Genomic DNA, 54,957 nt, shown 5'->3' with positions numbered 1-54,957 from the left:
ACAGCGCCTTCCCCGTCACGATCGAGCACGTGTACGGCGAGACGACCATCGAGACCAAGCCCGAGCGCGTCGCGACGATCGCCTGGGCGAACCACGAGGTTCCCCTGGCACTCGGCATCGTGCCGGTCGGCATGAGCAAGGCGACGTGGGGCGACGACGACGACAACGGCATCCTGCCCTGGGTCGAGGAGAAGCTCGACGAGCTCGGCGGCGACGAGCCCGTGCTCTTCGACGAGTCAGACGGCATCGACTACGAGGCCGTCGCCGACACGAACCCCGACGTCATCCTCGCCTCCTACTCCGGCCTGACGCAGGAGGAGTACGACACCCTCTCCAAGATCGCACCGGTGGTCGCCTACCCCGAGGTCGCCTGGGGCACCCCGGTCGACGAGATGATCGAGATGAACTCGAAGGCGCTGGGCCTCGAGGCCGAGGGTGAGGCCCTGATCGAGGACCTGCACGCCGATGCCGAGGCCGCCCTCGAAGAGAACAGCGTCCTCAAGGACAAGAAGGTCCTGTTCGCGTATGTCGACCCGAGCGACCTGAGCCAGGTCGGCTACTACACCGCGATCGACACGCGTCCCGGATACCTGCACGACGACCTGGGCCTTCCGCTGCCGTCGATCGTCGAGGAGAACGCCGACAGCGACCAGTTCTACCTGACGGTCAGCGCTGAAGAGGCCGACAAGTTCGACGACGTCGACGTGTTCGTGACCTACGGCGACGAGTCGCTCATCGCGACGCTGCAGGCCGACCCGCTGCTGTCGAAGATCCCGGCCATCGCCGAGGGTCGCATCGCGATCCTCCCGGATGCCACTCCGATTGCCGCGTCGGCGAACCCGTCGCCGCTGTCGATCCCGTGGGGTCTCTCCGACTACCTCGCTCTGCTGGCAGCACCGCTCGCCGCGAAGTGACCTTCGGCGTCACCCTCGCGCACTGAATTCCCGTGACCGCTGTCACCATCCCCACGCCGGGCACCGCAGACCTGCGGCGCCCGGCGTGGGCGCGCTCGCTCTGGCTGCTCGTCGGAGTGGGCGTGCTGCTCGTGCTCTGCATCCTCTCCATCTGCTTCGGCGTGCGAGCCGTGAGCATCGACGACATCTTCGCCGCACTCGCGGGGCACGATGACACGCTCGCTCAGGCGGCGATCATCAAGCGGCTCCCGCGCACCGTGCTCGCGATCCTCGTCGGTGCCGCTCTCGCGCTCTCGGGTGCGACGATGCAGGCGGTCACCCGCAACCCGATCGCCGACCCGGGCATCCTCGGCGTCTCGAACGGCGCGTCGCTCGCGGTCGTGCTCGGTCTCGCCTTCCTCGGTCTGACCGATGCGTACAGCCAGATGGCCCTCGCGATCATCGGCGCCGCCCTCGCCGCCGCCTTCGTCTACACGGTCGGCTCGCTCGGACGCGGTGGCGCGACCCCCCTCAAGCTCGCGTTGGCGGGTGCCGCCACCTCGGCGGCGTTCGCCTCGCTCATCAGCGCGGTCATGCTGCCGCGCGTCGACCTGCTGCAGGCCTTCCAGTCCTGGCAGATCGGCGGCGTCGGCGGTGCCGAATGGCCGCGCATCGCGATCACCGCTCCCGTGCTCGCGCTCGGCGCACTCATCTGCTTCGTGAGCGCCCGCGGTATGAACTCCCTCGCGCTCGGCGACGACATGGCCAAGGGGCTGGGGGAGCACGTCTTCCGCACGCGCCTCGTCTCGGCGGTCGGCGCGGTGATCCTCGCCGGTGCCGCCACCGCGATCGCCGGGCCCATCGGCTTCGTCGGTCTCGTGATCCCGCACGTGTGCCGGATGCTGATCGGCACCGACCACCGCTGGCTGCTGCCGTTCTCGGCTCTGGCCGGCTCCGCCCTGCTGCTCGCGAGCGACATCGTCGGCCGTGTCATCGCTCCGTCGTCGGAGGAGATCCAGGTCGGCATCATCACCGCGATCATCGGCGCTCCGTTCTTCATCTGGATCGTCCGTCGTCAGAAGGTGCGTGAGCTGTGAGCACCATCGACCGGGCTGCGGCCCAGACCCCGTCGGCATCCGACAGTCGAGGCGACCAGGTCGCGGCGATCATCGCCGGCCGTCGTTCCCGCCATCGTCGCCACGCGGTCGCCACGATCGTGCTCGGCGCGCTGCTGGTGGTCCTGTTCGCCGTCGCACTGATGATCGGCAACACGTTCTACCCGCTCGACGAGGTCATCCGCGTCATCCTGGGTCAGACGGTGCCCGGAGCATCCTTCACGGTCGGGGAGCTGCGGCTGCCGCGGGCCGTGCTCGCGATCCTCTCGGGCTTCGCGTTCGGCATCGCGGGTGTCTCGTTCCAGACTCTGCTGCGCAATCCGCTCGCATCGCCCGACATCATCGGCATCTCGAACGGCGCCGGGGCTGCCGCTGTCGTGGGGATCGTCGTGCTCTCGCTCAACGGACCCGTCGTCTCGCTGATGGCACTCGGCGGCGCGATCCTCACCGCAGGGATCATCTACCTGCTGTCGATCAAGAACGGCTTCGCCGGCACCCGGCTGATCCTGATCGGCATCGGCGTCGCGGCGATGCTGCAGAGCATCATCTCGTACATGCTGTCGCGCGCGGCGAGCTGGGACATCCAGACGGCGATGCAGTGGCTCACCGGCAGCCTGAACAACGCCTCGTGGGAGCGCGTGCTCCCTCTCGCGATCGCCGCTGCCGTCATCCTGCCGCTCATGCTCTCGAACGGCAGGGCGCTCGGAGCGCTGCAGCTGGGCGACGACTCGGCATCCGGACTGGGCGTGCGGGTGAACCGCACCCGCCTGCTGTTCATCCTCGGGGCGGTCGCGCTGCTCGCCTTCGCGACCGCCGCGACCGGACCCATCGCGTTCGTCGCCTTCATGGCGGGCCCGATCGCCGCGCGCATCACCGGCCCCGGCGCGAACCTGCTCGTCCCGAGCGCGTTCATCGGGGCGGTCCTGGTGCTCGGCGGTGACCTGATCGGCCAGTTCGCGTTCGGAGAGCGCTACCCGGTCGGCGTCATCACGGGTGTGCTCGGCGCTCCGTACCTGATCTATCTGCTCATCCGCACCAACCGCTCGGGAGGCTCCCTGTGACCGAGGCGCACACTCTGACGGCCGACGCCGTCACCCTCGCCTACGGCGACCGCACGATCATCGAGAACCTCGATCTCGAGATCGCCCCCGGCAAGATCACGACGATCGTCGGAGCGAACGGATGCGGCAAGTCGACGCTGCTGCGCTCGCTCGCCCGCCTGCTCTCGCCCACCGCCGGTCAGGTCGTGCTCGACGGCAAGTCGGTGCACGCGCGCCCGACCAAGGAGGTCGCGCGCATCCTCGGCCTGTTGCCGCAGTCGCCGGTGGCGCCCGAGGGCATCGCCGTCGCCGACCTCGTCGGTCGCGGCCGGCATCCGCATCAGAAGATGCTCGCCCGCTGGAGCGCGCACGACTACGAGGTCGTGGCGGATGCTCTCGCGGCGACCGGCACCACCGAGCTCGCCGACCGCAGTGTCGACGAGCTGTCGGGCGGCCAGCGTCAGCGCGTGTGGATCGCGATGGCGCTCGCGCAGGAGACCGACATCCTGCTGCTCGACGAGCCGACCACGTTCCTCGACGTCGCGCACCAGGTCGAGGTGCTCGACCTGCTCACCGACCTGAGCGTCTCGCGCGGCACCACGATCGTCATGGTGCTGCACGACCTCAATCTCGCGGCGCGCTACTCCGACGAGCTCGTCGCGATGAAGGACGGGCGCGTGCACGTCACCGGCACTCCGCAGGATGTCGTGACCGCGCAGCACGTCGAAGAGGTCTTCGGCCTCGCGAACCAGATCACCATCGACCCCGTCTCGGGCAAGCCGATGGTCACCCCGATCGGAAGGCATCATGTCCGCTGAGACCACGACCGAACGCCCCACCTACGTGCTGGCTCGCGCCGAGGTGCGCGGCGTCGAACGTGTCTCGCCGAACTTCGTGCGCGTGACGTTCGGCGGAGAAGACCTGTTCGAGTTCGGCACGCCGGGCGACGTCTACGACTCGCGCATCAAGATCGTCTTCCCGCCGGCATCCGGCATCCTCCCCGATCTCGACCGCTCGACCGGCGACTGGTGGGGCTCGTTCCTCGCCGTGCCCGAAGACGAGCGCGGCTCGATGCGCACGTACTCGGTGCGCGAGCTGCGGGTCACGGATGCCGGGACCGAGCTCGACGTCGACTTCGTCCTGCATCTCGCCCCCGGTCTCACCGGACCGGCGTCGCGCTGGGCCGATGCGGCCGCCGTCGGCCAGGAGCTGTTCATCGTCGGCCCGCGCCGCGGCGTGCCGGCAGCCGCGCACGGCGGCGCAGAGTACGAGCCGGGGACGGCCACCTCGGTGGTGCTCGCCGGTGACGAGACGGCGGCTCCCGCGATCGCACGCATCCTCGAAGACGCCCCGCGCGCTCTGCGAGGGGTGGCGTTCCTCGAGGTGCCGTCACCCGCCGACATCCTGCGCATCGACGCTCCGTCGGGCGTCGAGGTGCACTGGCTGCCTCGCGACATCGGCGAGGCCCACGGCGTGCGGCTCATTCCCGGCGTGCTCGCGTACCTCGGCGATGCGGATGCCGGTGACGAGATCGACGTGAAGGACATCGAGTCCGAGGATCTGCTCTGGGAGACACCCGACTACTCGGGTCTCGGTGAGGAGATCGCGGCGGCGGATGCTCCGGCCGAGCGCTACTTCTGGATCGCCGGCGAGAGCGGCGTCGTCACGACCCTGCGTCGCCACCTCGTGAAGGATCTCGGCATCGATCGCGGGCAGGTGGCCTTCATGGGCTACTGGCGCCGCGGCGTCGCCATGCGCGGCTGAGTCGTCGCATGCGCTCGCGCCGACGCGGACGACGACCGAACCGCTGGCGCACGCGGAGGCCGCGCCGTAGCATCCCAGTGGAATCGTTCGCCGGCGAGGAGGCCCCGATGACGCAGCACACACTCGAGCTCCCCGAAGTCGACCTCGTCTACGACGTGCAGGGGCCGCTGCCGACGGCGGATGGTCGCCCTCCGCTGATGATGATCGGCCAGCCGATGGATGCGAGCGGATTCCAGGCCCAGGTGACGCTGTTCGACGACCGCACCGTCGTGACCTACGACCCACGCGGGTTGGGTCGGAGCACCCGCAAGGACGGCGGCGTCACGAACGAACCCGAGGTCCAGGCCGAGGACGTGCACGCGATCATCGAGGCTCTCGCGGCGGGACCCGTCGACATGCTCGCGAGCAGCGGTGGCGCGGTGACCGCGCTCGCCCTGGTCACGGCGCATCCGCACGACGTGGCGACGCTCGTCGCGCACGAGCCGCCGATCGACAGCGTGCTGCCGGATGCCGACGCGGTGCATCGAGCGCGGGTGGCCTACACCCGGGCGTATCAGGACAGGGGCTGGGGCGCCGGAATGGCCGCCTTCGTCGCGATGACCTCCTGGGAGGGCGAGGTCACCGACGAGTTCCTCTCGCGGCCGGCTCCCGACCCCGCGGCGTTCGGGATGCCGACCGATGATGACGGCACACGGGACGATCCGTTGCTGTCCGAGCTCTCGTGGGCGGTGCCCCTCTACACGCCGGACCTCGAGGCGCTGAAGGCGTCGCCCACCAGGATCGTCGTGGCCGTCGGGGAGGAGTCGCTGAAGGTCTACACCGGACGCACGTCGATCGCCCTCGCGAAGGCGCTCGGCCAGCAGGCGACGGTCTTCCCCAGTCATCACGGCGGCTTCATGGGAGGCGAATTCGGCTACGCCGGCCAGCCCGAAGCCTTCGCGGCGAAGCTCCGCGAGGTGCTCGACCGATCGTAGGGCTGCGGCCGTGCGTGGGTGCGGTCGTTCGTTCCGGTCGCAATTCGTGCAGCTCGAATTCGGTGCTTGGGTCGCAGTTGGTGCCGCCCGCGCTCGGCGCTCGGCGCTCCGGTCGCAGTTCGTGCCGCCNGCCCGGAGCATCGCGCGACGGCACAAACTGCGACCGGACCGGGGCCGAGCGGCACAAACTGCGACGGGAGCATCGCTGAGTCGCACGAACTGCGACCCGTGAGCGGCACGAACCGCGACCGGAGCAGACAGGGCGAGAGCCCGGCATCCTGAGGTGGATGCCGGGCTCTCGCGCGAGTCACCGATCACTTGCTGAGGAAGTCCTTCAGTGCAGCGTTGACCTCGTCGGCGTGGGTCCAGAGCAGGCCGTGCGGGGCGCCCTCGACCTCGACGTAGGTCGCGGCGGGCACGGCCTGGTGGAACCGGCGGGCGGTCGCATCGATCGGCAGGATGTTGTCCTTCGTGCCGTGCAGGATCAGCGTGGGCTTGCCGGCGTCGCGCACGGCGTCGACGTCACCGCGGAAGTCCTCGATCCACGACGAGACCACGGCGTAGGCGGCGACGGGCGCGCTGCCGATCGCGACGTTCCAGCTGCCGGTGACGGCCTCCTGGCTGATGCGCGATCCGAGGTTCTCGTCGAGGTTGTAGAAGTCGTTGTAGAACTGCGTGAACCAGGCGAAGCGGTCACCCTTGGCTGCGGCCTCGATGCCGTCGAAGACATCCTGCGGCACGCCTTCGGGGTTGTCGTCGCGCTGCACGAGGAAGGGCTCGAGCGAGGCGAGGAAGGCGAGCTTCGCGACGCGCTCGTGCCCGTACTTCGCGACGTAACGGGCGAGCTCGCCGGTGCCCATCGAGAATCCGACGAGCACGACGTCACGCAGGTCGAGGGTCTCGAGCACGGTGTTGAGGTCGGCGGCGAAGGTGTCGTAGTCGTAGCCGGCGTTCACCTTCGACGATCCGCCGAAGCCGCGGCGGTCGTACGTGATGACGCGGTAGCCCTGGGCGAGCAGCTCGCGGGTCTGGCGCTCCCAGCTGTGTCCGTCGAGCGGGTAACCGTGGATCAGGACGACGGGCTGACCCGATCCCTGGTCTTCGTAGTAGAGCTCGATCGGGGCGCTGTTCTCGTTTCCGACGTTGATGTAACCCATGATCCTGATCCTTTCGGTTCGGTGAGAACGATCGTTCTCACCTGATGTCTCCCACTGTAGAGAACGGTCGTTCTCGTGTCAAGTACACTGGGATCATGACCGATGGAACAGTGCGTGAACAGATCCTTGCGGCGGCCGATGAGCTGTATTACCGCAAGGGCTACGCGGCTGTCGGCATGGATGAGCTGCGGGCAGCGGCCGGAGTCTCGCTGCGCAAGCTCTATGCCCTCTTCCCCTCGAAGACCGACATCGTCACCGCTGTCCTCGCGCGCAAGCACGCCGAGTGGGAGGCCGGGTTGACCGGCGCGGTGGCGGATGCCGGTGCAGACCCCCGCGCCAGGCTGCTCGCCGTGTACGGATACCTCGAGGACTGGTTCTGCGCCGACGACTTCCGCGGCTGCGCATTCATCAACGCGTTCGGGGAGCTCGGCGGCACGAACCCCGAGGTCGCGGCCATCGTCCGTGACCACAAGGCATCGTTCCAGCAGTACATGTCGGGTCTCGTGGTGGATGCCGGGGCCCCGGCATCCCTTGCCGCGCAGCTGTCGATCCTCGCCGAGGGTGCCCAGAGCACAGCAGCCATCGCCGCCGATCCGCAGGTCGCGGTGCAGGCGCGCAACGCCGCCGAGGTGCTGATCGACGCGGCCGTCGCCGCCTGATCTCAGTGTGAAGCCAAGGATTTAGCTAGCCTGGCTAGCGTTTTCGGATGCCGGTGTCAAGGCTCCTGCGCACCCGCCCGCTCGCGCGTAAGTTGCGAGCATGGAATCCCGGACGCAGGACATCGCCCGTCAGTCAGTGATCATCGCCTCGGCCACGTTCATGCTGATCGCCGCGGCTGTCGGCTCCGGCGCGTTCGGCGGCACCTCGGTCAGCGAGCTGCAAGACGGGGCGCTGTCGGCGCAGGGGTCGTACCTCGCCCCGGCCGGCCCCGCCTTCTCGATCTGGTCGCTGATCTACATCGGCCTGATCGCCTACACGGTGTGGCAGTCGCTCCCGGCGCAGCGGGCCGATGAGCGCCAGCGCGCGGTCGGGGGATGGATCGCCGCGTCGATGATCCTCAACGGACTGTGGCTCGTCACGGCGCAGTTCCTCACTCTTCCCCTGACGGTCCTGATGATCGCGCTGTTGCTCGCGACCCTCGCCCGGGTCATCGTGATCCTCGGGCGCAGCCGTGCCCGTACCTGGCCTGAGCGCATCGTCGTCGATGGGGCGAACGGACTGCACTTCGGATGGGTGACGATCGCGACCGTGGCCAATGTCACCGCCTGGCTCACGCAGATCGCACCCGAGAGCTGGGCCGACCAGGCTGAGATCTGGGCGGTCGCCGTGCTCGCCGTCGTGCTCGTGATCGGTGTCGCCAGTGCCCTCGCCACCAAGCGCATCGCGCCCGCCCTCGCGACGGCGTGGGGTCTCGGCTGGCTCGCGGTCGGCCGCTTCACCGGAGAGCCCGAGAGCACCGTCACTGGAATCGCCGGGATCGTCGTCGCGGTGGCCCTCGTCGCAGCCGGAGTCTGGGGAGTGCTGCGTCGGCCTCAGGTCACCACGGCCGCGTAGAGCACTGCATCGTCCGCATTCGCAGATCAGCGAACGGCGTGCGAGATGACGAAGCGCGCGCCAGACTGGGCCAGAATCATGACGTGACAGTTCTCAGCCCGTCCGATCGCCTGGTCGAGGCCATCTCATGGTGGCGAGTAGGTCTCGACGACGCCCGAGCGGCGCTTTCGTATGCGGCGGCAGACGTCCTGGCTGCGGGCGAGTGGGGCGAGGCTCTCGCGGAGCTGGCCGGGATCTCCGCAGGTGACAACCCATTCGTGGTCGACGACCTCGTCTCACGAGTCGTCGTCGAGCTGGACCTTCACCATGCGCTCTCCGATGCGCCAGAGTCGATCGCGATCCGCAGCAAGTGTCGCGCGGTACTCAGCGACGAGATGAGTCCTAGACAACTGACCGCATGGATCCATGCGCAGTTCGGTCATCGGAGCGACTGCATGGAGATCGAGGTCCTGGCGGAACTGGACGACGACTACGACATGGTGGACAGTTCGGTTTCGGTCGAGGACGAGTCCGTTGTGGATCGCCGCGTTCTCGAGATCGCCGAGGCCGTCGTCGACAGATCGCTCCGTTCGTAATTCCGCACAGGCTTCGACGGCGGTAGGGCTCAGAGGACGAGCCGGTAACCCATCCCCGACTCGGTCAGCAGGTGTGCCGGTGCGCTCGGTTCGGCCTCGAGCTTCTTGCGCAGTTGCGACATGTAGAGGCGCAGGTAGCCCGAGTCCGACACCTGCTCGCTGCCCCAGATCTCCTTCAGCAGATCCTGTCGGGTGACCAGGGCTCCGGGATGCCGGGCGAGGTGCTCGAGCATGCGCCACTCCGTCGGGGTGAGATGCACCCGCGATCCCGCACGGGTGACGGTCTTCGTCGCGAGGTCGACCACGACGTCGCCGAACCCGACGGTCGATTCGCCACCGGCCGGAACCGAGCGACGAGACAGGGCGCGCAGCCGCGCGAGCAGCTCGTCGACCTGGAACGGCTTGGTGACGAAGTCGTCGGCTCCGGCATCCAGCGCCTCGACCTTGTCGGCGGATCCGGTGCGACCCGACACCACGATGATCGGCACGTTCGTCCAGCCGCGCAGCGCCTGGATCACCTCGATGCCGTCGAGCCGGGGCATCCCGAGGTCGAGCATGATGATGTCGGGATGGGCCTGCGCGGCGGCGGCGACGGCGGCGGCGCCGTCGGGGGCGACGACCACCTCGTACCCGTGGGCGGCGAGGGTGATGCGCAGTGCGCGCACCATCTGCGGGTCGTCGTCGGCGATGAGGAGCTTCACTCCGTCTCCTCCTGATCGAAGTCGGGGTCGGCCGCCAGCGGCAGCGAGATGACCATGGTGAGCCCACCGCCGGGGGTGTCCTCGGGTGTCAGGGTACCGCCCATGCCCTCGGTGAACCCGCGCGACAGTGCGAGCCCGAGTCCCAGGCCTGCTGTGTTGTCGGTGTCTCCGAGGCGCTGGAAGGGCTGGAAGATCTGGTCGCGCTTCTCGACGGGAACGCCCTTGCCCCGGTCGATGACCCGGATCTCGGCCCGGTCGCCGAGGGTGCTCGTCGACACGATCACACGGGCGTCGGCAGGCGAGTGCCGATTCGCGTTGGCGACGACGTTCACGAGAACACGCTGCAGCAGCACGGGGTCGGCCGAGACCGCGGGCAGGCGGGCGTCGAGAGCCAGTTCGACATCGGACGGACCGAGGCCGAGCTCGTCCACGGCGGCGAGCACGGGGCCGGCGACGTCGAGGCGCATGCGCGAGACGGCGAGCACACCGGCCTGCACGCGACTGACGTCGAGCAGGTCGGTGACGAGCGACGACAGAGTGGCGAGGCTCTCGTCGGCGGTCGCGAGCAGCTCCTCGCGGTCGGATGCCGACAGGCGGTGCGCACCGCGGAGTCCGCCGATCGCGGCGACCGCTGAGGCGAGGGGGCGGCGCAGATCGTGGCTGACCGCCGAGAGCAGCGCGCTGCGCACCTGATCGGTCTCAGCGAGGGCGGCGACCTCGCGGGCGGTGGCCCGCAGATCGGTGTGCTCGATCGCGGCGGCCAGCTGCGCGACGATCGCGTCGAGCAGGCGGCGCGCGGGGGTGTCGAGGGGTTCGCCGTGCAGCTCGAGCACGGCGGGTGACGCGCCGTCCGTGCCGACGGGGACCGAGGTGGCGCGGCCGTCGGCGACGGGTTCGCCGTCGCTCGCGAGCACCTCGCCGTCGGCGGAGAGCAGGCGCACTCCGCTCAGCCCGAACGCCTCGCGGGTGCGGCTGACGAGGGCGAGCACGGCGTTGTCTCCGCGCAGCACGTTGCCGGCGACCGCGGCGAGCAGCTCCGCTTCAGCGGCGGCGCGCTGAGCCGTGCGCGCTCGCCTGGCCGCCTGGTCGACGATGATGCTGACCAGCACGGCGATCACCACATACAGCACGAGCGCGAGCACATGCAGCGGGTGGGCGATCGTGATGGTGAACAGCGGAGCCACGAACAGGAAATCGAGAGTGACGCCCGACAGCACCGCGGCGAAGACCGCCGGCCGGAGCCCTCCCACGAGCGCCACGATCACGACGAGCAGCTGGAACGCCAGGACCTCGACCGTGATCGACTCGGGGCTGCGGAACGCGAACATCGCCCACGACAGCAGAGGCCCGAAGACGAGGGCTACCGCGAAACCGAGCACCTGCCGCCGCCAGCCGAGAGCACCGCCGGTGATCCGGGGGAGTGCGACGCGTCCACCTGCGGCGGCGTGCGTGACGATGTGCACGTCGATGTCGCCGGAGCGGCGGATGACCTCGGAGCCGATGCCTGGTCCCGTCATCGCGGCGGCGAGTCGACCGCGACGGCTGACCCCGATGACGAGCTGGGTCGCATCCGCCCCCTGTGCGAACTCGACGAGGGTTCCGGGGATGTCGTCGCCGATGATCTGGTGGAAGCTGCCGCCCAGCGACTCGACCAGGGAGCGCTGGGCGGCGAGAGCGCCCGGGGTCTCATCGCGCAGGCCGTCCTGCGCCGCGACGTGCACCGCGAGCAGCTCGCCACCGGCGGAGCGGGCGGCGATCCGCGCGCCGCGGCGCAGCAGCGTCTCGCCCTCGGGTCCGCCCGTGAGCGCCACGACCACGCGTTCGCGTGCCTGCCATGTGCCCTCGATGCCGTGGTCGGCGCGGTAGCTGCGCAGCGCGCTGTCGACCTCGTCGGCGAGCCACAGCAGGGCGAGCTCACGCAGCGCGGTGAGGTTGCCGAGCCGGAAGTAGTTCGACAGGGCGGCGTCGATCCGCTCGGCGGGATACACGAGCCCCGCCGACAGCCGGTCTCGAAGCGACTGCGGTGCGAGGTCGACGACCTCGATCTCGTCGGCGGCCCGCACCACGGCATCCGGGATCGTCTCCTGCTGCGCGATGCCGGTGATCTTCTCGACCACGGCATTCAGCGAGTCGATGTGCTGCACGTTGACCGTCGTGACGACGTCGATGCCCGCCGCCAGCAGCGCCTCGACGTCCTGCCAGCGCTTCGGGTTCTGCGAACCGGGGGTGTTCGTGTGGGCGAGCTCGTCGACGAGGGCGATCTCGGGATGCCGTGCCAGCACCGCACCCAGATCCATCTCGCTCAGCGGCACGCCCCGATGCTGATCGACACGTCGCGGGACCTCGGGGATGCCGATGGTCTGCGCTGCCGTCGCCGCCCGCTCGTGTGTCTCGACGATCGCGATCACGACGTCGCGTCCCTCGTCGAGCAGCCGCTTGCCCTCGGCGAGCATCTCGAAGGTCTTGCCGACGCCGGGGGCCGCACCGAGCAGGACGCGGAGGCGGCCGCGCTTGCCGTGGCGCTCTGCCGTCATTCGCCCTCCCGCTCATCGAGCGCGAGATTGAGTTCGGCGACGTTGATGCGTTCTTCGCCGAGGAATCCCAGATCCCGCCCTTGAATTCTAGACTCCACGAGGTCGCGCACCTCCTGCTCGGGCACGCCGCGCTCGGCTGCCACGCGCGGCACCTGCAGCAGGGCGTAGGCGACGCTGATGTGCGGGTCGAGACCGGATCCGGATGCCGTCACGGCGTCGGCGGGAACGGCATCCGGGCTGACCCCTTCGCGCTCCGCGATCGCGGCCTTGCGCTCGTCGATCGCCGCGACCAGGTCGGGGTTCTCCGGGCCGAGGTTGCTGCCGCTCGAGCCGGCACCGTCGTAGCCGTCTCCGGCGGCCGACGGACGCGACTGGAAGTACTCGGGGAGCGCCTCGCCGTCGGCATCCGTGAAGGACTGCCCGATCAGAGCGCTGCCCTTGTCGTCGGCGAGCGGCGAGCCGTTCGCCTGGAAGGGCAGCAGCAGTTGGCCGATACCGGTGACGACGAGCGTGTAGCCGACGCCGAGCACGAGGGTGAGCACGAGCATCGCGCGGACGGCGACACCGGCGGTGCGAGCGGCGGTGCGGGAGGAGGACATGGGAGGCCTGACTTTCAGGATTGTCGGTGAGCGAGCGGAGCGCGATGCGCGGTCAGAAACCGGGGATGAGGGTGATGACGAGGTCGATCAGCTTGATGCCGAGGAACGGCGCGATCACGCCTCCCAGGCCGTAGACGAGCAGGTTGCGCTGCAGGATCTGCGAGGCGCTCGCCGGCCGGTACTTCACGCCGCGGAGCGCGAGCGGGATCAGGAAGACGATCACGATCGCGTTGAAGATGATCGCGCTGGTCACGGCGGATGCCGGCGAGTGCAGCTGCATGATGTTGAGCGCCGCAAGCCCGGGGAACACGCCCATGAACATCGCCGGGATGATGGCGAAGTACTTGGCGATGTCGTTCGCGAGCGAGAAGGTCGTGAGCGCTCCGCGCGTGATGAGCAGCTGCTTGCCGATGCGCACGATGTCGATCAGCTTGGTCGGATCGGAGTCGAGGTCGACCATGTTGCCGGCCTCCTTCGCGGCCGATGTGCCGGTGTTCATCGCGACGCCGACATCGGCCTGGGCGAGGGCCGGGGCATCGTTCGTGCCGTCGCCGGTCATGGCGACGAGTCGGCCGCCCTCCTGCTCGCGCTTGATCAGCTCGAGCTTCTGCTCGGGGGTCGCCTCGGCGAGGAAGTCGTCGACCCCCGCCTCCTTCGCGATCGCGGCGGCGGTCAGGGGGTTGTCGCCCGTGATCATGACCGTGCGGATGCCCATGCTCCGCAGCTCCTCGAACCGCTCGCGCAGACCGTCTTTCACGATGTCCTTCAGATGCACGACGCCGAGCACCTCACCGGCGCCGCCGGCGTGCTTCACGGCGACGACCAGCGGGGTGCCGCCGCTGGACGCGACGCCGTCGGTGAGCGACGTCAGCTCGGCATCCGTCTCGAGCCCGAGCCAGGCGCTGACGGCCGAGCCGGCGCCCTTGCGGATCTGCGTGCCGTCGGCCAGGTCGAGACCCGACATGCGGGTCTGCGCGGTGAACGGCACGACGACGGCATCCGCCGGCTCGTCGACCCGGATGCCGCGACTCAGGGCCAACTCCACGATCGATGCGCCCTCGGGGGTCGGGTCGGCGAGCGACGAGAGAGCGGCGACACGCAGCAGCTCGTCGGCGTCGACGCCTCCGAGGCGCAGAACCTCATGGGCGCGGCGGTTGCCGTAGGTGATGGTGCCGGTCTTGTCGAGCAGCAGGGTCGTGACGTCTCCCGCGGCCTCGACCGCGCGGCCCGACATCGCGAGCACGTTTCGCTGCACGAGACGGTCCATGCCGGCGATGCCGATGGCCGAGAGCAGGGCGCCGATCGTGGTCGGGATGAGGCACACCAGCAGGGCGATCAGCACCGGGATGCTGACGGGTGACGCCGCGTACGACGCGATCGGGTTGAGCGCGAGCACCACGACGACGAACACGATCGACAGGCTCGCGAGCAGGATGTTGAGCGCGATCTCGTTGGGTGTGCGCTGACGGCTCGCGCCCTCGACGAGCGCGATCATGCGGTCGACGAACGTCTCGCCGGGCTTCGAGGTGATGCGCACGACGATCCGGTCGGACAGCACCCGCGTGCCGCCCGTGACGGCACTGCGGTCGCCGCCGGATTCGCGGATGACCGCGGCGCTCTCACCCGTGATGGCCGATTCGTCGACGGTGGCGATGCCCGCGACGATGTCGCCGTCGCCCGGGATCAGCTCGCCCGCCGTGACGATCACGATGTCGTCGCGCTGAAGCTCGGCCGAGGAGACGTCGACCGTCTCGGTGCGCTCTGCCGTGGCATCCGAGGTCGCCTCGTAGCGCACGACCTTGCGGGCCATCGTGCTCGTGCGGGTCTTGCGCAGGCTCGCGGCCTGGGCCTTGCCGCGGCCCTCCGCCACCGACTCGGCGACGTTGGCGAACAGCACGGTCAGCCACAGCCAGATCGCGATGCCCCACGTGAACGGCGCGGGCACCGGGGTTCCGCCCGAGTCGGCGGGGCCGCCGAGGAAGGGTTCGGCGATCGCGAGCACGGTGGTGAACGCGGCGCCGACCCAGACGAGCAGCATCACGGGGTTCCGCACGAGAGATGCCGGGTTCAGCTTGCGCAGTGCGCCGGGCAGTGCCTGGGTCAGCTGCGCCCAGCCGAACGAGCGCGGCGGTTCGGAGGTGGCGGGGGCGGACGCCGCATCCTGCTGTTCCGAGGAGGTGGTGATGAGTGTCATGTCAGACGAGTCCTTCAGCGAGGGGTCCCAGTGCGAGCACGGGGAAGTAGGTGAGTGCCGTGATGATGACCGCGACGGCGGTGAGGAGCCCGACGAACTGCGGGCGGTGCGTGGGCAGGGTTCCGGTGGTCTCCGGCACGCGCTGCTGGGCGGCGAAAGACCCTGCCAGGGCCAGCACGAGGACGATCGGGATGAACCGGCCGAGCAGCATCGCGACTCCCAGTGCGGTGTTGAACCACGGGGTGTTCGCGGTGAGTCCGGCGAAGGCCGAGCCGTTGTTGTTCGCCGCCGAGGTGAAGGCGTAGAGCACCTCGCTCATGCCGTGCACGCCGGGGTTCAGGATGCTGGTCGACTCGACGTCGGAGCGGATGCCGGGGATCGCGAAGCTCAGCGCGGTGCCTGCCAGCACGAGGGTGGGCGTCACGAGGATGTAGAGGCTCGCGAGCTTGATCTCCTTCGGGCCGATGCGCTTGCCGAGGTACTCGGGGGTGCGGCCGACGAGCAGTCCGCCGACGAACACCGCGATGATCGCGAGCACGAGCATGCCGTAGAGACCCGTGCCGACGCCGCCGGGGGCGACCTCGCCGAGCATCATGTTGAGCATCGGCATCATGCCGCCGAGTGCCGTGTACGAGTCGTGCATCGAGTTCACGGCGCCGGTCGACGTCAGCGTGCTGGCGCTTCCGAACAGGGTCGAGCCGAGGATGCCGAAGCGCACCTCCTTGCCCTCCATCGCGGCACCCGCGAGCTCAGGGGCGCTGCCGCGGCCGGCGAGTTCGAGGGCAGAGAGGGCGAAGGTCGAGATCAGGAAGATCGTGCCCATGACGGCGGCGATCGCGTAGCCCTGGCGGTTGTCGCCGATCATCCGGCCGAACGTGCGGGGCAGCGCGAACGGGATCACGAGGATCAGCAGGATCTGCAGGAGGTTGGTCCAGCCTGTCGGGTTCTCGAACGGATGCGCCGAGTTGGCGTTGAAGAAGCCGCCACCGTTCGTGCCGAGCAGCTTGATGGCCTCCTGCGACGCGACCGGTCCGCCCGGGATGGTCTGCGTGCCACCCGAGACGGTGGTCACATCGGTGAAGCCGGCGAAGTTCTGCACCACGCCGCCTGCGATCAGGGCGATGGCGCCGATCAGGGCGATCGGCAGCAGGATGCGTCCGAGCCCGCGGATCAGGTCGACCCAGAAGTTGCCGATCGTGGTCGAGCCCCGACGGGCGAGTCCGCGGATCAGAGCGACGGCGACAGCCAGGCCGACGGCGGCGGAGACGAAGTTCTGCACCGTGAGACCGGCGAGCTGCACGGTGTAGCCCATGGTCTGCTCGGGAGAGTACGACTGCCAGTTGGTGTTCGCGACGAACGACGCGGCGGTGTTGAACGCCAGGCCCTCGGGAACCGCGGGGAGTCCGAGCGACTCGGGCAGGAAGCCCTGCAGACGCTGCAGGCCGTAGACGAGCAGGAGCCCGACGACGGAGAACGCGAGCACGCTGCGGGCGTAGGCCCGCCAGGTCTGCTCGGATGCCGGGTCGACGCCGATGAGGCGGTAGACGCCTCTCTCGGCCTTCAGGTCACGGGGTGTGCTGAAGACGTGGGCCATGTAGTCGCCCACCGGCCGGTACAGCAGCACGATCGCGACGATGAGGACGGCGGCCTGCAGGATGCCGAACCACAGGTTCGCACCGGCGCCCATCAGAACTTCTCCGGGGCGACGAGAGCCACCACGAGGTAGACGACGGCGGCCACGGCGAGGGCGGCGGCGATGATCTCGAAGACGATCACAGTCGTTCCACCCCCTTCGCGACCAGGGACACGAGGGCGAACAGCGCGAGAGTCAGCGCGATGTAGATGATGTCGAGCACGAGACTCGATACAACTCCCGTGCAGACCGGAATATGACGATCCTCACGCTTTGCCTACGCGGCTGTGCGGGATGCATGCGGGATGCTCACAACTCGGGCTCCCGCCTTGCGGTTGCAGTGGAGCCGCCCACACGCGCCCGACCCGGCGCCGACTGCGACCGGAACCAACGCGCGAGGGTCCGACCGGATCTACACTCAGCGAGTGAGTGCAACGCGACGACGGCTGGGAGCGGGGACGATCATCGTCCTGGCACTCGTCGTCGTCGCGGTGGTCTGCATCGTCACCGGCATCCTTCCGCGCTCGGATGCCGGGGCGCTCGGTGCCCGCATCGCACCCGTGCTCGGGTTCGTCGTGGCGATCACGATCGTCGCCGAGCTGGCGCGGGATGCGGCCGTTTTCGACGTCGTGGCGCAGCGCCTCGCGCGCTGGGGCCGCGGACGGGTCATCCTGCTGTGGGTGTCGGTGGTGGTGCTCGCGGTCATCAGCACCGTGTTCCTCTCGCTCGACACCACGGCCGTGATCGTCACGCCGGTCGTCGTCGTGCTGGCGCAGAGCGTCGGCATCCCGCCCCTGCCCTTCGCACTCGTGACCGTGTGGCTCGCGAACACGGCGTCCCTCGCACTGCCCGTCTCGAACCTCACGAACCTGCTGGCAGCGCGGGCGATCGGCGACGACCCTCTGTCGTTCCTGGCTCTCAGCTGGGCGCCGACCCTCGTCGGCATCCTGATCCCCGTGCTGATCCTCACCCTGCGCCATCGGCGCACGCTCTTCGGTGGATACCGGGTGCCGTCAGGGGGACAGCCGTCTGATCGGGTGCTCTTCTGGGGAGCCTCCGCGGTGCTGCTCCTGCTGATGCCACTGCTCGCACTGACGCACGACGTCTGGATCCCGGCCACGGTCGCCGCAGTGATCCTGATCGTGCTGTTCGGCATCCGTCGTCGGCATGTGCTGCGACTGTCGCTCGTGCCATGGCAGGCGATCGCTCTCGCGGCGGCTCTGTTCGTCGTGGTCGAGACGGCGCACGCGAACGGCCTCCTCGATTTCCTGTCGGTGCTGGCCACCAGCGGGCACGCACCCGCCGAACTGCTGCGCCTCTCGGCCGCGGGCGCGCTCGCCGCGAACGGCGTGAACAACCTGCCGGCCTACCTGATCCTCGAACCCGCAGCCGGCGACCCGGTCGCGCTGATGGCACTGCTGATCGGCGTGAACCTCGGCCCGCTCATCACGCCCTGGGCATCTCTCGCGACCCTGCTGTGGCACCACCGGGTGGTGTCGCTCGGCGTCGAGATCCGCCGGGGAAGCCTCATGTTCTGGGGTGCGATCGTGGCGGTGCCGACCGTGCTCGTCGCGACACTCGTCCTCGCGCTGGTCTCGGGTTGACCGGTCGCATGTGAGAGGTGGCCTGCTGCAATGCTGCAAAGCAGCTTCCCCGCTTGCCTGCACGGCAGTACCATGGATGCATGTCCACCGCAGAGTTCCACGGATACGTCGGCGTGCAGAGCCGGGGTCTCATCGCCCTGCCAGCGAGCGTGCGTGAGCGCCTGCGTCTGAACGAGCCAGGAACCCAGCTCGAGGTGACCGAGCGTGCGGATGGGGTGGTCGAGCTGCGTGCCGCCGTGCCTGTGCCCGCCGAGCAAGCGTGGTTCTGGACCGAGAGGTGGCAGCAACGAGAGCGCGAGGTCGACGAGCATGTGGCGGCTGGGCGCGTGTCCACGTTCGACAGCGGAGAGGCCTTCCTCGAGAGCCTCGATGCCGTCGAGCCCGAACAGTGAAGTTCGAGACGACCCCGAGCTTCGACGCTGATGTCCGCAGGCTGAAGTCGTCCCATCTCGCGGAGTTCCGGAAGGTGCTGCGTGAGAAGTTCATCCCGGCCTGCGATGCGTTCGCGAAAGAACCGACCACGCCCTGGCCGGCGTCGCTCAGGGTCAAGTCCATGCGCGCCGCGCCAGGCATCCTCGAGATGACGTGGTCATTCTCCTCGCCCGACGGCCGCGCCACGTTCGAGATCGTCACCGTCGACGACGAACCCCGGATCCAGTGGCGTCGCATCGGAGACCACGTGTTCAGGAATCCGTGACCGCCCACTCCTCCGCGAGGATGCCGTAGTTCATGCCGTCGAGCCACTGGCCCGAGCGGTGCAGCGCGGTCTTGCGACTGAACTCCTCCCGTCGCATCCCGAGCCGCTCCATGAGGCGCCACGAGGGCTCGTTGTCGGCGAAGCATCCGGCGTGCACCCGGCGCAGCCCCAGCGCGCCGAAGCAGACGCCGATCACCGCGCGGATCGCCTCGGTCGCATACCCGCGTCCTGTGTATCCCGGATCGAGCACCCAGCCGAGCTCCGCCTCGACACCCTTCGCCAGGTCGGTGACCTCGAGCTGCGCCCACGCGTCGCCGATCCTGATCATGATGTCGCCGATCGGCACGGCGGGCTCGCCGCCGTGTGGAAGCAGTTCGACGAGGTACATCGAGGCGAGGCGCTCAGGGTCGAGGTAGCGCTCGCGGAACGCCTCGATCGTGTCGGGCGCGAGTCCCAGCCAGCGGTTCACCTCGGGCAGCTGCCGCCACTCCCACATCGCATCGATGTCGGGTGCCGTCATCGGCCGGATCTGCAGGCGCTCGGTGCGGACGGGCCAGACATCGGTGTGCGGCGTAGCGGTCATCGCCCCAGCCTATTGAGCCTCTTCGCAGCCAGCATCCGTCTCCTGCGCGTTCCGGTCGCAGTCTGTGCCGCCGAGATCGCTCAGGAGCGGCACGAAGTGCGACCGGAACCGAAGACGAAGCTCAGAGGCGGCACGAGTTGCGACCAAAACCGAAGACGCGGCGCGGGAGCGCCGCCCCGCCTCACTCCTCGGGCGGGCCCTCGGGCCGGTGTGCGCGGCGTCCGTTCACGACGACCGGGCGGCCTGCGCGCTCCTGCCCGGGCAGCGGGCGCGAACGTCGACCGTAGATCAGCTCCGACGAGTCGAGCAGCCACGGCACGAGCGTGATCGACACCCCGTGCACGAGCATCAGCTGGTTGGCGAGGCGACGCGAGCGACGGTTGTGCAGGAACGTCTCCCACCAGTGCCCCACGATGTACTGCGGCAGGTACACGGTGACGACCGATGAGCCGTGCTTCGCGCGGTACTGCTTGATGAACTGCGATACCGGCTGGGCGAACGACCGGTACGGCGACTCGACGATCACGAGCGGGATGGGCACGAGGTGGTCGGCCCAGTCCTTCTGCAGCTGGGCGGCATCGTCGGATGCCACGGCGACATGCACCGCGAGGGTCTTGCCGTGTTTGGCGGCGATCGCATAGTCGACGGCCTTCACGACCGGCTTCTGCAACCGGTTCACGAGCACGATCGCGAGGTCGCCGGTCGCACCGAACTTGGTGGTGTCGTCGATCGCGATCTCGTGCTCGACGTCGCGGTAGTACCGCTTGACGCCCATCATCAGGAACGCGAGCACGGGGATCGCGAAGAACACGAGGTACGCGCCGTGGGTGAACTTGGTGATCGTCACGATCAGGAGAACCGTGACCGTCATCGCGGCGCCGAGCGAGTTGATGATCAGGCCCATCTTCGCCGAGCGGCGATCGGATGCCGAGGCTCCGTCGATCCCGGATCCCGCCTTGTCTTCGACGGGACCCCGCAGTGCGCGCTTCCAGTGCCGCACCATGCCGATCTGCCCCAGCGAGAACGACACGAACACACCGATGATGTACAGCTGGATCAGCGTCGTGAGCTTCGCCTGGAAGATCACGAGCACGGCGATGGCGGCGATGCCGAGCACGATCATGCCGTTCGAGAAGACGAGGCGGTCACCGCGGGTGTTCAGCGACTTCGGCGCGTAGCCGTCGCGGGCGAGCACCGAGCCGAGCAGCGGGAATCCGTTGAACGCGGTGTTGGCCGCGAGGAGCAGCACGCACGCGGTCGCCGCCTGGATGATGAAGAACATGATGCTGCCGCCGCCGAACGTCGCCGACGCGATCTGCGCCATGAGGCTCGGCTGCGGGTTGGAGCAGTCGAAGCCGATCAGGTCGCACGGGTTCTCGGCGTAGTGCACGCCGGTGATCAGGGCGAGCGCCGTGAGGCCGGCGAACAGGCAGGCCGCGATCGAGCCCATGAGCACCAGCGTCGACTGCGCGTTGCGCACCTTCGGCGTGCGGAAGGCCGGCACGCCGTTCGAGACGGCCTCGACGCCCGTGAGGGCGGAGCATCCGCTCGAGAAGGCGCGGAGGATCAGGAGGATGACCGCGGCCTGACCGAGGTTCTCGGCGTCCACCGCGAACTGGGCACTGGATGCGACCGGCGCATCACCGAGGAACGTGCGGATGAGTCCCGTCACGATCATGAAGCCGACCGAGGCGATGAAGACGTACGTGGGGATCGCGAACACGAGCGACGCCTCGCGCACACCGCGCAGGTTCACGATGATGATCAGGATCACGAAGCCGACGGCGAGTTCGACCCGCAGCGGGTCGAGTCCGGGTACGGCCGAGATGATGTTGTCGACACCGGATGCCACTGACACGGCGACCGTGAGCACGTAGTCGACCAGGAGAGCGGCGGCCACGATGACGCCGGGGATCTCACCGAGGTTCTTCGAGGCGACCTCGTAGTCGCCGCCACCCGAGGGGTACGCCTTGATCAGCTGGCGGTAGCTGAGCACCACCACGATCAGCAGCACCACGACCGCGATCGCCACGAGCGGTGTGAAGGAGAGGAACGTGAGTCCGCCGATGAGCAGGATCATCACGAGCTCCTGCGGCGCATAGGCCACAGAACTCAGTGCGTCCGACGCGAAGATCGGCAGCGCCATCTTCTTCGGGAGCAGCTGATCGTCGACCTGCTCGCTCGTCAGGGGGTCGCCGATCAGGATGCGCTTGGCGCGGGGAGGAGCATCGGTGTTGTCCCGAGTTTCATCTGACACGTCGGGCGACTCTACGCCCGCGAACGCTTCCCTCACGAGATCCTCACGGAATCCCTACGGCGTGTCGAACGTCCCTAACGGAATCCTCACGGCCGCCGCGCGCCCGCGAACCGCTCAGTCCTGATGCGGGCGGGGCATGTACCACTCGGTGAAGGCGGTCGCCCTGCCCTCGGCATCCAGCCGGACGATCCAGAGGTTGACGTAGTCGCGCTCGGCCGGATACTTCGTGCGCCCTTCGACCACGACGAACTCGTCGTCCTCGCGCACGATCCACCAGTCGAACGTCCACGTGCCCGGTTCGTCGAGATCCTCGAGCCACCCTGCGACGATGTCGGCCCTGCCGACGCGCGGCTCGGAGTCGGGGCTGGTGAGATAGATCGCGTCGTCGCTGAAGAGCGCCGCTATCTGCTGAGGGTCGTTCGACTTCCAGGCCTCGACGTACGCTTCGGTCCACTTCTCGCCTGCGCTGGTCATGTCCTCCGTTCTAGACCCGGGTTCCGACATCGTCAACGGGATGCGACTCGATTTCTCATCGACGATGCACAGCCACTTCCGATCACAGACGCGTAACGTCGGATGCATGACGTCCCTTCAGGTCACCGATGACGCCATCCAGCAGACTCGTGAGCTCCGCGATGAGTTCCAGCGCTTCCTGCGCGAGTACGAGTTCGGGATGCGGGAGGTCGAGACGAAGATCTCGATCCTTCGTGACGAGTTCACCCACCACCACGCGTACAACCCGATCGAGCACGTCAAGAGCCGGCTGAAGACGCCCGACAGCATCGTCGAGAAGATCGCCCGGAAGGGCATCGCCGAGCCGGACTTCGAGCGCATCCGCACCGAGATCACCGACATCGCGGGCGTGCGGGTGACCTGCAGCTTCGTCGCCGACGTCTACCGCCTGTTCGATCTGCTCACCGCTCAGGACGACGTGACCGTCGTCACGGTCAAGGACTACATCGCCACTCCGAAGGCCAACGGCTACAAGAGCCTGCACGCGATCATCGAGGTGCCGGTGTTCCTGTCGACCGGGGCGCTGTCGGTGCCGGTCGAGGTGCAGTTCCGCACCATCGCGATGGACTTCTGGGCCAGCCTCGAGCACAAGATCTACTACAAGTTCTCGAACCAGGTGCCGTCGCACCTCGTCGAGAGCCTGACGGATGCCGCCGAGGCCGCAGCCGAGCTCGACAGCCGCATGGAGCGTCTGCACCGCGAGGCGCATGGCGTGCCGCAGCGCCAGCTCGCCCCGCCGCCCCCGCCGCACGTCGTGCAGGTCTGACCCGCCCCGACGACCCGCCACCCGGCGCGGTGTTGCGCGGGGCCGCACGGCCCTGGGAGCATCGACAGGTGGTGAAGACGCAGCTGCCCCCGGTCTCGGATGTCGAGCGCACCCTCGCGGAGCTCCCCGGACTCGACCGGGGTCGTCAGCTGTGCGAGTGCGACCACGGCGATGACGAGGCGTATGCCGCGTGCGGACGCAAGGCGAAGTGGCGGGTGTCGGTCGACTGCGTGTGCGGAGAGAACCACCCGCGTCGCGTCGAGATCCTCTGCTCGAGGTGCCTGCGCACGCTGCGCGAACTGCAGGACCGCGACACCATCACCGCACGTCGCCTCTGATCCCGCCGCATCCTGAGCCGCTCGAATCCGATGCCGTGACCATCCGTTCTCGCGTCCGCTCCGAACAACCCGAGACCACACCGTCCTCGGTGCGAAGGAGCAGACCATGGCACAGCGCAGCACGGCAGAGAAGCGCGACACGAGCGAACGGCCGAGCAGGGGTAAGAGGTTCTTCTTCTGGGCCGCCCTCTCGGGTGTGATCAGTGGACTCGTCTTCCTCGCGACGGCGGAGCTGTTCGCGCTGATCTTCGCGCGCTCGGCCAGCCCCATCCTCGCCGTCGGCGGATTCGTGATCGACATCGTGCCGCAGCCGTTCAAGGAGTTCGCGATCGCGACCTTCGGCGAGTACGACAAGATCGCGCTGCTGGTCGGTCTCGGTCTCGCGGTGGTGATCGCGTCGGCGATCGCCGGCATCCTGCAGCTGCTCCGTCCCCCGCTCGGCGTCATCGCCCTGGTGGTCGCGGGCGCGCTCTCCACCGCGGCGATCGTGACCAGGGCCGGAGTGACGGCCCTCGCCTTCCTGCCCCCCGTGCTCGGAACCATCGCGGGATCCATCATCATCGTGCTGCTGATCCGTCGGCTCAGGGCGTGGAAGGCATCCGTGGTTCCTGTCGCGATGGTCGACCGCAAGGGCGAGACCGCGGATGCCGAGATCGCGGATGCCGAGGCATCCGACGCGAAGCCCGCCAAGGCGATGGGTCGCAGGCAGTTCTTCATCCTCGCCGGCATCGCCAGCGTCTCGGCGGTCGTGGTCGGCATCGCTTCGCGCACCGTGAGCATGACGGTCGCATCGGTCGCGTCGATCCGTGACGCCCTCAAGCTTCCCGCCCCGAAATCGACCGTGACCGTCCCGAAGGGTGCCGAGCTCGACATCCCGGGGCTGACCAAGCTGATCACTCCGAACAAGGACTTCTACCGCGTCGACACCGCATTGACCGTGCCGACCATCGATCCCGAGACCTGGCGTCTCGTGATCGACGGCATGGTCGACCAGCGCGTCGAGATGAGCTTCCAGGACCTCCTCGACATGGGGCTCGACGAGTACGCGGTGACGCTCACGTGCGTCTCGAACGAGGTCGGCGGCGGCCTGGTCGGCAACGCCGTGTGGCTGGGTGTGCCGCTGCGAGACGTGCTGAAGAAGGCCGGAGTGAAGTCCGGCGCCGACATGGTGCTGTCGAAGAGCGTCGACGGCTACACGGCGAGCACGCCGCTGTCGGCCCTCACCGATGACAATCTCGACGCGATCCTCGCGGTGGGCATGAACGGCGAGCCGCTGCCGCTCGAGCACGGCTTCCCGGTGCGGATGGTCGTTCCGGGGCTCTATGGCTACGTCTCGGCGACGAAGTGGCTCACAGAGCTCAAGGTCACCACGTTCGACAAGGACGAGGCCTATTGGACTCCGCGTGGATACAGCGCCGAGGCTCCGATCAAGTTCGCCTCGCGCGTCGACACCCCGAAGGTCGGCCAGGCCGTCGAGGCCGGTCGCATCCCGATCGCGGGCGTCGCGTGGGCGCAGACCGTGGGCATCGAGCGGGTCGAGGTGCGCATCGACGAGGGCGACTGGATGCCTGCGACGCTGTCGGCCCCGATCAACGAGAACACCTGGGTGCAGTGGTTCATGGAGTGGGATGCCACACCGGGCACGCACTACGTGGCGGTGCGAGCGATCAACAAGAACGGCGACATGCAGATCGAGGAGCGCGCACCGATCGCTCCGAACGGATCGTCGGGCTGGCAGCGGTCGCTCATCCGCGTCGCATGATGCTCGTGCGTCTGCGTGGGGCAGGACCTAGGGTGGAGCCATGACGTCGCTCCCCGCCTGCGTGATCACCGTCTCGGACCGCTCGTTCGCCGGAGAACGCGAAGACAGAGGCGGTCCGATCGCGGTCGGTCTGCTGAGGGAGGCGGGGTGGCACTGCCCCGACGCCGAGGTGATCCCCGACGGTGCGGCCTCCGTCGCCGACGCGCTGCGCCGAGCTGTCGCGCGCGGCGTGCGACTGATCGTGACCACCGGCGGAACCGGCGTCAGCCCGCGGGACGAGACCCCCGAGGGCACCCGCAAGGTCATCACGCGCGAGGTGCCGGGCATCGCCGAAGAGCTGCGTCGCAGCGGCCTCGCCGACACCCCGCTGTCGGTGCTGTCCCGCGGCCTCGCCGGTGTCGTCGACCCGGCCGGAGCGCTCGTCGTGAACCTCCCGGGCTCCACGCGTGCCGTGGCATCCGGAGTCCCCGTGGTGCTGACCGTCGCGAGACACGTCGTCGACCAGGTCGAGGGCGGTGACCACGCATGAACGAGGTGCGGATCGCCGCGATCTCCGACCGGCGTCTCGACCTCGACGCGCACCTCGCCGCCGTTGAGGATCCGGCGCTGGGCGGTGTGACGACCTTCATCGGACGGGTTCGCGACAACGACCCGGATGCCACGACCCCGGTGGTCGGGCTCGAGTACAGCTCTCACCCCGACGCCGAGGCCACGCTGCGGCGCATCGCCGAGCAGGCGGCCGCGGATGCCGTGGGCGAGGCTCGCGTCGCGGTGGCCGTGAGTCACCGCATCGGACGACTCGACGTGGGCGATGCGGCCGTCGTGATCGCGGTCGCCGCCGAGCACCGCGCCGAGGCGTTCGAGGTGTGCCGCGCGGTCATCGAGGACATCAAGACCTCGCTGCCCGTGTGGAAGCGTCAGGTCGAGTCCGACGGATCGACGTCGTGGAAGGGCATCGGCGGCTGAGCCGAGCCCGGCGAGTTGCTGCTCAGCCCCCCGCGAACGGGGGGAGCACGTCGATCAGCTGTGCGTCGGCGAGCGACCGGTCATCGTCGCTGCGCACGCCGTCGACCATGACCGCGCAGCGCGGCAGGATGTCGGCGAGCGCCGGATGGTCTGCGATCACCGCGGCGCGGAGCTCCTCGAGCGAGATCTCGCCACGCTGCTCTGCGTCGACTCCCGCGGCCTCGGCGGCGGCGGCGAAGTAGCGCACGCGGACGGTCGTGGTCAGGTGCGCGGTCATCGGGTCTCTCCCTCGCGCACCCAGTCGCCCGAGCGTCCGCCCGACTTCGCCACGATGCGCACGTCCTCGATGACCACAGAGCGGTCGATGCCCTTGATCATGTCGACGATCGCGAGCGCGCTCACCGAGACGGCCGCGAGCGCCTCCATCTCGACGCCGGTGCGGTCGGCGGTGCCGACGGTCGCCTCGACGTGCACACCGTCATCGACGATGTCGAGCTCGACGTTCGCGCGGTGCACGCCGATCACGTGGGCGAGGGGCAGCAGCGTGGGGGTCGACTTGGCGGCCTGGATGCCGGCGATGCGGGCGACCGCGAGCACGTCGCCCTTCGGCGCCGTGCCGTCACGCAGGGCCGCGATGGTCTCGGCGCTGCAGCGCACGAAGCCCCGAGCGGTCGCGGTGCGGACGGTCGGCTGCTTGGCGGTCACATCGACCATGTGCGCATGACCGGCCGAGTCGAGGTGCGTGAAACTCATTCGACCAGCATGACATCGATCGCGTCGCCCACGGCGACGGCCTCGACCTCGGCGGGGACGATCGCGAACGCGCGTGCCCGCGCGAGACCACCGGCCAGATGCGACCCCGAGCCTCCGGAGGTCGCTGGGCGCACCGTGCCGGCCGTGAGGTCGACGACGGCGGGGAGGTACTGGCGGCGTCCGGGCGGGGTCGTCCACGCAGCATCCGCCGTGAAGGATGCACGAGCGCGGTGGATCTCGGAGCGACCCTGCAGGGCGAGCAGCGCCGGCCGCACGAAGACCTCGAACGAGACCGCGACGCTGACCGGGTTTCCCGGCAGCCCGAACACGAGGGCGCCGGAGTCGAGAGCGCCGAACGCCTGAGGTTTGCCGGGCTGCATCGCGACGCTCGCGAACTCGACGGCACCCTGTCCGTCGAAGGCGCCGCGCACCGGCTCATAGGCCCCCGCGCTGACGCCACCCGTGAACACGATCACATCGGCGCCGCGCTCGACCGCCGTCGCGGTGACGGTCCGCACGGCCTCGGCGTCGTCCGTGACGCGCGCGACGAGAACGACCTCGGCATCGGCGTCCGCGACGAGGAGCTCGAGCAGCGGACCGTTCGAGTCGGGGATGCGGCCACGCGCTGCCGGCTCACCCGGTGACAGCAGCTCGCTGCCCGTCGAGACCACGGCGACGCGCGGCGCACGGGTCACCGAGACGGACTCCACGCCCGCGGCGACGGCGGCCGCGAGCTGGAAGGCGCCGAGGCGTTCGCCGGCGTGCACGACGGCATCCCCCGCATGCAGGTCGGCGCCGCGACGGCGGACGAATGCTCCCGGTGTCGCCGGGGCCCGCAACACCTGCACCTCGCCGAGCGAGTCGGCGAGGCCGCCCGCGGTGTCTTCGAAGGGCACGATCGCATCCGCATCCGTCGGGGCCGGCGATCCGGTCATGATGCGGGCCGCTTCGCCGGGGCCGAGGGGTGGGTCGTCCGACACTCCGGCGGGCAGGTCGGCGACCACGCGCAGCACCACCGGGTCGTCTGCGGATGCCGCAGCGACATCGGCGAAACGCACCGCGAAGCCGTCCATCGCGGAGTTGTCGAAGAGCGGGATGTCGTGGGCTGCCGTCGCGGGCTCTGCGAGGGTGCGGTGGGCGGCGTCGCGGATCGCACGGCTCTCGGCCGGGAGGGTGCGCACGGCGTCGAGGACGAGCGCGAGCTGCTCCTCGACCGTCCGGCGGTTCGCGCCCGCGCCGCTCATGCCGCCACCGCCGATCGGATCGCGATCTCGTGCTGTCGTGCGGAGAGCCCGTCGATCATGGCGAGGCGACCGAGCAGCGGATCTCCGGCGCCGGTGATGAGCTTCACGACCTCGCCCGCCAGCATCCCGCCCGCCTGCACGCACAGCGCACCCAGGACACCGACCTGCGCGCAGCTCGGCGGCTCGCCCTCGGTGCCGAGGGGGAAGAGATCTGCGAGCACGACCGGGGCGTGGCCCTGGGGCGGATTCGACCAGAACACGGTCGCCTGCGCGTGCCACTCCTGCACGGCGCCCCAGACCAGAGGAATGCCCAGGGCCTCCGCTGCGGCGGCGACATCACGACGCGTCGCGAACGAGTCGCTGGTGTCGACCACGATGTCGGCGCCCGCGAACAGGCGCTCGGCGTTCTCGGAGTCGAGTCGCTCGGCCGCCGTCACGACCTCCGCCCCGGGCGACAGCGCCAGGATCGCGCGCTCCGCGGATGAGGTCTTCGGTCTGCCGATGTCTTCGACGCGGTGCGCGAGCTGACGCTGCAGGTTCGTCAGCTCGACGATGTCGTCGTCGATCACGGTGATGCTGCCGACTCCTGCCGCGGCCAGTGCGAGCAGCGCGGGCGAGCCGAGGCCGCCGGCGCCGACGACGGCGACGTGGGCCGCCGCCAGGCGACGCTGCCCCTCCTCGCCGATGCCGGCGAGCACCGCGTGCCTGGCGGTACGGACGAGTTCGGCCGGGTCGAGAGCGGGTATGGGAGCGACGAGCGGCTGCATGGCACCAGGCTATGCCCCGGGCTCGCCGTTACGGCGGACGCACGGGGATTCGCTGGGAGTTCGGAGGCGGCGGATGCTCGGCGAGCATCGCACTTCCGCTGATGCGGCTTTTTCCTGCTCGAGCATCCGCATCTGCGGTATTGTTTCCTCATGCAGAGCTTTCGGATCTCCCGCGCCGCTCAGTTGCTCGGGGTGAGCGACGACACCGTGCGGCGATGGATCGATCAGGGGCTGCTGCCCACGACCGACGCCGTGCCCGCTGAGATCCCCGGCGACGCGCTCGCCGCCCGTGCTGTGGAACTCGCCGAGGAGGCGCAGGAGTCGAATCACGCGCTCTCGAGCGCCCGCAACCGTTTCGTCGGCATCGTCACCCGCGTGCAGATCGACGGAGTGATGGCGCAGGTCGACCTGCAGTCCGGCCCCCACCGCGTCGTCTCGCTGATGTCGGCCGAGGCCGCCCGCGAGCTGCAGCTCGAGGTGGGCTCGCTCGCCAGCGCATCCGTCAAGGCGACCAACGTCGTGGTCGAAGTACCGAAGGACTGACACATGAACCGCACCCTCCGCCGCACCGTCACGATCGCTCTGACCGCCGCAGCGCTCGCCCTCACCGGGTGCGCTGCCGGCGCGGAGTCCCCGGCGCCGACCGCCACCGACGATGCGGCCGAGAGCTCTCTGAGCGGTGAGCTCACGGTCTACGCGGCCGCCTCGCTCTCCACGGCCTTCGACGAGATCGGCGCGGCCTTCACCGAGGCGAACCCCGACGTGGAGGTCAGCGGCGTGTACGACGGATCGTCGACGCTGGTCACCCAGCTGCTCGAGGGCGCCCCGGCCGACGTGTTCGCCTCAGCCGACGAGGCCAACATGGACAAGCTCGAGGATGCCGCGGTCGATCCGACCCTGTTCGCCTCCAACACTCTCGTGATCGCCGTGCCGACGGGCAACCCCGGCGGCGTGAAGACCCTCGACGACCTGGCCGACGTCACCACGGTGCTGTGCGCCCCCGAGGTGCCGTGCGGTGCCGCCTCGGCGACGCTGCTCTCGAACGCCGGCGTCACGGTCGAGGCGGCGAGCCTCGAGCAGAACGTGACCGCGGTGCTGACCAAGGTCGCCGCCTCCGAGGCGGACGCCGGACTGGTGTACGCCACGGATGTGATCGGTCGGGACGACGTCGAGGTGATCGTCCCCGATGGTGCCGACGAGGTCGTGAACCACTATCCGATCGCGGCCCTGTCGGAGGCTCCGAACTCGGCGGCCGCCGCGGCGTTCGTCACGTTCGTGCTCTCGGATGAGGGCCAGAGCATCCTGGCCGACTTCGGGTTCGGAGCACCGTGAGTGCGGCCGGAGCGCGCGGATACACGCCGCGCGCACTGGCCATCCCCGCCCTGATCGGTCTCGCGTTCCTCATTCTTCCGTTGGCGGCTCTGGTCACCCGTGTCGAGTGGTCGACGTTCATCGCCGATGTGACGTCGGAGGCCGCACGCTCGGCGCTGCTGCTCTCGCTCGGCACGGGTCTCATCGCCACGCTGCTGTGCATCGTGATCGGCGTGCCCCTGGCGCTGACGATCGCCCGCTCAGGGCCGCGGCTGGCAGCCGTGCTGCGCGCGGCGGTCACGGTTCCGCTGGTGCTGCCGCCCATGGTCGGCGGCGTCGCCCTGCTCTACCTGTTCGGGCGGGCGGGGTGGTTCGGCGGACTCGGGCTGTCGTTCAGCACCCCGGCGGTCATCCTGGCGCAGACCTTCGTGGCGCTGCCGTTCCTGGTGCTGGCGGTCGAGGGCGCCGTGCGCACCTCGGGGGTCGAGTACGAGCGCACCGCCGCCGCACTCGGTGCGGGGCGCTGGACGATCCTGCGCCGCATCACCCTGCCGCTCGCAGCCCCGGGGATCGTGGCCGGCGTGGTGCTGTGCTTCGCGCGGGCGATCGGTGAATTCGGGGCCACTGCACTCTTCGCCGGTAACCGCCCCGGCGTCACGCAGACGATGCCGCTGGCGATCTACACCGCGTTCAACGGTGCAGGCGTCACGCAGGGCGCGGCGGTCGCCCTCGCACTGCTGCTGCTGGCCACGGCGATCCTCGTGCTGCTGCTCGTGCGCGGATGGCGGCCGGGGGCTGCTCGATGAGCGCCGTCGAGGGCCTGCGCGCCCACGTGGTCGTGCCTCGGGAGCACTTCACGGTCGATGTCTCGCTGCAGGTGCAGGCGGGGGAGACGGTCGCGGTGATGGGGCCGAGCGGTGCGGGCAAGTCGACGCTGCTGCAGGCGCTCGCCGGGCTCGAGCCGCTGGGCGGGGGAGAGATCGCCGTCGAGAGACGGGTCGTCGACCGGGTCGCGAAGCCACGGGTGCGCACCGAACCGATGCGCCGCGGTGTCGTGCTGCTGGGGCAGAAACCGCGGCTGTTCCCCCATCTGTCGGCGCGCGAGAACGTGGCGTTCGGGCCGCGTGCGGCCGGCGTCGAGGCTCGTGCGGCGCGAGCCGGCGCCGACGACTGGCTCGCGCGGGTCGGGCTCCCCGGCTCGGGAGGGCGGATGCCGCACGAGCTGTCCGGAGGCGAGCAGCAGCGTGTCGCGGTCGCTCGTGCGCTCGCCGCATCCCCTCGCGTCGTGCTGCTCGATGAGCCGCTCGTCGCCCTCGACCCCGAGACGGCCGGAGACATCAGGCGGATGCTGCGCGACCAGCTCGTCTCGACCACCACCGTCGCGGTCACGCACGATGCCGCGGATGCCGTCGCGCTCGCCGATCGGTTGATCGTCGTCGAGGCTGGCCGCGTGACGCAGGAGGGGCCGGTGCGCGACGTGCTCGCCGCCCCGGCATCCGGTTTCGTGGCCTCGATCGCCGGGGTGAATCGCCTGGTGGGTGTGGCGAGCGGAGGCGCGTGGCGCAGCGGTGAGGTGCTGCTGACCAGCGAGGATCCGGCGTCGCGTGCGCTCGCTGCGACAGACGGGGCAGCGCTCGCCGCGGTCTTCCGTCCGGGGGATGTGCGGTTCGCCGACGCCTCCGCGGAGTCGTGGCCGGCTGTGGTGGCGCGTATCGATCCCACACTGGGAGGCGTGCGCGTGCACACCGATGTCGGGGCGGTCGACCTGTCGCTGGCCGCTGCGCGGGGGCTCGCGGTCGGCGACAGGATCCGGTTGCGGGTGGACCCGGCGCTGGTGCGGTTCGTCGGGGTCGGCTGACTCCACCCCCCCGTAGCGGATGGCTGACGGGATCCCGGATGGCTGACGGGATCCCGGATGGCTGATCGGATGCCGCCGCGGATGCCGCCAGGCGGGGGAGTCTCAGCCAACCGGTCCCGCCGGAGCCGACCGGCTCAGTGACCTGGCAATATGCCGGTCGTCGTGCCTGCATGAGCCTCGGTGCCGGAGGCGCGGGTAGTCTCGGAACATGTCGGGGAGAGGGAACGAGCGATGACGGCTGTGCCGGTCGTGATCGGGATGCGCGCGCCGAGCGCCGCAGTCCTCGACGCCGCCGCGCCCGCGTCGCAGGGACTCGTCGACACCCACGGTCGCGTGCACCGCGACCTGCGCATCTCGCTGACCGACCGCTGCTCGCTGCGCTGCACCTACTGCATGCCCGAGCAGGGCAACGAATGGCTCGCTCGCACGAGCATCCTGTCGACCGACGAGATCGTCGAAGTGGCACAGGCCGCCGCATCGCTCGGCATCCGCACCTTCCGCCTCACGGGCGGCGAGCCGCTGCTGCGGGCCGACATCGTCGACGTCGTGCGACGTGTCTCGGCGATCGAGGGCGACGAGGGTCCCGTCGAGGTCGCGATGACGACGAACGGCATCACGCTCGCGAAGCATCTGCCCGACCTGATCGACGCGGGCCTCACCCGACTGAACATCAGCATCGACACGGTCGACCGTCAGCGCTTCGCCGATCTCACGCGCCGCGACCGCATCGACGACGTGTTCGAAGGCATCGCGGCAGCGGCGGCATCGGAACTGCGCCCGCTCAAGCTGAACACCGTCGCCATGCGCGGCGTGAACGACGACGAGCTGCCCGACCTGGTCGCCTTCGCGATGGAGGTCGGCGCACAGCTGCGCTTCATCGAGCAGATGCCGCTCGACGCCGGCCACACGTGGGATCGCGCCTCGATGGTGACGCGCGAGGAGATCCTCGAGAAGCTGAGCGCTCGGTGGAGCCTCGACCCCGTTCCAGGACGCGGTGGCGCACCGGCCGAGAAATGGCGCATCGACGGAGGGCCGCACGAGGTCGGCGTCATCGCCTCGGTCACCGCCCCCTTCTGCGGCGCGTGCGACCGACTGCGCCTGACCGCCGACGGCCAACTGCGCAACTGCCTGTTCTCCAACGCCGAGTACGACCTGATCGACGTGCTTCGTGGCGACGCGGCATCCGATGCGGATCACCGTGCCGAGGGGATCGGTGCCATGCTGCGCTCATGCGTGCACGGCAAGCTGCCGGGCCACGCCATCAACGACCCGTCGTTCCTGCAGCCCGCCCGCGGCATGAACGCCATCGGCGGCTGAGTCTCCGCACTCCCGCGTTCACAACTCAGCAGAGAACGTGCGTTCCGCGCGCTCAGGGTGCGAATCTGGTCCGGTCGCGCACGTTCATGCTGAATTGTAAACGGCGAACGAGGACCCTCAGCCGAGGAACTCCCGCGCGGCCGACGAGAGCGCGGTGACGCCGACCTCGATGGTCGGGTGGATCACGGGCGCGAAGAACGGCGAGTGGTTCGTGGGGATGTCCTTGTCGAGCGTCCCCGCGGCGGCCGATGCCGCGAAGGTCGCCGGGTCGACACCGCCCCAGAACCAGAAGACGAGCGGCGCTCCGGTGTCGCGGGCGAACCACGAGACGTCCTCACTGCCCGTGAACATGCCGGGATCGATGACCGACGCCTCGCCGAGTGCGCGCTGCAGCGCCGACGTGACGCGTGCCGTGGCATCCGCGTCGTTGATCGTGGGCGGCAGGGTGTGGTCGGTGCGGATCTCGGGCTCGCGCTCGGCGCCGGATGCCGCGGCCTCGGCGCGCACGATCCGCTCGACGCTCGCGAGCACCTTGTCGCGCATCTCGTCGTTCGGGTAGCGCAGGCTCAGCTCGAGCTTCGCCTCGGCAGGGATGATGTTGTTCTTGAGGCCGGCGTGGATCGAGCCGACGGTCACGACGGCGACGTCGCGCGGGTCGACCTCGCGGGAGGCGATGGTCTGCAGGCGCATGACGGTGGCCGCGGCCATGACGACGGGGTCGATCGTCGAGTGCGGGCGCGAGCCGTGTCCGCCGCGGCCGTGAAGGGTGACGGTCAGGCCGTCGGATGCCGCCATCTGCGTGCCGGGTCGCACGCCGATCGTGCCGGCGGGAAGAGGGGTGACGTGCTGTCCGAGCACGATGTCGGGATGCGGCACGAGGTCGCGAAGTCCGTCGTCGAGCATCGCGCGGGAGCCGGCGCCGTACTCCTCGGCAGGCTGGATCAGCACGACCACGGTGCCCGACCAGTCCGCCTTCTCGGAGACGAGCTTCTCGACCGCGCCGATCATGGCGGTGACGTGCATGTCGTGGCCGCACGCGTGCATGACGGGAACCGTGTTGCCTGCAGGGTCGATGCCGGTCGCGGTGCTCGCATAGGCGAGGCCGGTCTCCTCGCCGACGGGCAGCGCATCCATGTCCGCGCGCACCCACACGACGGGTCCGTCGCCGTTCTTCAGAACTCCGACCACGCCGGTGACGCCGACGCCCTCGTGCACCTCGAGGCCGAGATCGCGCAGGTGGCCGGCGGCGATGCCGGCGGTGCGCGTCTCCTGGAACGAGAGCTCGGGGTGCTGGTGCAGGTCGATGTAGAGCGCTTCGAGGTCGATCGTCATGGCCCCGAGCCTAGTCGCGGCGGTACGACTCCAGCGCGGGGCCCGGGTTCAGGACACTGTTCACGATCGCGCGGATCGCGAACTCGCTCGCCTCGCCCAGGTCGAAGACGTCGCGGTGCAGCAGCCACTGCAGCTGCAGGCCGTCCATCACGGCGAGGATGCTGGCCGCGGCCATCGCGATCGTGCCGGTGTCCGTCACGCCCTCCTGCGCGCACAGCAGGGTGAATGCATCCGTGACCTCTCGGCGCAGCGTCGTGTAGCGCTCCTCGAAGTACTCCCGTCCGGGGTGGTTGTCGGTCACCGATTCGGACGACAGCACGGTGTACGCCTGCACGATGCCGGGGCGCCGCTCGTTCGCGATCGCCGTACGCACGAGGTGCAGGAAGAGCTCTGGCCCGCCGGGGATGTGCTTCTCGGCGAGCTCGGCCACATCGGCCTGGTCGCGGTAGGCGAGCACCTCGAGCAGCAGCTTCTGCTTCGAGCCGAAGTGGTGGAGCACGCCGGCGTGCGTGATGCCGACCTGCTCGGCGACATCGGCGAGGGTGCCGTTGGTCGAGCCCTTGTTGCCGAAGATCTCGACGGCGGCCTTGAGGATCTGCTCCCGCTTCTCACGTGTCGCGGGGCGGACGGTCGCGTGTGCGACGGCATCCTTCGCCATGGTCCCTCCTCTCCTGCACGGAATCCTGCACTGGATCGTACTTGCCAACTCTACTTACCAACGAGTAACCTCGCACCAGCTTACTTTCTCGCCAGTAAGTTAAAACAGGTCGGATGCCCGAGCAGCCGACGACCACACAGCACAATGACCCGTGCCCAAGGAGAAGCAATGAAGCTCAGAAAGTCTTTGATCGCTGTCGCGGCGATCTCCGCCCTCAGCATCTCGGCCCTCGCCGGCTGCGCCGCCGGTGGATCCGATGAGGGTGACGGCGGAGGCAGCGGTGCAGCCCTGACCATCGCCAAGCCCGACGGTGCGATCACCACCGAGTCGAACAACCCGTATGTCGGCGACTCGTCCGCGTCGAAGTACGGCTACGGCAAGGTCATCTTCGAGACGCTCGGCCTCGTGAACCAGACCGGCGACCGAGAGGTCACGCCCTGGCTCGCCGAGAGCATCGAGTGGAACGACGACTACACCGCCGTCACCGTCGTGCCCCGCAAGGACGTCACCTGGAGCGACGGAGAGCCGTTCACCGCCGACGACATCGTCTTCACCTACGAGCTGGTCTCCACGCCCGAGCTCGACACCGCCGGCCTCAAGTTCGAGGGTGCGACGGTCGACGGCGACGCCGTCACACTCACGTTCGGTGAGTCGAAGTACGTCAACCAGGCCCGCGTGCTGCACGTGCCGATCGTGCCGAAGCACATCTGGGAGAAGTTCGACTCGCCCGCGACCGACCCCGTCAAGGGCGACGACCTGGTCGGCACCGGCCCCTACGCGCTCTCGAACTGGTCGACCGAGTCGGTCACGCTCGAAGCCCGCGACGACTACTGGGGCGGCGATCTCGCAGTCCCCGAGCTGCACTACGTCTCGTACGGCGACAACACGGCTCTCACCACCGCTCTCGCCCAGGGCGAGGCGGACTGGGCGCAGGCGTTCATCCCGCAGATCCAGGAGCAGTTCCTCGACGCCGACCCCGAGCACAACAAGTTCTTCGTCGCGCCGACCACCGGCTCTGCCACGCTGTTCATGAACCTGCAGCAGAAGCCGTTCGACGACGTCGCGTTCCGCAAGGCTCTCGCCTGGGTGATCGACCGCGACGCCTACGTCGACATCGCGCGTGAGGGTGCCAGCGAGCCCGTCTGGTCGGTGACCGGTCTGTCGTCGATCCTCGAGGACGAGATCCAGCCCGAGTTCGAGGGCGAGGACTACTCGGTCGATGCCGAGAAGGCCCGCGGCATCCTCGAAGACGCCGGCTACACCTGGAAGGGCGACGCGCTGGTCGACCCCGACGGCACCCCGGTCTCCTTCACGCTCTCGGTGCCCTCGGGCTGGAGCGACTGGAACACCGCGCAGGAGCTCATCGCTGAGGACATCACCGAGTCGATCGGCGCCGAGGTCAAGATCGACATGCCCGACTGGGGCGGCTGGGCAGGGCCCCGCGACGACGGCAGCTTCTCGGCCATCATCCACTGGCTCGAGGACAGCGGCACGGCCTACGGTCTCTACACCTCGACGATGGACCCCCGCTGGATCTCGCCCGAGGGCATCGCCGGGTTCAACTTCGGACGCTTCGAAGACCCTGCTGCCACCGAGGCGCTGAACGCCTACGCGAACGCGTCGTCCGACGACGTGCGCACCGAGGCGATCACGACGCTGGAGCAGATCTTCGTCGACCAGGTGCCGGCGATCCCGCTCGGCGCCCACCCGCTGCTCGGCGAGTACAACACCCGCAACTACGTGGGATGGCCGTCCGAGGACGACCCCTACGCCTCGGGTGACCCGACGCAGCAGAACATCGTGATGATCCTCACGAAGCTGAAGCCGGCCGAGTAAGCAGTCCGAGGAGGGGCGGATGCGACCGCATCCGCCCCTCCCACCGACCTCCCGACCGACGAAGGACCCCTCATGTCAGAACCCCTGCTCAGCGTGCGCGACTTCTCGGTCGTGTACGACGTCGATCCGCCCGTCGAGGCGGTGAAGAACGTGACGCTCGAACTGCAGCGCGGCGAGATCCTCGGCCTCGCCGGAGAGAGCGGATGCGGCAAGACCACGCTCGCCTATGGAGTGCAGCGCCTGCTTCGAGCACCCGCCGTGATCGCCGGCGGCAGCGTGACGTTCCACGATGCATCCGGTGTCGACGTCGACATCAACGCCGTCGACGTCGATGCGATGCAGAGGTTCCGCTGGGACAAGGTCTCGATGGTGTTCCAGGGGGCGATGAACGCGCTCAACCCCGTCTCCACGGTCGGGTCGCAGCTCGAGGACGTCTTCGAGATCCACCGCCCGGACATGACCCGCCGGCAGCGTCGCGCTGAAGCCGAGGAGCTGCTCGAGATCGTCAAGGTCGGTAGACAGCGCACCCGCTCCTTCCCGCACGAGCTGTCGGGCGGCATGCGCCAGCGTGTCATGATCGCGATGGCGCTCGCCCTGCGCCCGCAGCTGATGGTCATGGACGAGCCGACCACGGCGCTCGACGTGCTGGTGCAGCGCGAGATCCTCAAGCAGATCTCGCAACTGCGGCATGAGTTCGGCTTCTCGGTGATCTTCATCACCCATGACCTCCCCCTGCTGCTCGAGATCAGCGACCGCATCGCGATCATGCGCGAGGGCGAGATCGTCGAGCTCGCGTCGGCCGAGCAGATCTGGACGAATCCGCAGAACGACTACACGAAGACGCTGCTGTCGTCGTTCCCCCGTCTCACCGGCGCGCGAGGAGTGCTGACACGATGACCACTCTCGAGTTCTCCCACGTCAGCAAGGTCTACAACGTCCGCGGAGCCGGCCAGCTCAAGGCGCTCGACGACGTCAGCTTCACCCTGAACTCCGGCCAGACCATCGGCCTCGTCGGACAGTCGGGCAGCGGCAAGTCGACCATCGCGAAGATCCTCACCCAACTCGAGACGCCGACGACCGGAGAGGTGCTGCTCGACGGCAAGCCCATCCCGCGCCGGGGCAGAGGCCTGCGCAGGTATCGCCAGCAGCTGCGGATGGTGTTCCAGGACCCGTTCGCCTCGCTCAACCCGTACCACTCGATCAGGTACCACCTCGAGCGTCCGATCCGTCTCGACGACGTCGTGCCGAAGAAGGAGACCGAGGCCGAGGTGCGCCGCCTGCTCGCCCGCGTGCGGCTCGACGCGGATGCCGTCATCGACCGCCGCCCGCACGAGCTCTCCGGCGGTCAGCGTCAGCGCGTGGCCATCGCCCGTGCGCTCGCCTCGCGCCCGTCTCTGCTGGTCGCCGACGAGCCGGTGTCGATGCTCGACGTGTCGATCCGCCTGGGCGTGCTGAACCTGCTCGCCGATCTGCAGCGCGAAGAGGGCCTCGGCGTGCTCTACATCACCCACGATCTCGCCACCGCTCGACACTTCAGCGACAAGATCATGGTGCTCAACCAGGGGCGGGTCGTCGAGTACGGCGACGCCGACGACGTCATCCTCAACCCTCAGGACCCCTACACGCGCGAACTGCGGGCGGCCTCTCCCGACCCTGACAAGCACTTCGCGACGGCCGGCTCGCACGGAGGTGCACAGTGACCACCGCATCCCCCGATCTGGGTCAGATCGACCAGGAGAACCACGACGCGCTCGAGGTCGGCACCACGGCGACCGCCGCGCAGAAGGGCCGTGCGATCGTGCCGTGGCGCTTCTTCGCCGGGCGGGCGGGCTTCTACCTGTTCACCCTGTGGGCCGCCATCACGATCAACTTCTTCCTGCCTCGCTTCATGAAGGGCGATGCGGTCAGTTCTTACCTCGCCCGCAACCGCAACATCAGCCCGGAGGCGGCCGATTCGCTGCGCATCCTGCTCGGCATCGACACCGACAAGTCGATGTGGCAGCAGTACATCGACTACTGGGCCATGCTGTTCCGCGGCGATCTCGGCATCTCGACCCTGCACGGCCTGCGCCCGGTCTCCGAGGTGCTGGCGTCCGCCCTCCCGTGGACGCTCGGTCTCGTCGGCCTCGCGACGATCATCTCGTTCGCCCTCGGCACGGTCGGCGGCGCGATCGTCGGTTGGAAGCGCGGCAGCCGGCTCGACGCGCTGATCCCGATCACGACGTTCTTCAACACCATCCCGTACTTCTGGCTCGGGCTCATCGCGATCGCGATCTTCTCGTCGACGCTCAAGTGGTTCCCGTCGTCGCACGCCTACGACAAGGGCCAGTCGCCCGAGTGGAGCTTCGACTTCATCGGCCAGGTGATCGTCCACGGCACGCTGCCGGCGCTGACGATCATCATCGCCTCGCTCGGCGGCTGGATGCTGGGCATGCGCAACATGATGCTCACGGTGCTCGACGAGGACTACATCACCGTCGCACAGGCCAAGGGCATGCCGAACAAGCGGGTGCTCTGGGCGTACGCCGCCCGCAATGCCGTGCTGCCGCAGATCCAGAGCTTCGCGCTCTCGATCGGCTTCATCGTCGGCGGCACGATCGTCATGGAGATGGTCTTCAGCTACCCGGGCGTCGGCAAGCTGCTGCTCGACGCCACCAACGCGAAGGACTTCGCCCTGATGCAGGGAGTGTTCCTCGTGATCACGCTGTCGGTGCTGGTCGCCAACATCCTGGCGGACATCGTCTACGCATACCTCGACCCGCGCACGCGCCAGACGGAGGCCTGACATGAGCGTTCCCACCTCGACCGACACCACAGCGCCAGACGGCAGCGCGATCCCCACCGGGATGCCCGAGACCGCGACGTTCCGCACGGCGGGCGATGCGGCGCCTGCCCGCAAGACCTTCTGGTCACAGCTCGCGCAGTCCTTCGCGATGTTCCGCAACCCCAAGTCGATCGCCGGCCTGATCATCCTCGGGGTGTTCGTGCTGATCGCGATCTTCGCGCCGCTGCTCGCGCCGTACGGAGCCACGCAGAAGGATCGCACGGCCCTGCGGCAGCCGCCGTCGTTCGATCACTGGCTCGGCACCACCCACATGGGTGAGGACGTGCTGAGCCAGCTGATCTTCGGCACCCGCGGCGTGGTCGTCGTCGGCTTCCTCTCGGCGATCATCGCGACGGTCATCGCCATCACGATCGGCGTCATCGCGGGTTACGTGCGCGGGTGGAAGAGCGAGTCTCTCTCGGCTCTCACGAACGTGTTCCTCGTGATCCCCGGCATCCCGCTGATCATCATCGTGGCCTCGCAGTTCGAGAACCCGCCGCTCATCGTGATCGCCGCGGTGCTGGGTCTCACGGGCTGGGCGTGGGGCGCGCGCGTGCTGCGGGCGCAGACCATGTCGCTGCGCAACCGCGACTTCATCCAGGCCGCCCGAGCCAACGGTGAACCGCTGCACCGCATCATCACGGTCGAGATGCTGCCGAACCTCATGGCGCTCATCGCGTCGAGCTTCGTCGGCACCGTCACCGCGGCGATCCTCGGTCTCACGACGCTCGCCTTCATCGGCGTGATCCCGGTGAGCAACCTCAACTGGGGCACGATCCTGTTCTGGGCGCAGCAGAACGGCGCGTTCCCTCGGCTCTGGTGGTGGTACGTGCCCGCAGGTCTCTGCATCGCGATCATCGGCGTCGCCCTGTCGCTCATCAACTTCGGCATCGACGAGTACGTCAACCCGAGGCTGCGGTCGGCGGGGGAGCGCGCCCGCGCGATGAAGAAGAAGGGCCTCAACGTGAACGACCCGGTGACGGCGGTGCGCAGCGTGCCGACTACCGACTCGGGTACCGTGCAGAGCGCGGCGACAGCGACGACGACCCAGACGACGACCGATACGAAGACACAGAACGCCGAGTGATGACCTCTCAGACCCTGACCGAATCCCTGCCGTACCTCGACCCCGAACTGCCGATCGCGGCGCGCGTCGCCGACCTCCTCGATCGCATGACGGTCGAGGAGAAGGTCGGGCAGATGCTGCAGCTCGACGCCCGCGACGACCTCGACGACCACGTGCTGGGCAAGCACGTCGGCTCGATCCTGCACACCTCGCCCGAGCGCATCATCCGGGCGAACGAGCTGACCTCCCAGACGCGTCTGCGCATCCCGTTGCTCGTCGGCGAGGACTGCATCCACGGCCACTCGTTCTGGCCGGGCGCGACCATCTATCCGACTCAGCTCGGCATGGCCGCGACGTGGGACGCCGAGCTGGTCGAGAAGGTGGCCAGGGCCACCGCGGTCGAGGTCGCGGCGACCGGCATCCACTGGACCTTCTCACCGGTGCTGTGCATCGCGCGCGACCTTCGCTGGGGCCGCATCGACGAGACGTTCGGCGAAGACCCGTTCCTGATCGGTGAACTCGCCTCGGCGATGGTGCGCGGGTACCAGGGCGAGGGCCTCGACGACCCGACAGCGATCCTCGCCACGGCCAAGCACTTCGCCGGGTACTCCGAGACGCAGGGCGGGCGCGACGCGAGCGAGGCCGACATCTCTCGGCGCAAGCTGCGGTCGTGGTTCCTGCCGCCGTTCGAGCGCGTCGCCCGCGAAGGGTGCCGCACGTTCATGCTCGGCTACCAGACCACCGACGGCGTGCCGATCACGGTCAACGACTGGCTGCTCAGCGACGTGCTTCGGGGCGAGTGGGGCTACACCGGCACGCTCATCACGGACTGGGACAACGTCGGCCGCATGGTGTGGGAACAGCATGTGCAGCCCGACTACGCGCACGCCTCGGCCGCGGCCGTGACCGCCGGCAACGACATGGTCATGAACACCCCCGGCTTCTTCGAGGGCGCACTCGAGGCGGTGTCGAATGGCCTCCTCGCCGAGGATGCCTTCGACGACGCCGTCGCGCGCATCCTCACCCTGAAGTTCGAGCTGGGCCTGTTCGAGAACCCTCGGCTGCCGCAGGACGAGCTGGATGCCGTGGTCGGCAGCGCCGCGCACGCGGAGCTCAACCTCGAGACCGCTCGCCGCTCGATCGTGCTGCTCGAGAACGACGGTGTGCTGCCGCTCGACGCCGCGGCTCCCCTGAAGGTCGCCGTGGTGGGTCCGCTCGCCGATGACGCCCAGACGCAGCTCGGCGACTGGGCCGGTGGATCGGGTCAGGCCGGATGGCTCGACGGGCAGCCGCGCGAGATGATCACGACGGTGCTCGACGGGCTCTCGGGCGTCGACGGATGGTCGGTCACGCACGCCCGCGGTGCCGAGATCCTCACTCTCGAGGACGACCCCCGCGGCGCGAAGTTCCCCGACGGGCAGCCGCGTCCTTCCGTGGTCGTGCCGGCGCCGGCGGATGACGTGCTCATCGCAGAAGCCGTGGCGGCTGCCGAAGCATCCGACGTCGTCGTCGCCGTGGTCGGAGACCGCATCGAGCTCGTCGGCGAGGGGCGCTCGACCGCGACGCTCGAGCTGATCGGCGGACAGAACGCCCTGCTCGACGCGCTGATCGCGACCGGCACGCCCGTGGTGATCGTGCTGCTCGCCTCGAAGCCGCTCGTGCTCCCCGCCTCCGCCGCGAAGGCCGCCGCCGTCATCTGGGCGGCGAACCCGGGCATGCAGGGAGGCCGCGCACTCGCGGAGATCATCTCGGGTTCGGTCGAGCCGTCAGGCCGCCTGCCGATCTCGTTCGCCCGCCACGTCGGCCAGCAGCCGACCTACTACAACCAGATCCGCGGACAGCACGGCGACCGCTATGCCGACCTCACGCAGTCTCCGGCCTGGGCGTTCGGCGAGGGTCTGTCGTACTCGACCGTCTCGTACTCGGACCTGTCGCTGGCGACCGAGGTGCTCGGTCACGACGACACGATCGTCGCCGAGGTGACTGTCACGAACACCGGCGCGCGCCCCGCGCGCGAGACCGTGCAGGTCTACGTGCGCGACTCCGTCACGAGCGTGAGCTGGGCCGACAAGGAGCTCAAGACCTACCGTCAGGTCGACCTCGCACCGGGCGAGTCGGCGCGCGTGCGCCTCGAGCTGCCGGTCGCAGAGTGCTCGATCGTGGATGCCGCCGGCATCCGCCTCGTGGAGTCGGGTGCGTTCGAGCTGCTCGTCGGCCCGAGCTCGCGGGATGACGTGCTGCTGAGTGCCGCGTTCACCGTCGCCTGACCGCTCGCCCGCGAAGTACCGTGACGAGGGCGCTCAGGCGTCCTCGTCACGGAGGCGTTGAGGCCCTGCTCCCTGACTGCCGACGCCCGCTGCCGGATGTGCCGCCATCCATGCGCCTCCTTTCTGCCGCTGCGCTTCTCGCATCGAGTGCCGGCGTAGTGCACCTCATCAGGCGGAAGCCGGGAAACCCAGAACGCCGAGGACCCGTGAGGGCCCTCGGCGTTCTGTGCTCTACGTCCGGTGACGACGCCCGGGTCGCACCTGTCGTTCAATGACCCCGGTTCTGTGCGGCAATTTCTCAACGCGTCATAAAGTCGAGTAGTCCTCTAACCGCACTGGAGCCTATAATCGCCTGAGCTGAGCTGAGCTGAGCTGAGCTGAGCTGAGCTGAGCTTCCGCAGCGATGACATCCTTCGCCCCGGAGGCTTTGAAGTACGAGACAACGCGGAACGTATGCTGACCCGTCCCATTGCATGCATAAAGGACACTTTTCTGCTCCATGTTCCAGGTGCCAAAACTCTCGAACGCATTGGTCACGGGAACCCAAAGCCACCCATTATGCATGAACACGATTGACCTGATGTACGTCTTGGTGACCGCTCCCCAACAACTAGAAATAGCTGGCTTCGCGCCCGCTCCGCCGTAGGGCAGCCCCTTTGCGGAGGATCGTTTCCACATATTTCCCACCGCGAAATGGCAGTTTCCCACGACCGTCGCTTTCGCAGTCGCGCCTGGCGTCGAATCAGGAGTGCTGATCTTCGTGTCCGATCCGAGCGCATCCATCTCCGCGTCCGTCATTACCGAAGCATCAGCCGGAAGTGGCGTTCCATCTGGGTAAACGAGATACTCGTCCGGGACGTCCTCCGAACTTGTCGCTGTGAGCGACGGGAGATCGAGCTTATCGCTCCCCGAGGAGTCCGCGTAGGCCGGGTTGCCCGCCGCTATGATCCCGAGGATCAGCGATCCGGTGATAAGCAGACCGACTTTGCGGTCGTGAAGGTGCCTCATCTTTGAATACCTTATTCTGATCAGTCGAAATTGTTTCAAGATAGTCGATCCGATTGAATCGCGTTGCGCGCTCTTGGCGTCTACTGTGAGTAGAGAGTTGCATTTGTTCCTGCGGCCCGATAGGGCACTGTGACAGGGGTGAGCAGAACTGAGTGGCCGCTGTCAGCTGCGTACTTCTCTTGGAATTCGTACGCGTCATCCTCAACGTCGAACACGCCGATGAAACCAGGAGTATTTTCCAAGTACACGATCCACACCGTCATAAATGGAATGTATCACTTCCGGCTCGGTCATCGGGATTGGGCGGTGCTGCGTGATCTGGGGTTCGATGCTTCTGATGATCGCCCTGGCCCACCACCGCCATAGCCCCGCCTGAGAATGCCGTCAAGAACTTCTTTGTCATTATTTATCTCCTTGAAGAACCGGAAGCCTCAGCATCTCGGATTCGTTCGCTCCGTGTCTGTAGGGCGTCTGGCCGACAAACAAAATCCTGGCGAGCGATTAGGATCTCCGGCCGCTCCGTCCACTGACCGATCTCCTCGTCGCGAAGCCCGTCAACATGCGTTGATGTACGCCTCAGTCGTCGTCCTCGTCACGCAGGCGCTGAGGCCCCGCGCCCTGACTGCCGAGGGCGTCGTCGGGGTTGAGCAGGCCGCACGCCTTCATCGAGAGGCACCCGCAGCCTATGCATCCGGTGAGTTCGCGTTCGAGACGTTCGATTCCCTCGCGGCGTTTCTCGAGCTCGCGCTTCCAGCGTCTCGATGCCCGCTGCCAGTCCGCGTGACTCGGTGTCTGGGTCAGGGGCACGTCGGAGAACGCATGCTGCACGTCGGCGAGGGGGATGCCGAGCCGTTTCGCCACCGTGATGAGCGAGACCCGTCGCAGCATGTGACGCGCGTAACGGCGCTGATTTCCGGCGGTGCGCGTGGAGGCGATCAGGCCCAGGCTCTCGTAGAAGTGCAGTGCAGACGGCGCGACGCCGGTGCGTCTGCTCATCTCGCCGATGGTCAGCGGCTCGTCGGGCCCGTGCGCGGCTCGTTCAGAATCTGACTCTTCGGTCACGGAGGTCTCCCCTCGATTTGACCTCAAGCGTACTTGAGGTCTTACCGTGGAACACGTGACTACGACAGGAAGAGCCCGATGACCTACGTGATCGCGCTGCCGTGCGTCGATGTCAAGGACCGTGCGTGCATCGACGAATGCCCGGTTGACTGCATCTATGAGGGTGAACGCTCGCTGTACATCCACCCGGACGAATGCGTCGACTGCGGCGCGTGCGAACCCGTCTGCCCCGTCGAGGCGATCTACTACGAGGATGACCTGCCCGACGAATGGCAGGACTACTACAAGGCCAACGTCGAGTTCTTCGATGATCTCGGCTCGCCGGGCGGCGCGGCGAAGCTCGGCATCATCGAACGCGACCACCCGATCATCACCGCACTTCCGCCCCAGGAGACACCCGCATGACCACTGACCAGCATCCCGCAGCGCCGGTCCCCTCCGAGGTCGGTGAGGGGCTCAAGGCCGCCTTCCGCGCGCATCCGGCCGGAGTCGCGATCATCACCGCGATGACGCCCGCCGGCCCGGTCGGGCTGACAGCATCGAGTGTTGCGTCCGTCGCGGTCGACCCCGCCGCGATCGTGTTCTCGGTGACCAGGGCCACCGGCAGCGCGGGCTCGATCCTCAACGCCGAGTCGTTCGTCGTGCACCTGATCGACGACGAGCATTCGGCTCTGGCGCAGAGCTTCGCGGTGAGCGGCGCCGACCGCTTCACCCCCGAACAGGGGTGGAGCACCCTTCCGACCGGTGAGCCGTACCTCGCAGAGGCGCGCGCGGCGATGCGCGGCCACACGATGTCGACGGTCGCGGTCGGCTCATCGACCGTCGTGGTCGCCGAGATCGACGAGGTGCTGCTCGGGCGGCCGGGTCGACCGCTCGTCTACCTCGACCGCCGATTCCACACGCTGCCGCACGACGAGAACTGAACGCACCCAGAACCGAAGTCCGACGAAAGGAACACGCATGACCTCTCCGTACACCCTCCCCGAGCTGCCCTACGACTACTCGGCTCTCGCCCCCCACATCTCCGGCAAGATCATGGAGCTGCACCACTCGAAGCACCACCAGGCCTACGTGACCGGCGCCAACACGGCCCTCGAGCAGCTGGCCGCGGCCCGCGACTCCGGTGACTTCGCCGCCGTGAACAAGCTCGAGAAGGACCTCGCCTTCAACCTCGGCGGGCACATCAACCACTCGGTGTTCTGGAAGAACCTGTCGCCCGACGGCGGCGGAAACCCCGAAGGAGAGCTCGAGGCGGCGCTGACCGACGCGTTCGGCTCGATCGACGCCTTCCGCGCGCACTTCACGGCGACCGCGCTCGGTGTGCAGGGCTCCGGCTGGGCCGTGCTCGCCTGGGACAGCGTCGGCGGCCGCCCCGTGATCTTCCAGCTGTTCGATCAGCAGGGCAACGCGCCGCTCGGTGTCACGCCGCTGCTGCAGCTCGACGTCTGGGAGCACGCGTACTACCTCGACTACCTCAACGTGCGCGCCGACTACGTCAAGGCGTTCTGGGAGCTCGTCAACTGGACCGACGTGCAGCGCCGCTTCCAGGCCGTGCAGGAGAAGACCGCAGGGCTCATCGTCGCCCGCTGACCCCCTCGCGCCCGGTCGGCTGTTCATGCGGCTGACGGAATCCCGCTGGGCCGGCGGATGCCACGGCATCGACCGGCCCGGCGGGGAATCCCCAGCCATTCGTGACGTGTGCGCCGGTGCCGGACGCGTCAGGCGAGCAGCTCGCCCGCGAGTGCTTCGATGCGGCGGCGGATGTCGTCGCGGATCGGCCGCACGGCGTCGATGCCCTGCCCGGCCGGGTCGTCGAGCTCCCAGTCCTCGTACCGCTTGCCGGGGAAGAACGGGCAGGCGTCGCCGCATCCCATCGTGATCACGACATCGGATGCCTGCACGGCCTCGGTCGTCAGCACCTTGGGCGCCTCGGCGGTGATGTCGATGCCGAGCTCACTCATCGCCTCGACCGCGATCGGGTTGATCTGATCGGCGGGCATGGAACCGGCCGATCGCACCTCGATGCGGTCGCCCACGAAGTCCCGGAGGAACCCGGCCGCCATCTGCGAGCGTCCCGCGTTGTGCACGCACACGAAGAGGACGGAGGGGATGCTGTCGGTCATGATGTCTCCAGGGTAAGCGAGCGGGCGGGGTCGAGGGCGGTGGGTGTCCTGCCGATCTGCAGGACCGACGGTGCCGCGCAGCATCCTGCGCCGGAGGATGCCGTGTCGAAGTCACCCGACCCGCCGCAGACCCCCGTCTCGGGCAGGACGAGTTCGTTGCGTGAGGCGGCTTCGTGATCGCCGGCGAGATGGGCGACGACGCTGCGCACCTGCTCGAAGCCGGTCAGCGCGAGGAAGGTCGGCGCTCGTCCGTACGACTTCACTCCGACGATGAAGAATCCCTGCTCTGGCTGGGCGAGCTGTCGGGCACCCGTCGCGCCGACGGATCCGCACGAGTGGATGTTCGGGTCGATCTCGGACGCGATCCCGGCGACCGCCTCCAGTGACGCGTCGAGGTCGATGCGCAGTTCACGCAGGATCTCGATGTCGGGGCGGAATCCCGTCAGTGCGAACACGCGCGATACGCCGTCGATCTCGCGCCCGTCCTCCGCGATGACCACCAGGCTGTCAGGGTCGCGTCGGAACTCCGACACACGGAACCCCGTGACCACGTCGACTCTCCCGGCATCGATGGCTCGCCGCGCCCGTGTGCCGAGTGCTGCGCGCTCCGGCAGCCCGTCTCCGACTCCTCCGCCGAGCGCCGAGGCCGCACTGCCGCGGCGCAGCAGCCAGGTCACCCGGGTGCCGGGAGAGCGTCGGGCCAGATCCGTGAGCCGAAGCACTGCGTGCGTCGCCGAGTGCCCGGCGCCCACGACCACGACGTGCGACCCGGCGAGGGACGAGACGTCGTCCGGCACCCGGTACGAGATGAGGTCGGATGCCGTGCTCTCGCCGACCGCGGGGTAGCCGTCGGCGCCGGCCGGGTTCGGTGTTCCCCAGGTGCCGCTGGCGTCGATGACGGCACTCGCGAGGACCCGCCCTTCGGCTCCGTGGCGGTCGCGTGTGTGCACGACGAAGGGGCGGCCTCGCCGACCGCTGTCGACGACCTTGTCTCGGCCCTGCCTCGACACCCCGGTCACCTTCGTGTCGAACCGCACCCGGCCGCCGAGAGCCTCGGCGAGTGGGGCGAGGTAGCCCGACACCCAGGCGCTCCCGGTCGGGTAGCCGGTGGACGGCGCGGCCCACCCGGTCGGTTCGAGGAGGCGCCGGGAGGCGGAGTCGATCAGCTCGGGCCACGCGGAGAAGAGTCGGATGTGTCCCCATTCCGATACGGCCGTACCTGCAGCGGCGCCCCGTTCGATCACCACGACATCCATGTCCCTTTCGACCAGGTGGGCTGCTGCGGCCAGGCCCTGGGGTCCCGCTCCGATGACGACGACAGGAAGGTCTGGCACCATTACTCCTCGAATCGATGAACGTCAATATGAAGCATCCGGTACGTATCGAAGATTGTCAATGCGTGAGAGGATGTCGGCATGACGCTTCCGGTGACCCTCGCAGACACGGCCTGCTGCGCGCCGCGCACGGCATCCGCTCTGCCCCTCGCCGAGGCCGAGCGCATCGCCCGGCTGTTCAAGGCGCTCGGTGACCCGACGCGCATCCGCCTGCTCTCGCTGATCTCGTCGGCCGACGGCGGCGAGGCCTGCATCTGCGATCTCACCGATCCGGTCGGGCTCTCGCAGGGAACCGTGTCTCACCACATGAAGCTGCTGGCCGACGCCGGTCTCGTGACCCGTGAGCAGCGCGGCAAGTGGGCCTACTTCGCGCTCGCGGACGGCGCGCTCGATGCGGCAGGAGACGCTCTGCGCGGCGTCTGATCGCTGCAGGTCACACCAGCCGCGCGGTCGTTCCTCGCACGTTCAGTTCGTAGGGGAGTGCCGCGGGGATGCCGGCGGCGTCACCCTCGGCGAGCTTGGCGAGCACGGCATCCGCTGCCCGCTCGCCCTGCCCGAGAGGGAACTGGTCGACGGTCGTGAGGCGGAAGAACTCGCCGAGCTCATGGCCGTCGATGCCGACGATCGAGAGGTCTTCGGGCACCGCGAAGCCGAGGTCGCGCGCGGCGAGCAGGGCGCCGATGGCCATCTCGTCAGACGCCGCGAACACGGCGGTCGGGCGAGGGCCGGGACGACCGAGCAGCTGCTTCGCGGCACGATAACCGCCCTCGACCGTGAAGTCGGCGGGTTCGAGGAAGGCAGGATTCAGGGGGATGCCGGCCTTCGCCAGCGCCTTCTCGAAACCCAGACGACGGTTCGTCGGGATGTGGAAGTCGATGTCGAACTCGGGGTTCGCCCCGATGTGCGCGATGTCGTGGTGGCCCAGGCTGATCAGATGCTCGGTGGCGAGCTGGGCGACGGCGACGTCGTCGACCGTGAGGGTGTCGAGCTTCGGGTTCGGTCCGCCGATGGCGATCACCGGCAGGCCGAGATCGAGCAGGTACTGCGTCTCGTCGTCGTCGAGCTCGATCGACACCGCGATCACCGCATCCACCCGCTGGCGGCGCAGGAACGTGTCGAACACATGCCGGCGCACGTCTTTGTCGGCGGTGATGTTGTAGAGCGTGATGTCGTAGCCCTCGCGCATCAGAGCGGCGGAGACGCCCGAGAGCACGGTGCTGAAGAACCAGCGATCGAGAAAGGGCACGACGACGCCGATGTTGCGTGTGCGGCCGGACGCCAGGCTCGAGGCGCGAGACGAGACGACGTAGCCGAGCGCCGATGCGGCCTCCTGCACGCGAAGGCGCGCGGACTCCGACACGTGTCCTCGGCCGCTCAGCGCGCGCGAGACCGTGGCCGTCGACACCCCGGCGAGCCGGGCGACCTCATCGATGCTCGCCATGGGAATCCTCTCTGGGCCGCTCCGGTCGCAGTTCGTGCCGTCACGCTGTGCCGTGGGCGGCGCGAACTGCGACCGGAACGGGTGCGACGTTACGCCGTGGTGTACCAGACAGCGGTGTCGACGGGAACGGCGCCGCCGTCGAACAGCTGGCTCTGCAGGATCACGAATGCGTCTGCCGGCAGGGGGAGCGGCTCGGTGCCCAGGTTCGCCAGCACGTGCACGTCGCCGCGGCGGAAGGCCACTGCATCCGCTCCCGCGTCCTCCCAGACCAGTGATCCGCTGCCGAAACCGTACTCGCGGCGTCCGGCGAGCAGGCGCTTGTACAGCGCGAGCGTCGACGCGGGGTCGACCTCCTCGACGTCACGCGAGTACGACGCCCAGTCGGCCGGCTGCGGCAGCCACGAAGCGCCGGTCTCGTTGAAGCCGAACGCCGGGGCGTCGGCCTCCCAGGGCAGCGGCACGCGGCATCCGTCGCGCCCGTAGCGCTCGCCGTTGGTGCGGAACCAGGTCGGGTCCTGACGGAACGCGTCGGGGATCTCCATCGCCTCGGGCAGGCCCAGCTCCTCACCCTGGTACAGGTACGCGGATCCGGGGAGCGCGAGCATCACGGTCGTCGCCGCGCGGGCGCGGGCGAGGCCGATCGCAGTGTCGGGCTTGTGCGGGGTGTTCGGGCCGATGCCCTCACCCTGCGGGTTGTCGTCGGTCAGCGCGAGGCGGGAGGCGTGGCGCACGACGTCGTGGTTCGACAGCACCCAGGTGCTGGGAGCGCCGACGGCACCGAACGCGTCGAGCGACTCGCGGATGACGTCGCCCAGGGCCTTCGCATCCCACTCAGTCATCAGGTACGGGAAGTTGAAGGTCTGGTGCATCTCGTCGGGGCGCACCCAGAGGGCGGTCTGCTTCAGCGTCGGCATCCACGCCTCGCCGCACAGTGCGCGGTCGCCGTCGTACTCGGCGAGCACCCGGTGCCAGTCGCGGTAGATCTCGTGCACGCCGTCCTGGCCCCAGTACGGCACGTTCGCCTCGCCGCCACCCATCGAGTCGGCATCCGCCGGCGGGGTGTAGTCGGGCAGGCCGTCGGCCTTGATCATGCCGTGGGCCACGTCGACGCGGAAGCCGTCGACACCGCGGTCGAGCCAGAAGCGCAGGATCGAGCGGAACTCCTCACGGACCTCTTCGTTGTTCCAGTCGAAGTCGGGCTGCGTGGGGTCGAAGATGTGCAGGTACCACTGGCCGGGAGTACCGTCGGCCTCGGTGATGCGCTCCCACATGCCGCCGCCGAAGACAGACTCCCAGTTGTTCGGCGGCAGCTCGCCGTTCTTCCCCTTGCCGTCGCGGAAGATGTACCGCGCGCGCTCAGGGCTGCCGGGGGCTGCCTTCAGGGCCTCCTGGAACCAGGCGTGCTGCGCCGACGAGTGGTTCGGAACCAGGTCGACCACGACGCGGATGCCGCGTGTGTGGGCCTCGTTCAGCATCGTGTCGAAGTCATCGAGCGTGCCGAAGAGCGGGTCGACGTCGCGGTAGTCGGCCACGTCGTAGCCGGCGTCGCGCTGCGGGCTCGTCATGAACGGGCTCAGCCAGATCGCATCGACGCCGAGCTCCTTGAGGGAGTCGAGTCGGCTGGTGATGCCGGGCAGGTCGCCGATGCCGTCGCCCGAGGCGTCGGCGAACGAACGGGGGTAGATCTGGTAGATGACCGCGCTGCGCCACCACTCGGAACCGGGGGCTGCGATCTGCTCAAGCTGTGCCATGGCAACAGATTAGTGCAAACGCTTACATGATTGCCAGGGCCGGAATCGAATCGATTCGGGCATCCGATATTCCGCGGCGCTTCAGGCCTCCTTGCAGCCCGGGAGTATGCTTCGGGCATCCGAGCACTGGAGGCTGTCATGGTTCCCGAGATCAACTACTGGGCGGTCCTCATCGCCACGGCGTCGAGCATGATCGTCGGCACGGTCTGGTACTCGCCGAAGGTGTTCGGCACCCGCTGGTCGAAGCTCGCGAACGTCGACATGGATCGCCCGGGTTCGAGCGCGACCATGGCGATCATCACGACCGTGATCGTGAGCTTCATCACGTCGTGGGTGCTCGCCGGGGCAGCCGCCATCGCCTGGCACTTCTACGAGGGGTCGTTCTTCTGGGCGGCGGTGGTGACGGGAGTGCTGCTGTGGGCAGGGTTCACGGCGGCCCGTTTCATCACGCACGACGCATTCGAGGGGCGCCCGACGGCACTGACCACGATGAACATCGCGCACGAGCTCGTCACGATCGTGGTCATGGCGGTGCTCATCGGGGTGTGGCCGCCGGCGCTCGGCTAGATCCCCGGGTTCTTCGTCAGATCCTGCGCGAGCATCACGAGGATGCCGCTGGGTCCGCGCAGGTACGTGAGCTTGTAGACGCCCTGGTAGTTCGCGACGCCGCGGAGGGGACGGCACCCGTGCCGGGCGGCGATGGCGAGCGACTCGTCGATGTCGTCGACCGAGAACGCGACCCGGTGCATCCCGATCTCGTTCGGCAGCGTCGGCTCGGTCTCGATCGCCTCGGGGTGGATGTACTCGAAGAGCTCGAGCTGATCGTGCCCGTCGGGGGTCTGCAGCACGGCGATCCTGGCGTGGTTGCCGTCGAGCCCGACGGCGGTGTCGGCCCACTCGCCGCTCACCTCGTCGCGCCCCATGACCGTGAGGCCGAGGTCGGTGAAGAAGGCGATGGTCGCCTCGAGGTCGCGCACGGCGATGCCGACGTTCTCCAGTGTGATGGGCATGGCCGGATGCTACCCGCGATGCCGGACATCGCAGAAGCGGCAAGATCTAGACCTTTGCCACTTCCGAAGAGACTTCCTGGTATGCCAGCATTTTGCTCGTGACCTCCTGGTCGCCTGCGGGGCCCGCACTCGGACCGCTGTTCAGACCGAGGGGGTCAGCATGTCGGGTTCAACGCGCCGTTCGGCTCCGTGGGTGATCGCTGCCGCGCTCGTTGCAGCGGCGCTGATCGCGGGCGCTGCATCCGCCGCCTCCGGCGATGCGACGCCGGACGACCCGACCGCGGCAGGCGCCGCCCCCGATCCCACGCTGTCGGTCTCGCTGGCCTACGAGTTCCTCGACGCGCGTGTCGACGAGTTCTGCGACGGCGCGGGCCACTGCCTGCCTCGCAGCTACCAGGGCGGATTCTTCACCGACCTGCCGACCTGGGACTTCACGCCCTCGTTCGTCTACGACGACGCTCTCGTCATCATCGCGTACACGGCTCGGGGCCTTCCCGACGACATCCGCCGCGCGCAGGCGGTCGGCGACACCCTGCTGTTCGTGCAGGACGAGGACCCGATCGGCGACGGGCGCGTGCGCACCTCGTACGAACCGCACGGCATCCGGCAGGGGCGGGTCGAGATCACCGGCCCCGGCACGTTCACCGGCAACCAGGCCTGGGTGGGCATGGCACTCACGCGGCTCTTCCACGCGACGGGAGAGCAGAAGTACCTCGACGGCGCGGTGCGGATCGCGCAGTGGATCCAGACGAACACCGCCGACATGAGCCGTGCCCCCTACGGCTACACGGGCGGGCAGCTCGAAGACGGCACCTCGCTCGTGTGGAAGTCGACCGAGCACAACAGCGACATCTCCGGATTCTTCACCCAGCTCGCGCAGCTCACCGGTGACCCCGTCTGGGCTGACCGTGCTGCGGTCGCCACCGACTTCGTCGCCGCGATGCAGAGCGCGGACGGCCACGTCGACACGGGGACGCTCCTGGACGGCTCCACCGTGAACACCCACCCGGTGCCCCTGGACTCGCAGACCTGGACCTCGCTCGCGACCGGCGACGCCCGATACGACGCGGCACTCGACTGGACCCTCGCGAACCTCATCGCCACCGACGGTCAGTACCAGGGGCCGTCGATCAGCGACACCGACGTGTCGAAGGTGTGGTTCGAGGGCAGCGGACACCTGGCGCTGGCCCTCAAGCTGCGGAATGGTGCGGGCGACGCGGATCGCGCCGAGGCGTTGCTCGACAGCATCCGCCTCGGGCAGCGCGATGCGGTGAACGGTGACGGCAAGGGCATCGTCGCGACCTCGACCGACGGCCTCGACTCGGGTTTCGGTGACCTCTACTACGCGAGCCTGCACACCGGTGCGACGGCCTGGTACCTGCTCGCCGCCGCCGGCGACAACCCCTTCAGCCTCCCCGTCGACTGACCGGCGCTCCGCGCCTGCGGTGTCTCGGGAGGAGAACTCGCCCTCGGAAGGAGAGATCTCGAGGATCCCTCCTCCCGAAGGTCGGCGGTCCTCCCGTGGGCGAGGGTTCCGTCCGAACAGGTGCGGAGAACGATCAGCCGATGTTCGCGGTGATCCGGGCCAGATGCGCGGCCGCCTCCTCGGCCGACCTGGTGCGTCCGCTGACTCCCGGGCGCTCCTGCCAGGGCAGCGGGCCGTCTGCACGCCGGTACTCGACACCGGCCGCATCCAGGCGGGCCAGGTGCTCGGTCAACCGTGGAGCGAACTCGGCGTAGTCGCGGTCACCCGTGGTCCACAGCGCTTCGGCCACG

The 54,957-nt window shown here is 68.7% G+C and carries 58 protein-coding genes (2 of these 58 running past the window's edge); 34 read left to right on the top strand and 24 right to left on the bottom strand.

Annotation, left to right across the window (positions count from 1 at the left end):
• The 6 genes from ACTJKH_RS10170 to ACTJKH_RS10145 form a co-directional block, all read left to right on the top strand.
• A protein-coding gene (locus ACTJKH_RS10170; protein WP_440736796.1) for an iron-siderophore ABC transporter substrate-binding protein crosses the window boundary here: on the top strand, positions 1 to 914 show its 3' portion. Its footprint begins 121 nt before the window's first position; 914 of the gene's 1,035 nt are visible here — the last part of the coding sequence; its start codon lies beyond the left edge, outside the window; it ends in the stop codon at positions 912 to 914.
• A 26-nt stretch (positions 915 to 940) separates the two neighbouring features.
• Positions 941 to 1,990 carry a FecCD family ABC transporter permease gene (locus ACTJKH_RS10165; protein WP_440736989.1) on the top strand — a complete coding sequence of 350 codons (1,050 nt, stop codon included), beginning with the start codon at positions 941 to 943 and terminating at the stop codon, positions 1,988 to 1,990.
• Positions 1,991 to 1,995: 5 nt separating this feature from the next.
• Complete coding sequence (locus tag ACTJKH_RS10160; RefSeq protein ID WP_440736988.1) at positions 1,996 to 3,069, top strand: FecCD family ABC transporter permease; 1,074 nt, start codon at positions 1,996 to 1,998, stop codon at positions 3,067 to 3,069.
• On the top strand, positions 3,066 to 3,866 hold the full coding sequence (locus tag ACTJKH_RS10155) for an ABC transporter ATP-binding protein (protein WP_210096749.1): 801 nt from the start codon (positions 3,066 to 3,068) through the stop codon (positions 3,864 to 3,866). Before ACTJKH_RS10160 ends, ACTJKH_RS10155 begins: the two co-directional genes overlap by 4 nt.
• On the top strand, positions 3,856 to 4,812 hold the full coding sequence (locus tag ACTJKH_RS10150; protein WP_440736795.1) for a siderophore-interacting protein: 957 nt from the start codon (positions 3,856 to 3,858) through the stop codon (positions 4,810 to 4,812). Before ACTJKH_RS10155 ends, ACTJKH_RS10150 begins: the two co-directional genes overlap by 11 nt.
• Before the next feature lie 107 nt (positions 4,813 to 4,919).
• Positions 4,920 to 5,786, top strand: a complete 867-nt coding sequence (locus ACTJKH_RS10145) for an alpha/beta fold hydrolase (RefSeq protein ID WP_440736794.1) — start codon at positions 4,920 to 4,922, stop codon at positions 5,784 to 5,786.
• 314 nt (positions 5,787 to 6,100) lie between these two features.
• On the opposite strand, the gene ACTJKH_RS10140 is transcribed toward ACTJKH_RS10145, so the two are convergent.
• Complete coding sequence (locus tag ACTJKH_RS10140; protein ID WP_440736793.1) at positions 6,101 to 6,943, bottom strand: alpha/beta fold hydrolase; 843 nt, start codon at positions 6,941 to 6,943, stop codon at positions 6,101 to 6,103.
• 95 nt (positions 6,944 to 7,038) lie between these two features.
• Between ACTJKH_RS10140 and ACTJKH_RS10135 the strand changes: the two genes are divergently transcribed.
• The 3 genes from ACTJKH_RS10135 (at position 7,039) to ACTJKH_RS10125 (ending at position 9,072) form a co-directional block, all read left to right on the top strand.
• Complete coding sequence (locus ACTJKH_RS10135) at positions 7,039 to 7,602, top strand: TetR/AcrR family transcriptional regulator (protein WP_440736792.1); 564 nt, start codon at positions 7,039 to 7,041, stop codon at positions 7,600 to 7,602.
• Between the two features lie 100 nt (positions 7,603 to 7,702).
• Complete coding sequence (locus ACTJKH_RS10130; RefSeq protein ID WP_440736791.1) at positions 7,703 to 8,497, top strand: tryptophan-rich sensory protein; 795 nt, start codon at positions 7,703 to 7,705, stop codon at positions 8,495 to 8,497.
• Positions 8,498 to 8,580: 83 nt separating this feature from the next.
• Entirely contained in the window at positions 8,581 to 9,072 is a 492-nt protein-coding gene (locus ACTJKH_RS10125; protein ID WP_440736790.1) for a hypothetical protein, read from the top strand.
• A 29-nt stretch (positions 9,073 to 9,101) separates the two neighbouring features.
• Here the strand turns inward: ACTJKH_RS10125 and ACTJKH_RS10120 are convergent, their stop codons facing one another.
• From ACTJKH_RS10120 to ACTJKH_RS10095, 6 genes are read right to left on the bottom strand one after another with little or no spacing between them, the layout of a single operon-like run.
• On the bottom strand, positions 9,102 to 9,773 hold the full coding sequence (locus ACTJKH_RS10120; RefSeq protein ID WP_440736789.1) for a response regulator: 672 nt from the start codon (positions 9,771 to 9,773) through the stop codon (positions 9,102 to 9,104).
• On the bottom strand, positions 9,770 to 12,307 hold the full coding sequence (locus ACTJKH_RS10115) for an ATP-binding protein (protein ID WP_440736788.1): 2,538 nt from the start codon (positions 12,305 to 12,307) through the stop codon (positions 9,770 to 9,772). The genes ACTJKH_RS10120 and ACTJKH_RS10115 overlap by 4 nt, the downstream gene beginning before the upstream one ends.
• Positions 12,304 to 12,906: a potassium-transporting ATPase subunit KdpC gene (kdpC, locus tag ACTJKH_RS10110; protein ID WP_440736787.1), complete on the bottom strand. Its 603-nt coding sequence runs from the start codon at positions 12,904 to 12,906 to the stop codon at positions 12,304 to 12,306. Before kdpC ends, ACTJKH_RS10115 begins: the two co-directional genes overlap by 4 nt.
• A gap of 52 nt (positions 12,907 to 12,958) precedes the next feature.
• On the bottom strand, positions 12,959 to 15,100 hold the full coding sequence (gene kdpB / locus ACTJKH_RS10105) for a potassium-transporting ATPase subunit KdpB (protein ID WP_440736786.1): 2,142 nt from the start codon (positions 15,098 to 15,100) through the stop codon (positions 12,959 to 12,961).
• 1 nt (position 15,101) lies between these two features.
• A complete protein-coding gene (kdpA, locus tag ACTJKH_RS10100; RefSeq protein ID WP_440736785.1) occupies positions 15,102 to 16,787 on the bottom strand; it encodes a potassium-transporting ATPase subunit KdpA in 1,686 nt (561 codons plus the stop codon).
• The gene (locus ACTJKH_RS10095) at positions 16,787 to 16,876 is read right to left on the bottom strand and encodes a potassium-transporting ATPase subunit F (protein ID WP_056276367.1); all 90 of its coding nucleotides are present in this window, start codon (positions 16,874 to 16,876) and stop codon (positions 16,787 to 16,789) included. Before ACTJKH_RS10095 ends, kdpA begins: the two co-directional genes overlap by 1 nt.
• Positions 16,877 to 17,158: 282 nt before the next feature.
• Here ACTJKH_RS10095 and ACTJKH_RS10090 point away from each other — a divergent pair, with 282 nt between their 5' ends.
• The 3 genes from ACTJKH_RS10090 (at position 17,159) to ACTJKH_RS10080 (ending at position 19,034) form a co-directional block, all read left to right on the top strand.
• The gene (locus tag ACTJKH_RS10090; protein ID WP_440736784.1) at positions 17,159 to 18,337 is read left to right on the top strand and encodes an SLC13 family permease; all 1,179 of its coding nucleotides are present in this window, start codon (positions 17,159 to 17,161) and stop codon (positions 18,335 to 18,337) included.
• An 80-nt stretch (positions 18,338 to 18,417) separates the two neighbouring features.
• Positions 18,418 to 18,729, top strand: a complete 312-nt coding sequence (locus tag ACTJKH_RS10085; protein ID WP_440736783.1) for an AbrB/MazE/SpoVT family DNA-binding domain-containing protein — start codon at positions 18,418 to 18,420, stop codon at positions 18,727 to 18,729.
• The gene (locus ACTJKH_RS10080; protein WP_440736782.1) at positions 18,726 to 19,034 is read left to right on the top strand and encodes a hypothetical protein; all 309 of its coding nucleotides are present in this window, start codon (positions 18,726 to 18,728) and stop codon (positions 19,032 to 19,034) included. The genes ACTJKH_RS10085 and ACTJKH_RS10080 overlap by 4 nt, the downstream gene beginning before the upstream one ends.
• On the opposite strand, the gene ACTJKH_RS10075 is transcribed toward ACTJKH_RS10080, so the two are convergent.
• The 3 genes from ACTJKH_RS10075 to ACTJKH_RS10065 form a co-directional block, all read right to left on the bottom strand.
• Positions 19,021 to 19,617 (bottom strand): GNAT family N-acetyltransferase, encoded by a 597-nt coding sequence (locus ACTJKH_RS10075; protein ID WP_440736781.1) that lies wholly within the window; start codon positions 19,615 to 19,617, stop codon positions 19,021 to 19,023. The genes ACTJKH_RS10080 and ACTJKH_RS10075 overlap by 14 nt on opposite strands.
• A gap of 181 nt (positions 19,618 to 19,798) precedes the next feature.
• Complete coding sequence (locus ACTJKH_RS10070; protein WP_440736987.1) at positions 19,799 to 21,763, bottom strand: APC family permease; 1,965 nt, start codon at positions 21,761 to 21,763, stop codon at positions 19,799 to 19,801.
• 225 nt (positions 21,764 to 21,988) lie between these two features.
• Entirely contained in the window at positions 21,989 to 22,348 is a 360-nt protein-coding gene (locus ACTJKH_RS10065; protein ID WP_440736780.1) for a nuclear transport factor 2 family protein, read from the bottom strand.
• Positions 22,349 to 22,454: 106 nt separating this feature from the next.
• On the opposite strand from ACTJKH_RS10065, the gene ACTJKH_RS10060 reads away from it, so the two are divergent.
• From ACTJKH_RS10060 to ACTJKH_RS10040, 5 genes are all read left to right on the top strand, one after another.
• Positions 22,455 to 23,153 (top strand): GTP pyrophosphokinase, encoded by a 699-nt coding sequence (locus ACTJKH_RS10060; RefSeq protein ID WP_210096775.1) that lies wholly within the window; start codon positions 22,455 to 22,457, stop codon positions 23,151 to 23,153.
• Between the two features lie 68 nt (positions 23,154 to 23,221).
• Positions 23,222 to 23,491, top strand: a complete 270-nt coding sequence (locus ACTJKH_RS10055) for a hypothetical protein (RefSeq protein ID WP_440736779.1) — start codon at positions 23,222 to 23,224, stop codon at positions 23,489 to 23,491.
• Between the two features lie 106 nt (positions 23,492 to 23,597).
• Positions 23,598 to 25,253, top strand: a complete 1,656-nt coding sequence (locus ACTJKH_RS10050) for a molybdopterin-dependent oxidoreductase (RefSeq protein WP_440736778.1) — start codon at positions 23,598 to 23,600, stop codon at positions 25,251 to 25,253.
• A gap of 40 nt (positions 25,254 to 25,293) precedes the next feature.
• The gene (locus tag ACTJKH_RS10045) at positions 25,294 to 25,782 is read left to right on the top strand and encodes a MogA/MoaB family molybdenum cofactor biosynthesis protein (protein WP_440736777.1); all 489 of its coding nucleotides are present in this window, start codon (positions 25,294 to 25,296) and stop codon (positions 25,780 to 25,782) included.
• On the top strand, positions 25,779 to 26,219 hold the full coding sequence (locus ACTJKH_RS10040) for a molybdenum cofactor biosynthesis protein MoaE (protein ID WP_440736776.1): 441 nt from the start codon (positions 25,779 to 25,781) through the stop codon (positions 26,217 to 26,219). The genes ACTJKH_RS10045 and ACTJKH_RS10040 overlap by 4 nt, the downstream gene beginning before the upstream one ends.
• A gap of 22 nt (positions 26,220 to 26,241) precedes the next feature.
• Here the strand turns inward: ACTJKH_RS10040 and ACTJKH_RS10035 are convergent, their stop codons facing one another.
• From ACTJKH_RS10035 to ACTJKH_RS10020, 4 genes are read right to left on the bottom strand one after another with little or no spacing between them, the layout of a single operon-like run.
• A complete protein-coding gene (locus ACTJKH_RS10035) occupies positions 26,242 to 26,496 on the bottom strand; it encodes a MoaD/ThiS family protein (protein ID WP_440736775.1) in 255 nt (84 codons plus the stop codon).
• A complete protein-coding gene (gene moaC / locus ACTJKH_RS10030; protein WP_440736774.1) occupies positions 26,493 to 26,972 on the bottom strand; it encodes a cyclic pyranopterin monophosphate synthase MoaC in 480 nt (159 codons plus the stop codon). Before moaC ends, ACTJKH_RS10035 begins: the two co-directional genes overlap by 4 nt.
• On the bottom strand, positions 26,969 to 28,216 hold the full coding sequence (locus ACTJKH_RS10025) for a molybdopterin molybdotransferase MoeA (RefSeq protein WP_440736773.1): 1,248 nt from the start codon (positions 28,214 to 28,216) through the stop codon (positions 26,969 to 26,971). Before ACTJKH_RS10025 ends, moaC begins: the two co-directional genes overlap by 4 nt.
• Positions 28,213 to 28,983, bottom strand: a complete 771-nt coding sequence (locus ACTJKH_RS10020; protein WP_440736772.1) for a HesA/MoeB/ThiF family protein — start codon at positions 28,981 to 28,983, stop codon at positions 28,213 to 28,215. The genes ACTJKH_RS10025 and ACTJKH_RS10020 overlap by 4 nt, the downstream gene beginning before the upstream one ends.
• Before the next feature lie 150 nt (positions 28,984 to 29,133).
• Between ACTJKH_RS10020 and ACTJKH_RS10015 the strand changes: the two genes are divergently transcribed.
• The 5 genes from ACTJKH_RS10015 to moaA all read left to right on the top strand — a co-directional run bounded on the left by ACTJKH_RS10015 (position 29,134) and on the right by moaA (position 33,469).
• The gene (locus ACTJKH_RS10015) at positions 29,134 to 29,526 is read left to right on the top strand and encodes a TOBE domain-containing protein (protein WP_210096784.1); all 393 of its coding nucleotides are present in this window, start codon (positions 29,134 to 29,136) and stop codon (positions 29,524 to 29,526) included.
• A 3-nt stretch (positions 29,527 to 29,529) separates the two neighbouring features.
• Entirely contained in the window at positions 29,530 to 30,315 is a 786-nt protein-coding gene (gene modA / locus ACTJKH_RS10010) for a molybdate ABC transporter substrate-binding protein (protein WP_440736771.1), read from the top strand.
• Complete coding sequence (modB, locus tag ACTJKH_RS10005; protein WP_440736770.1) at positions 30,312 to 31,100, top strand: molybdate ABC transporter permease subunit; 789 nt, start codon at positions 30,312 to 30,314, stop codon at positions 31,098 to 31,100. Before modA ends, modB begins: the two co-directional genes overlap by 4 nt.
• Complete coding sequence (locus tag ACTJKH_RS10000) at positions 31,097 to 32,152, top strand: ATP-binding cassette domain-containing protein (RefSeq protein WP_440736769.1); 1,056 nt, start codon at positions 31,097 to 31,099, stop codon at positions 32,150 to 32,152. The genes modB and ACTJKH_RS10000 overlap by 4 nt, the downstream gene beginning before the upstream one ends.
• 231 nt (positions 32,153 to 32,383) lie before the next feature.
• Positions 32,384 to 33,469 carry a GTP 3',8-cyclase MoaA gene (moaA, locus tag ACTJKH_RS09995; protein ID WP_440736768.1) on the top strand — a complete coding sequence of 362 codons (1,086 nt, stop codon included), beginning with the start codon at positions 32,384 to 32,386 and terminating at the stop codon, positions 33,467 to 33,469.
• Positions 33,470 to 33,586: 117 nt separating this feature from the next.
• Here moaA and ACTJKH_RS09990 read toward each other — a convergent pair whose 3' ends face one another.
• Positions 33,587 to 34,801: an amidohydrolase gene (locus ACTJKH_RS09990; RefSeq protein ID WP_440736767.1), complete on the bottom strand. Its 1,215-nt coding sequence runs from the start codon at positions 34,799 to 34,801 to the stop codon at positions 33,587 to 33,589.
• A 10-nt stretch (positions 34,802 to 34,811) separates the two neighbouring features.
• A complete protein-coding gene (locus tag ACTJKH_RS09985) occupies positions 34,812 to 35,459 on the bottom strand; it encodes a TetR/AcrR family transcriptional regulator (RefSeq protein ID WP_210096790.1) in 648 nt (215 codons plus the stop codon).
• 168 nt (positions 35,460 to 35,627) lie between these two features.
• Between ACTJKH_RS09985 and ACTJKH_RS09980 the strand changes: the two genes are divergently transcribed.
• The 6 genes from ACTJKH_RS09980 to ACTJKH_RS09955 all read left to right on the top strand — a co-directional run bounded on the left by ACTJKH_RS09980 (position 35,628) and on the right by ACTJKH_RS09955 (position 43,452).
• Complete coding sequence (locus ACTJKH_RS09980) at positions 35,628 to 37,295, top strand: ABC transporter substrate-binding protein (protein WP_440736766.1); 1,668 nt, start codon at positions 35,628 to 35,630, stop codon at positions 37,293 to 37,295.
• Positions 37,296 to 37,367: 72 nt separating this feature from the next.
• Positions 37,368 to 38,192, top strand: a complete 825-nt coding sequence (locus ACTJKH_RS09975; protein ID WP_440736765.1) for an ABC transporter ATP-binding protein — start codon at positions 37,368 to 37,370, stop codon at positions 38,190 to 38,192.
• Positions 38,189 to 38,995, top strand: coding sequence for an ABC transporter ATP-binding protein (locus tag ACTJKH_RS09970; RefSeq protein ID WP_210096792.1), 807 nt, complete (start codon positions 38,189 to 38,191; stop codon positions 38,993 to 38,995). Before ACTJKH_RS09975 ends, ACTJKH_RS09970 begins: the two co-directional genes overlap by 4 nt.
• Positions 38,992 to 40,080: an ABC transporter permease gene (locus tag ACTJKH_RS09965; RefSeq protein WP_440736764.1), complete on the top strand. Its 1,089-nt coding sequence runs from the start codon at positions 38,992 to 38,994 to the stop codon at positions 40,078 to 40,080. Before ACTJKH_RS09970 ends, ACTJKH_RS09965 begins: the two co-directional genes overlap by 4 nt.
• A gap of 1 nt (position 40,081) precedes the next feature.
• Complete coding sequence (locus tag ACTJKH_RS09960) at positions 40,082 to 41,206, top strand: ABC transporter permease (RefSeq protein WP_440736763.1); 1,125 nt, start codon at positions 40,082 to 40,084, stop codon at positions 41,204 to 41,206.
• Complete coding sequence (locus tag ACTJKH_RS09955) at positions 41,206 to 43,452, top strand: glycoside hydrolase family 3 N-terminal domain-containing protein (protein WP_440736762.1); 2,247 nt, start codon at positions 41,206 to 41,208, stop codon at positions 43,450 to 43,452. Before ACTJKH_RS09960 ends, ACTJKH_RS09955 begins: the two co-directional genes overlap by 1 nt.
• A 342-nt stretch (positions 43,453 to 43,794) precedes the next feature.
• Here ACTJKH_RS09955 and ACTJKH_RS09950 read toward each other — a convergent pair whose 3' ends face one another.
• Entirely contained in the window at positions 43,795 to 44,499 is a 705-nt protein-coding gene (locus ACTJKH_RS09950) for a hypothetical protein (RefSeq protein ID WP_440736761.1), read from the bottom strand.
• Positions 44,500 to 45,036: 537 nt separating this feature from the next.
• On the bottom strand, positions 45,037 to 45,522 hold the full coding sequence (soxR, locus tag ACTJKH_RS09945) for a redox-sensitive transcriptional activator SoxR (protein WP_440736760.1): 486 nt from the start codon (positions 45,520 to 45,522) through the stop codon (positions 45,037 to 45,039).
• 78 nt (positions 45,523 to 45,600) lie between these two features.
• Between soxR and fdxA the strand changes: the two genes are divergently transcribed.
• The 3 genes from fdxA to ACTJKH_RS09930 are packed head-to-tail and all read left to right on the top strand — an operon-like array spanning position 45,601 to position 47,112.
• On the top strand, positions 45,601 to 45,927 hold the full coding sequence (fdxA, locus tag ACTJKH_RS09940; protein ID WP_440736759.1) for a ferredoxin: 327 nt from the start codon (positions 45,601 to 45,603) through the stop codon (positions 45,925 to 45,927).
• Positions 45,924 to 46,445, top strand: a complete 522-nt coding sequence (locus ACTJKH_RS09935; protein ID WP_440736758.1) for a flavin reductase family protein — start codon at positions 45,924 to 45,926, stop codon at positions 46,443 to 46,445. The genes fdxA and ACTJKH_RS09935 overlap by 4 nt, the downstream gene beginning before the upstream one ends.
• A gap of 37 nt (positions 46,446 to 46,482) precedes the next feature.
• Complete coding sequence (locus ACTJKH_RS09930) at positions 46,483 to 47,112, top strand: superoxide dismutase (RefSeq protein ID WP_440736757.1); 630 nt, start codon at positions 46,483 to 46,485, stop codon at positions 47,110 to 47,112.
• A gap of 128 nt (positions 47,113 to 47,240) precedes the next feature.
• Here the strand turns inward: ACTJKH_RS09930 and ACTJKH_RS09925 are convergent, their stop codons facing one another.
• A complete protein-coding gene (locus ACTJKH_RS09925; protein ID WP_440736756.1) occupies positions 47,241 to 47,645 on the bottom strand; it encodes an arsenate reductase ArsC in 405 nt (134 codons plus the stop codon).
• Positions 47,642 to 48,982 (bottom strand): FAD-dependent oxidoreductase, encoded by a 1,341-nt coding sequence (locus ACTJKH_RS09920; RefSeq protein ID WP_440736755.1) that lies wholly within the window; start codon positions 48,980 to 48,982, stop codon positions 47,642 to 47,644. Before ACTJKH_RS09920 ends, ACTJKH_RS09925 begins: the two co-directional genes overlap by 4 nt.
• 78 nt (positions 48,983 to 49,060) lie before the next feature.
• Here ACTJKH_RS09920 and ACTJKH_RS09915 point away from each other — a divergent pair, with 78 nt between their 5' ends.
• Positions 49,061 to 49,402: an ArsR/SmtB family transcription factor gene (locus ACTJKH_RS09915; protein WP_440736754.1), complete on the top strand. Its 342-nt coding sequence runs from the start codon at positions 49,061 to 49,063 to the stop codon at positions 49,400 to 49,402.
• Between the two features lie 10 nt (positions 49,403 to 49,412).
• Here the strand turns inward: ACTJKH_RS09915 and ACTJKH_RS09910 are convergent, their stop codons facing one another.
• On the bottom strand, positions 49,413 to 50,420 hold the full coding sequence (locus ACTJKH_RS09910; RefSeq protein ID WP_056310203.1) for a LacI family DNA-binding transcriptional regulator: 1,008 nt from the start codon (positions 50,418 to 50,420) through the stop codon (positions 49,413 to 49,415).
• A gap of 89 nt (positions 50,421 to 50,509) precedes the next feature.
• Positions 50,510 to 52,171 (bottom strand): glycoside hydrolase family 13 protein, encoded by a 1,662-nt coding sequence (locus ACTJKH_RS09905; protein WP_259160637.1) that lies wholly within the window; start codon positions 52,169 to 52,171, stop codon positions 50,510 to 50,512.
• Positions 52,172 to 52,309: 138 nt separating this feature from the next.
• Between ACTJKH_RS09905 and ACTJKH_RS09900 the strand changes: the two genes are divergently transcribed.
• Positions 52,310 to 52,738: a DUF1761 domain-containing protein gene (locus ACTJKH_RS09900; RefSeq protein WP_440736753.1), complete on the top strand. Its 429-nt coding sequence runs from the start codon at positions 52,310 to 52,312 to the stop codon at positions 52,736 to 52,738.
• Here ACTJKH_RS09900 and ACTJKH_RS09895 read toward each other — a convergent pair.
• Positions 52,735 to 53,181, bottom strand: coding sequence for a VOC family protein (locus ACTJKH_RS09895; protein WP_440736752.1), 447 nt, complete (start codon positions 53,179 to 53,181; stop codon positions 52,735 to 52,737). The two genes, ACTJKH_RS09900 and ACTJKH_RS09895, sit on opposite strands and share 4 nt — an antisense overlap.
• A 160-nt stretch (positions 53,182 to 53,341) precedes the next feature.
• On the opposite strand from ACTJKH_RS09895, the gene ACTJKH_RS09890 reads away from it, so the two are divergent.
• Positions 53,342 to 54,607 (top strand): hypothetical protein, encoded by a 1,266-nt coding sequence (locus tag ACTJKH_RS09890; RefSeq protein WP_440736751.1) that lies wholly within the window; start codon positions 53,342 to 53,344, stop codon positions 54,605 to 54,607.
• Between the two features lie 133 nt (positions 54,608 to 54,740).
• Here ACTJKH_RS09890 and ACTJKH_RS09885 read toward each other — a convergent pair whose 3' ends face one another.
• Positions 54,741 to 54,957 carry the end of a beta-N-acetylhexosaminidase gene (locus ACTJKH_RS09885; RefSeq protein ID WP_440736750.1) on the bottom strand. 1,424 nt of this gene lie beyond the right edge of the window, so the window shows 217 of its 1,641 coding nt (coding positions 1,425-1,641); the start codon falls outside the window, past its right edge; its stop codon occupies positions 54,741 to 54,743.

This window comes from Microbacterium sp. 22215, from assembly GCF_052045655.1.
In the GTDB taxonomy this organism is placed as follows: domain Bacteria; phylum Actinomycetota; class Actinomycetes; order Actinomycetales; family Microbacteriaceae; genus Microbacterium; species Microbacterium phyllosphaerae.
The sequence above is the reverse complement of the archived record's forward strand: the minus strand, read 5'-3'. Positions and strand labels throughout refer to the sequence as shown.

Bases quoted from the DNA above. Each gene is read 5' to 3' on its own strand.
- ACTJKH_RS10150 (WP_440736795.1), top strand. From the start codon at position 3,856: ATGTCCGCTGAGACCACGACCGAACGCCCCACCTACGTGCTGGCTCGC.
- ACTJKH_RS10145 (WP_440736794.1), top strand. From the start codon at position 4,920: ATGACGCAGCACACACTCGAGCTCCCCGAAGTCGACCTCGTCTACGAC.
- ACTJKH_RS10140 (WP_440736793.1), bottom strand. From the start codon at position 6,943: ATGGGTTACATCAACGTCGGAAACGAGAACAGCGCCCCGATCGAGCTC.
- ACTJKH_RS10135 (WP_440736792.1), top strand. From the start codon at position 7,039: ATGACCGATGGAACAGTGCGTGAACAGATCCTTGCGGCGGCCGATGAG.
- ACTJKH_RS10130 (WP_440736791.1), top strand. From the start codon at position 7,703: ATGGAATCCCGGACGCAGGACATCGCCCGTCAGTCAGTGATCATCGCC.
- ACTJKH_RS10115 (WP_440736788.1), bottom strand. From the start codon at position 12,307: ATGACGGCAGAGCGCCACGGCAAGCGCGGCCGCCTCCGCGTCCTGCTC.
- kdpC (WP_440736787.1), bottom strand. From the start codon at position 12,906: ATGTCCTCCTCCCGCACCGCCGCTCGCACCGCCGGTGTCGCCGTCCGC.
- kdpB (WP_440736786.1), bottom strand. From the start codon at position 15,100: ATGACACTCATCACCACCTCCTCGGAACAGCAGGATGCGGCGTCCGCC.
- kdpA (WP_440736785.1), bottom strand. From the start codon at position 16,787: ATGGGCGCCGGTGCGAACCTGTGGTTCGGCATCCTGCAGGCCGCCGTC.
- ACTJKH_RS10085 (WP_440736783.1), top strand. From the start codon at position 18,418: ATGTCCACCGCAGAGTTCCACGGATACGTCGGCGTGCAGAGCCGGGGT.
- ACTJKH_RS10075 (WP_440736781.1), bottom strand. From the start codon at position 19,617: ATGACCGCTACGCCGCACACCGATGTCTGGCCCGTCCGCACCGAGCGC.
- ACTJKH_RS10070 (WP_440736987.1), bottom strand. From the start codon at position 21,763: ATGGCGCTGCCGATCTTCGCGTCGGACGCACTGAGTTCTGTGGCCTAT.
- ACTJKH_RS10065 (WP_440736780.1), bottom strand. From the start codon at position 22,348: ATGACCAGCGCAGGCGAGAAGTGGACCGAAGCGTACGTCGAGGCCTGG.
- ACTJKH_RS10060 (WP_210096775.1), top strand. From the start codon at position 22,455: ATGACGTCCCTTCAGGTCACCGATGACGCCATCCAGCAGACTCGTGAG.
- ACTJKH_RS10050 (WP_440736778.1), top strand. From the start codon at position 23,598: ATGGCACAGCGCAGCACGGCAGAGAAGCGCGACACGAGCGAACGGCCG.
- ACTJKH_RS10045 (WP_440736777.1), top strand. From the start codon at position 25,294: ATGACGTCGCTCCCCGCCTGCGTGATCACCGTCTCGGACCGCTCGTTC.
- ACTJKH_RS10040 (WP_440736776.1), top strand. From the start codon at position 25,779: ATGAACGAGGTGCGGATCGCCGCGATCTCCGACCGGCGTCTCGACCTC.
- ACTJKH_RS10035 (WP_440736775.1), bottom strand. From the start codon at position 26,496: ATGACCGCGCACCTGACCACGACCGTCCGCGTGCGCTACTTCGCCGCC.
- moaC (WP_440736774.1), bottom strand. From the start codon at position 26,972: ATGAGTTTCACGCACCTCGACTCGGCCGGTCATGCGCACATGGTCGAT.
- ACTJKH_RS10025 (WP_440736773.1), bottom strand. From the start codon at position 28,216: ATGAGCGGCGCGGGCGCGAACCGCCGGACGGTCGAGGAGCAGCTCGCG.
- ACTJKH_RS10020 (WP_440736772.1), bottom strand. From the start codon at position 28,983: ATGCAGCCGCTCGTCGCTCCCATACCCGCTCTCGACCCGGCCGAACTC.
- ACTJKH_RS10015 (WP_210096784.1), top strand. From the start codon at position 29,134: ATGCAGAGCTTTCGGATCTCCCGCGCCGCTCAGTTGCTCGGGGTGAGC.
- modA (WP_440736771.1), top strand. From the start codon at position 29,530: ATGAACCGCACCCTCCGCCGCACCGTCACGATCGCTCTGACCGCCGCA.
- ACTJKH_RS10000 (WP_440736769.1), top strand. From the start codon at position 31,097: ATGAGCGCCGTCGAGGGCCTGCGCGCCCACGTGGTCGTGCCTCGGGAG.
- moaA (WP_440736768.1), top strand. From the start codon at position 32,384: ATGACGGCTGTGCCGGTCGTGATCGGGATGCGCGCGCCGAGCGCCGCA.
- ACTJKH_RS09990 (WP_440736767.1), bottom strand. From the start codon at position 34,801: ATGACGATCGACCTCGAAGCGCTCTACATCGACCTGCACCAGCACCCC.
- ACTJKH_RS09985 (WP_210096790.1), bottom strand. From the start codon at position 35,459: ATGGCGAAGGATGCCGTCGCACACGCGACCGTCCGCCCCGCGACACGT.
- ACTJKH_RS09980 (WP_440736766.1), top strand. From the start codon at position 35,628: ATGAAGCTCAGAAAGTCTTTGATCGCTGTCGCGGCGATCTCCGCCCTC.
- ACTJKH_RS09975 (WP_440736765.1), top strand. From the start codon at position 37,368: ATGTCAGAACCCCTGCTCAGCGTGCGCGACTTCTCGGTCGTGTACGAC.
- ACTJKH_RS09970 (WP_210096792.1), top strand. From the start codon at position 38,189: ATGACCACTCTCGAGTTCTCCCACGTCAGCAAGGTCTACAACGTCCGC.
- ACTJKH_RS09960 (WP_440736763.1), top strand. From the start codon at position 40,082: ATGAGCGTTCCCACCTCGACCGACACCACAGCGCCAGACGGCAGCGCG.
- ACTJKH_RS09955 (WP_440736762.1), top strand. From the start codon at position 41,206: ATGACCTCTCAGACCCTGACCGAATCCCTGCCGTACCTCGACCCCGAA.
- fdxA (WP_440736759.1), top strand. From the start codon at position 45,601: ATGACCTACGTGATCGCGCTGCCGTGCGTCGATGTCAAGGACCGTGCG.
- ACTJKH_RS09935 (WP_440736758.1), top strand. From the start codon at position 45,924: ATGACCACTGACCAGCATCCCGCAGCGCCGGTCCCCTCCGAGGTCGGT.
- ACTJKH_RS09930 (WP_440736757.1), top strand. From the start codon at position 46,483: ATGACCTCTCCGTACACCCTCCCCGAGCTGCCCTACGACTACTCGGCT.
- ACTJKH_RS09925 (WP_440736756.1), bottom strand. From the start codon at position 47,645: ATGACCGACAGCATCCCCTCCGTCCTCTTCGTGTGCGTGCACAACGCG.
- ACTJKH_RS09920 (WP_440736755.1), bottom strand. From the start codon at position 48,982: ATGGTGCCAGACCTTCCTGTCGTCGTCATCGGAGCGGGACCCCAGGGC.
- ACTJKH_RS09915 (WP_440736754.1), top strand. From the start codon at position 49,061: ATGACGCTTCCGGTGACCCTCGCAGACACGGCCTGCTGCGCGCCGCGC.
- ACTJKH_RS09910 (WP_056310203.1), bottom strand. From the start codon at position 50,420: ATGGCGAGCATCGATGAGGTCGCCCGGCTCGCCGGGGTGTCGACGGCC.
- ACTJKH_RS09905 (WP_259160637.1), bottom strand. From the start codon at position 52,171: ATGGCACAGCTTGAGCAGATCGCAGCCCCCGGTTCCGAGTGGTGGCGC.
- ACTJKH_RS09900 (WP_440736753.1), top strand. From the start codon at position 52,310: ATGGTTCCCGAGATCAACTACTGGGCGGTCCTCATCGCCACGGCGTCG.
- ACTJKH_RS09895 (WP_440736752.1), bottom strand. From the start codon at position 53,181: ATGCCCATCACACTGGAGAACGTCGGCATCGCCGTGCGCGACCTCGAG.
- ACTJKH_RS09890 (WP_440736751.1), top strand. From the start codon at position 53,342: ATGTCGGGTTCAACGCGCCGTTCGGCTCCGTGGGTGATCGCTGCCGCG.